Annotated in this window: 90 protein-coding genes, 2 tRNA genes and 1 pseudogene (2 of these 93 running past the window's edge); 52 read left to right on the plus strand and 41 right to left on the minus strand. The window is 69.0% G+C overall.

Features of this window, described 5'->3' with window-relative positions; all coding sequences use genetic code 11:
* The 4 genes from ACZ6NZ_RS25900 to ACZ6NZ_RS25915 all read left to right on the plus strand — a co-directional run.
* A protein-coding gene (locus ACZ6NZ_RS25900) for a helix-turn-helix domain-containing protein (protein WP_465860667.1) crosses the window boundary here: on the plus strand, positions 1-337 show its 3' portion. 1,076 nt of this gene lie to the left of the window's left edge; the window shows 337 of its 1,413 coding nt (coding positions 1,077-1,413); the start codon falls outside the window, past its left edge; it ends in the stop codon at positions 335-337.
* A 414-nt stretch (positions 338-751) separates the two neighbouring features.
* Entirely contained in the window at positions 752-1,444 is a 693-nt protein-coding gene (locus ACZ6NZ_RS25905; protein WP_465860668.1) for a GIY-YIG nuclease family protein, read from the plus strand.
* 58 nt (positions 1,445-1,502) lie between these two features.
* Positions 1,503-1,898, plus strand: a complete 396-nt coding sequence (locus ACZ6NZ_RS25910) for a hypothetical protein (RefSeq protein WP_465860669.1) — start codon at positions 1,503-1,505, stop codon at positions 1,896-1,898.
* A gap of 31 nt (positions 1,899-1,929) precedes the next feature.
* Positions 1,930-2,127 (plus strand): hypothetical protein, encoded by a 198-nt coding sequence (locus ACZ6NZ_RS25915; protein ID WP_465860670.1) that lies wholly within the window; start codon positions 1,930-1,932, stop codon positions 2,125-2,127.
* A gap of 60 nt (positions 2,128-2,187) precedes the next feature.
* Here the strand turns inward: ACZ6NZ_RS25915 and ACZ6NZ_RS25920 are convergent, their stop codons facing one another.
* The 13 genes from ACZ6NZ_RS25920 to ACZ6NZ_RS25980 form a co-directional block, all read right to left on the minus strand.
* Entirely contained in the window at positions 2,188-2,388 is a 201-nt protein-coding gene (locus ACZ6NZ_RS25920) for a hypothetical protein (protein ID WP_465860671.1), read from the minus strand.
* Positions 2,385-2,621, minus strand: coding sequence for a hypothetical protein (locus ACZ6NZ_RS25925; protein WP_465860672.1), 237 nt, complete (start codon positions 2,619-2,621; stop codon positions 2,385-2,387). Before ACZ6NZ_RS25925 ends, ACZ6NZ_RS25920 begins: the two co-directional genes overlap by 4 nt.
* A 1-nt stretch (position 2,622) precedes the next feature.
* Entirely contained in the window at positions 2,623-3,291 is a 669-nt protein-coding gene (locus tag ACZ6NZ_RS25930) for a hypothetical protein (RefSeq protein WP_465860673.1), read from the minus strand.
* Between the two features lie 2 nt (positions 3,292-3,293).
* Entirely contained in the window at positions 3,294-3,677 is a 384-nt protein-coding gene (locus ACZ6NZ_RS25935; protein ID WP_465860674.1) for a hypothetical protein, read from the minus strand.
* On the minus strand, positions 3,670-3,876 hold the full coding sequence (locus tag ACZ6NZ_RS25940) for a hypothetical protein (RefSeq protein ID WP_465860675.1): 207 nt from the start codon (positions 3,874-3,876) through the stop codon (positions 3,670-3,672). The genes ACZ6NZ_RS25935 and ACZ6NZ_RS25940 overlap by 8 nt, the downstream gene beginning before the upstream one ends.
* Positions 3,869-4,258 carry a hypothetical protein gene (locus ACZ6NZ_RS25945; RefSeq protein WP_465860676.1) on the minus strand — a complete coding sequence of 130 codons (390 nt, stop codon included), beginning with the start codon at positions 4,256-4,258 and terminating at the stop codon, positions 3,869-3,871. Before ACZ6NZ_RS25945 ends, ACZ6NZ_RS25940 begins: the two co-directional genes overlap by 8 nt.
* A gap of 1 nt (position 4,259) precedes the next feature.
* Positions 4,260-4,490 (minus strand): hypothetical protein, encoded by a 231-nt coding sequence (locus ACZ6NZ_RS25950; protein ID WP_465860677.1) that lies wholly within the window; start codon positions 4,488-4,490, stop codon positions 4,260-4,262.
* 2 nt (positions 4,491-4,492) lie between these two features.
* On the minus strand, positions 4,493-4,804 hold the full coding sequence (locus ACZ6NZ_RS25955; RefSeq protein ID WP_465860678.1) for a hypothetical protein: 312 nt from the start codon (positions 4,802-4,804) through the stop codon (positions 4,493-4,495).
* 18 nt (positions 4,805-4,822) lie between these two features.
* Entirely contained in the window at positions 4,823-5,245 is a 423-nt protein-coding gene (locus ACZ6NZ_RS25960) for a hypothetical protein (protein ID WP_465860679.1), read from the minus strand.
* 49 nt (positions 5,246-5,294) lie between these two features.
* On the minus strand, positions 5,295-5,588 hold the full coding sequence (locus ACZ6NZ_RS25965; RefSeq protein ID WP_465860680.1) for a hypothetical protein: 294 nt from the start codon (positions 5,586-5,588) through the stop codon (positions 5,295-5,297).
* 100 nt (positions 5,589-5,688) lie between these two features.
* Positions 5,689-5,883, minus strand: a complete 195-nt coding sequence (locus tag ACZ6NZ_RS25970) for a hypothetical protein (RefSeq protein ID WP_465860681.1) — start codon at positions 5,881-5,883, stop codon at positions 5,689-5,691.
* A gap of 14 nt (positions 5,884-5,897) precedes the next feature.
* On the minus strand, positions 5,898-6,251 hold the full coding sequence (locus ACZ6NZ_RS25975) for a hypothetical protein (protein WP_465860682.1): 354 nt from the start codon (positions 6,249-6,251) through the stop codon (positions 5,898-5,900).
* A gap of 28 nt (positions 6,252-6,279) precedes the next feature.
* Entirely contained in the window at positions 6,280-6,786 is a 507-nt protein-coding gene (locus tag ACZ6NZ_RS25980; protein ID WP_465860683.1) for a hypothetical protein, read from the minus strand.
* 231 nt (positions 6,787-7,017) lie between these two features.
* On the opposite strand from ACZ6NZ_RS25980, the gene ACZ6NZ_RS25985 reads away from it, so the two are divergent.
* A complete protein-coding gene (locus ACZ6NZ_RS25985) occupies positions 7,018-7,284 on the plus strand; it encodes a hypothetical protein (RefSeq protein ID WP_465860684.1) in 267 nt (88 codons plus the stop codon).
* Here the strand turns inward: ACZ6NZ_RS25985 and ACZ6NZ_RS25990 are convergent, their stop codons facing one another.
* From ACZ6NZ_RS25990 to ACZ6NZ_RS26065, 16 genes are all read right to left on the minus strand, one after another.
* Positions 7,285-7,605 (minus strand): hypothetical protein, encoded by a 321-nt coding sequence (locus ACZ6NZ_RS25990; protein WP_465860685.1) that lies wholly within the window; start codon positions 7,603-7,605, stop codon positions 7,285-7,287. It abuts the gene before it with no gap.
* A gap of 11 nt (positions 7,606-7,616) precedes the next feature.
* Complete coding sequence (locus ACZ6NZ_RS25995; protein ID WP_465860686.1) at positions 7,617-7,871, minus strand: hypothetical protein; 255 nt, start codon at positions 7,869-7,871, stop codon at positions 7,617-7,619.
* Between the two features lie 130 nt (positions 7,872-8,001).
* Positions 8,002-8,184 carry a hypothetical protein gene (locus tag ACZ6NZ_RS26000; protein WP_465860687.1) on the minus strand — a complete coding sequence of 61 codons (183 nt, stop codon included), beginning with the start codon at positions 8,182-8,184 and terminating at the stop codon, positions 8,002-8,004.
* The gene (locus tag ACZ6NZ_RS26005; protein WP_465860688.1) at positions 8,181-8,453 is read right to left on the minus strand and encodes a hypothetical protein; all 273 of its coding nucleotides are present in this window, start codon (positions 8,451-8,453) and stop codon (positions 8,181-8,183) included. Before ACZ6NZ_RS26005 ends, ACZ6NZ_RS26000 begins: the two co-directional genes overlap by 4 nt.
* Positions 8,450-8,587 carry a hypothetical protein gene (locus ACZ6NZ_RS26010; protein ID WP_465860689.1) on the minus strand — a complete coding sequence of 46 codons (138 nt, stop codon included), beginning with the start codon at positions 8,585-8,587 and terminating at the stop codon, positions 8,450-8,452. Before ACZ6NZ_RS26010 ends, ACZ6NZ_RS26005 begins: the two co-directional genes overlap by 4 nt.
* Positions 8,588-8,714: 127 nt before the next feature.
* On the minus strand, positions 8,715-8,933 hold the full coding sequence (locus ACZ6NZ_RS26015; protein ID WP_465860690.1) for a hypothetical protein: 219 nt from the start codon (positions 8,931-8,933) through the stop codon (positions 8,715-8,717).
* 10 nt (positions 8,934-8,943) lie between these two features.
* Complete coding sequence (locus tag ACZ6NZ_RS26020) at positions 8,944-9,189, minus strand: hypothetical protein (protein WP_465860691.1); 246 nt, start codon at positions 9,187-9,189, stop codon at positions 8,944-8,946.
* Positions 9,189-9,386, minus strand: a complete 198-nt coding sequence (locus ACZ6NZ_RS26025; protein WP_465860692.1) for a hypothetical protein — start codon at positions 9,384-9,386, stop codon at positions 9,189-9,191. Before ACZ6NZ_RS26025 ends, ACZ6NZ_RS26020 begins: the two co-directional genes overlap by 1 nt.
* 87 nt (positions 9,387-9,473) lie before the next feature.
* Positions 9,474-9,689 (minus strand): hypothetical protein, encoded by a 216-nt coding sequence (locus ACZ6NZ_RS26030; protein WP_465860693.1) that lies wholly within the window; start codon positions 9,687-9,689, stop codon positions 9,474-9,476.
* Complete coding sequence (locus ACZ6NZ_RS26035; RefSeq protein WP_465860694.1) at positions 9,689-9,862, minus strand: hypothetical protein; 174 nt, start codon at positions 9,860-9,862, stop codon at positions 9,689-9,691. The genes ACZ6NZ_RS26030 and ACZ6NZ_RS26035 overlap by 1 nt, the downstream gene beginning before the upstream one ends.
* A gap of 87 nt (positions 9,863-9,949) precedes the next feature.
* Positions 9,950-10,096 carry a hypothetical protein gene (locus ACZ6NZ_RS26040; protein WP_465860695.1) on the minus strand — a complete coding sequence of 49 codons (147 nt, stop codon included), beginning with the start codon at positions 10,094-10,096 and terminating at the stop codon, positions 9,950-9,952.
* Positions 10,093-10,458: a hypothetical protein gene (locus ACZ6NZ_RS26045; protein ID WP_465860696.1), complete on the minus strand. Its 366-nt coding sequence runs from the start codon at positions 10,456-10,458 to the stop codon at positions 10,093-10,095. The genes ACZ6NZ_RS26040 and ACZ6NZ_RS26045 overlap by 4 nt, the downstream gene beginning before the upstream one ends.
* Positions 10,455-10,655, minus strand: a complete 201-nt coding sequence (locus tag ACZ6NZ_RS26050) for a hypothetical protein (protein WP_465860697.1) — start codon at positions 10,653-10,655, stop codon at positions 10,455-10,457. The genes ACZ6NZ_RS26045 and ACZ6NZ_RS26050 overlap by 4 nt, the downstream gene beginning before the upstream one ends.
* A complete protein-coding gene (locus ACZ6NZ_RS26055) occupies positions 10,652-10,846 on the minus strand; it encodes a hypothetical protein (protein ID WP_465860698.1) in 195 nt (64 codons plus the stop codon). Before ACZ6NZ_RS26055 ends, ACZ6NZ_RS26050 begins: the two co-directional genes overlap by 4 nt.
* Complete coding sequence (locus ACZ6NZ_RS26060) at positions 10,843-11,082, minus strand: hypothetical protein (protein ID WP_465860699.1); 240 nt, start codon at positions 11,080-11,082, stop codon at positions 10,843-10,845. Before ACZ6NZ_RS26060 ends, ACZ6NZ_RS26055 begins: the two co-directional genes overlap by 4 nt.
* The gene (locus ACZ6NZ_RS26065) at positions 11,082-11,576 is read right to left on the minus strand and encodes a hypothetical protein (RefSeq protein ID WP_465860700.1); all 495 of its coding nucleotides are present in this window, start codon (positions 11,574-11,576) and stop codon (positions 11,082-11,084) included. The genes ACZ6NZ_RS26060 and ACZ6NZ_RS26065 overlap by 1 nt, the downstream gene beginning before the upstream one ends.
* Positions 11,577-11,763: 187 nt before the next feature.
* Here ACZ6NZ_RS26065 and ACZ6NZ_RS26070 point away from each other — a divergent pair, with 187 nt between their 5' ends.
* From ACZ6NZ_RS26070 to ACZ6NZ_RS26205, 28 genes are all read left to right on the plus strand, one after another.
* Entirely contained in the window at positions 11,764-11,988 is a 225-nt protein-coding gene (locus ACZ6NZ_RS26070) for a hypothetical protein (RefSeq protein ID WP_465860701.1), read from the plus strand.
* Positions 11,985-12,500 carry a GIY-YIG nuclease family protein gene (locus ACZ6NZ_RS26075; RefSeq protein WP_465860702.1) on the plus strand — a complete coding sequence of 172 codons (516 nt, stop codon included), beginning with the start codon at positions 11,985-11,987 and terminating at the stop codon, positions 12,498-12,500. Before ACZ6NZ_RS26070 ends, ACZ6NZ_RS26075 begins: the two co-directional genes overlap by 4 nt.
* Before the next feature lie 109 nt (positions 12,501-12,609).
* Positions 12,610-13,221 (plus strand): hypothetical protein, encoded by a 612-nt coding sequence (locus tag ACZ6NZ_RS26080; protein WP_465860703.1) that lies wholly within the window; start codon positions 12,610-12,612, stop codon positions 13,219-13,221.
* Between the two features lie 205 nt (positions 13,222-13,426).
* Positions 13,427-14,320, plus strand: a complete 894-nt coding sequence (locus tag ACZ6NZ_RS26085) for a GIY-YIG nuclease family protein (RefSeq protein ID WP_465860704.1) — start codon at positions 13,427-13,429, stop codon at positions 14,318-14,320.
* Positions 14,321-14,401: 81 nt separating this feature from the next.
* Complete coding sequence (locus tag ACZ6NZ_RS26090) at positions 14,402-14,899, plus strand: hypothetical protein (RefSeq protein WP_465860705.1); 498 nt, start codon at positions 14,402-14,404, stop codon at positions 14,897-14,899.
* 74 nt (positions 14,900-14,973) lie between these two features.
* Positions 14,974-15,156, plus strand: coding sequence for a hypothetical protein (locus ACZ6NZ_RS26095; RefSeq protein WP_465860706.1), 183 nt, complete (start codon positions 14,974-14,976; stop codon positions 15,154-15,156).
* Positions 15,153-15,647 carry an HD domain-containing protein gene (locus ACZ6NZ_RS26100; protein ID WP_465860707.1) on the plus strand — a complete coding sequence of 165 codons (495 nt, stop codon included), beginning with the start codon at positions 15,153-15,155 and terminating at the stop codon, positions 15,645-15,647. The genes ACZ6NZ_RS26095 and ACZ6NZ_RS26100 overlap by 4 nt, the downstream gene beginning before the upstream one ends.
* Complete coding sequence (locus ACZ6NZ_RS26105; protein WP_465860708.1) at positions 15,644-15,991, plus strand: hypothetical protein; 348 nt, start codon at positions 15,644-15,646, stop codon at positions 15,989-15,991. Before ACZ6NZ_RS26100 ends, ACZ6NZ_RS26105 begins: the two co-directional genes overlap by 4 nt.
* Positions 15,988-16,398, plus strand: coding sequence for a hypothetical protein (locus tag ACZ6NZ_RS26110; protein WP_465860709.1), 411 nt, complete (start codon positions 15,988-15,990; stop codon positions 16,396-16,398). The genes ACZ6NZ_RS26105 and ACZ6NZ_RS26110 overlap by 4 nt, the downstream gene beginning before the upstream one ends.
* Positions 16,395-16,814, plus strand: coding sequence for a hypothetical protein (locus ACZ6NZ_RS26115; protein ID WP_465860710.1), 420 nt, complete (start codon positions 16,395-16,397; stop codon positions 16,812-16,814). Before ACZ6NZ_RS26110 ends, ACZ6NZ_RS26115 begins: the two co-directional genes overlap by 4 nt.
* Positions 16,811-17,275: a hypothetical protein gene (locus tag ACZ6NZ_RS26120; protein WP_465860711.1), complete on the plus strand. Its 465-nt coding sequence runs from the start codon at positions 16,811-16,813 to the stop codon at positions 17,273-17,275. The genes ACZ6NZ_RS26115 and ACZ6NZ_RS26120 overlap by 4 nt, the downstream gene beginning before the upstream one ends.
* Positions 17,272-17,628 carry a hypothetical protein gene (locus ACZ6NZ_RS26125; protein WP_465860712.1) on the plus strand — a complete coding sequence of 119 codons (357 nt, stop codon included), beginning with the start codon at positions 17,272-17,274 and terminating at the stop codon, positions 17,626-17,628. The genes ACZ6NZ_RS26120 and ACZ6NZ_RS26125 overlap by 4 nt, the downstream gene beginning before the upstream one ends.
* Complete coding sequence (locus ACZ6NZ_RS26130) at positions 17,625-17,840, plus strand: hypothetical protein (protein ID WP_465860713.1); 216 nt, start codon at positions 17,625-17,627, stop codon at positions 17,838-17,840. Before ACZ6NZ_RS26125 ends, ACZ6NZ_RS26130 begins: the two co-directional genes overlap by 4 nt.
* A gap of 173 nt (positions 17,841-18,013) precedes the next feature.
* Positions 18,014-18,277: a hypothetical protein gene (locus ACZ6NZ_RS26135; RefSeq protein ID WP_465860714.1), complete on the plus strand. Its 264-nt coding sequence runs from the start codon at positions 18,014-18,016 to the stop codon at positions 18,275-18,277.
* Positions 18,274-18,576, plus strand: a complete 303-nt coding sequence (locus ACZ6NZ_RS26140) for a hypothetical protein (protein ID WP_465860715.1) — start codon at positions 18,274-18,276, stop codon at positions 18,574-18,576. The genes ACZ6NZ_RS26135 and ACZ6NZ_RS26140 overlap by 4 nt, the downstream gene beginning before the upstream one ends.
* On the plus strand, positions 18,573-18,752 hold the full coding sequence (locus ACZ6NZ_RS26145; protein ID WP_465860716.1) for a hypothetical protein: 180 nt from the start codon (positions 18,573-18,575) through the stop codon (positions 18,750-18,752). Before ACZ6NZ_RS26140 ends, ACZ6NZ_RS26145 begins: the two co-directional genes overlap by 4 nt.
* Positions 18,749-18,913 (plus strand): hypothetical protein, encoded by a 165-nt coding sequence (locus ACZ6NZ_RS26150; RefSeq protein WP_465860717.1) that lies wholly within the window; start codon positions 18,749-18,751, stop codon positions 18,911-18,913. Before ACZ6NZ_RS26145 ends, ACZ6NZ_RS26150 begins: the two co-directional genes overlap by 4 nt.
* Entirely contained in the window at positions 18,910-19,146 is a 237-nt protein-coding gene (locus ACZ6NZ_RS26155; protein WP_465860718.1) for a hypothetical protein, read from the plus strand. Before ACZ6NZ_RS26150 ends, ACZ6NZ_RS26155 begins: the two co-directional genes overlap by 4 nt.
* Positions 19,139-19,507 carry a hypothetical protein gene (locus ACZ6NZ_RS26160; RefSeq protein ID WP_465860719.1) on the plus strand — a complete coding sequence of 123 codons (369 nt, stop codon included), beginning with the start codon at positions 19,139-19,141 and terminating at the stop codon, positions 19,505-19,507. The genes ACZ6NZ_RS26155 and ACZ6NZ_RS26160 overlap by 8 nt, the downstream gene beginning before the upstream one ends.
* Before the next feature lie 81 nt (positions 19,508-19,588).
* Entirely contained in the window at positions 19,589-19,825 is a 237-nt protein-coding gene (locus tag ACZ6NZ_RS26165; RefSeq protein WP_465860720.1) for a hypothetical protein, read from the plus strand.
* Positions 19,826-19,891: 66 nt separating this feature from the next.
* Positions 19,892-20,440, plus strand: a complete 549-nt coding sequence (locus tag ACZ6NZ_RS26170) for an endonuclease domain-containing protein (RefSeq protein ID WP_465860721.1) — start codon at positions 19,892-19,894, stop codon at positions 20,438-20,440.
* Positions 20,441-20,469: 29 nt separating this feature from the next.
* Positions 20,470-20,997, plus strand: a complete 528-nt coding sequence (locus tag ACZ6NZ_RS26175; protein WP_465860722.1) for a hypothetical protein — start codon at positions 20,470-20,472, stop codon at positions 20,995-20,997.
* A gap of 63 nt (positions 20,998-21,060) precedes the next feature.
* On the plus strand, positions 21,061-21,258 hold the full coding sequence (locus ACZ6NZ_RS26180) for a hypothetical protein (protein ID WP_465860723.1): 198 nt from the start codon (positions 21,061-21,063) through the stop codon (positions 21,256-21,258).
* Positions 21,259-21,443: 185 nt separating this feature from the next.
* On the plus strand, positions 21,444-21,803 hold the full coding sequence (locus ACZ6NZ_RS26185) for a hypothetical protein (protein ID WP_465860724.1): 360 nt from the start codon (positions 21,444-21,446) through the stop codon (positions 21,801-21,803).
* Positions 21,803-22,348, plus strand: a complete 546-nt coding sequence (locus tag ACZ6NZ_RS26190) for a hypothetical protein (protein WP_465860725.1) — start codon at positions 21,803-21,805, stop codon at positions 22,346-22,348. The genes ACZ6NZ_RS26185 and ACZ6NZ_RS26190 overlap by 1 nt, the downstream gene beginning before the upstream one ends.
* A gap of 478 nt (positions 22,349-22,826) precedes the next feature.
* Positions 22,827-22,900 (plus strand) — tRNA-Lys (locus ACZ6NZ_RS26195).
* 5 nt (positions 22,901-22,905) lie between these two features.
* Positions 22,906-22,979: transfer RNA gene (locus ACZ6NZ_RS26200), tRNA-Gln, on the plus strand.
* 38 nt (positions 22,980-23,017) lie between these two features.
* Positions 23,018-24,397, plus strand: coding sequence for a hypothetical protein (locus ACZ6NZ_RS26205; RefSeq protein ID WP_465860726.1), 1,380 nt, complete (start codon positions 23,018-23,020; stop codon positions 24,395-24,397).
* Between the two features lie 603 nt (positions 24,398-25,000).
* Here ACZ6NZ_RS26205 and ACZ6NZ_RS26210 read toward each other — a convergent pair.
* Together ACZ6NZ_RS26210 and ACZ6NZ_RS26215 are read right to left on the minus strand one after the other, a co-directional pair.
* On the minus strand, positions 25,001-25,366 hold the full coding sequence (locus ACZ6NZ_RS26210; protein WP_465860727.1) for a hypothetical protein: 366 nt from the start codon (positions 25,364-25,366) through the stop codon (positions 25,001-25,003).
* Between the two features lie 122 nt (positions 25,367-25,488).
* A complete protein-coding gene (locus ACZ6NZ_RS26215) occupies positions 25,489-25,731 on the minus strand; it encodes a hypothetical protein (RefSeq protein WP_465860728.1) in 243 nt (80 codons plus the stop codon).
* Positions 25,732-25,843: 112 nt separating this feature from the next.
* Here ACZ6NZ_RS26215 and ACZ6NZ_RS26220 point away from each other — a divergent pair, with 112 nt between their 5' ends.
* From ACZ6NZ_RS26220 to ACZ6NZ_RS26290, 15 genes are all read left to right on the plus strand, one after another.
* Entirely contained in the window at positions 25,844-26,116 is a 273-nt protein-coding gene (locus ACZ6NZ_RS26220; protein ID WP_465860729.1) for a hypothetical protein, read from the plus strand.
* A gap of 256 nt (positions 26,117-26,372) precedes the next feature.
* Positions 26,373-26,618, plus strand: coding sequence for a hypothetical protein (locus ACZ6NZ_RS26225; RefSeq protein WP_465860730.1), 246 nt, complete (start codon positions 26,373-26,375; stop codon positions 26,616-26,618).
* A gap of 179 nt (positions 26,619-26,797) precedes the next feature.
* Positions 26,798-26,986 (plus strand): hypothetical protein, encoded by a 189-nt coding sequence (locus ACZ6NZ_RS26230; protein WP_465860731.1) that lies wholly within the window; start codon positions 26,798-26,800, stop codon positions 26,984-26,986.
* Positions 26,983-27,324, plus strand: a complete 342-nt coding sequence (locus ACZ6NZ_RS26235; protein WP_465860732.1) for a hypothetical protein — start codon at positions 26,983-26,985, stop codon at positions 27,322-27,324. Before ACZ6NZ_RS26230 ends, ACZ6NZ_RS26235 begins: the two co-directional genes overlap by 4 nt.
* On the plus strand, positions 27,321-27,770 hold the full coding sequence (locus ACZ6NZ_RS26240; RefSeq protein ID WP_465860733.1) for a hypothetical protein: 450 nt from the start codon (positions 27,321-27,323) through the stop codon (positions 27,768-27,770). The genes ACZ6NZ_RS26235 and ACZ6NZ_RS26240 overlap by 4 nt, the downstream gene beginning before the upstream one ends.
* Positions 27,771-27,845: 75 nt before the next feature.
* A complete protein-coding gene (locus ACZ6NZ_RS26245) occupies positions 27,846-28,163 on the plus strand; it encodes a hypothetical protein (RefSeq protein ID WP_465860734.1) in 318 nt (105 codons plus the stop codon).
* Positions 28,160-28,552, plus strand: a complete 393-nt coding sequence (locus ACZ6NZ_RS26250; RefSeq protein ID WP_465860735.1) for a hypothetical protein — start codon at positions 28,160-28,162, stop codon at positions 28,550-28,552. The genes ACZ6NZ_RS26245 and ACZ6NZ_RS26250 overlap by 4 nt, the downstream gene beginning before the upstream one ends.
* Before the next feature lie 538 nt (positions 28,553-29,090).
* Complete coding sequence (locus ACZ6NZ_RS26255) at positions 29,091-29,636, plus strand: hypothetical protein (protein WP_465860736.1); 546 nt, start codon at positions 29,091-29,093, stop codon at positions 29,634-29,636.
* On the plus strand, positions 29,633-29,806 hold the full coding sequence (locus tag ACZ6NZ_RS26260) for a hypothetical protein (protein WP_465860737.1): 174 nt from the start codon (positions 29,633-29,635) through the stop codon (positions 29,804-29,806). Before ACZ6NZ_RS26255 ends, ACZ6NZ_RS26260 begins: the two co-directional genes overlap by 4 nt.
* Positions 29,803-30,240 (plus strand): hypothetical protein, encoded by a 438-nt coding sequence (locus ACZ6NZ_RS26265; RefSeq protein ID WP_465860738.1) that lies wholly within the window; start codon positions 29,803-29,805, stop codon positions 30,238-30,240. Before ACZ6NZ_RS26260 ends, ACZ6NZ_RS26265 begins: the two co-directional genes overlap by 4 nt.
* The gene (locus ACZ6NZ_RS26270) at positions 30,233-30,355 is read left to right on the plus strand and encodes a hypothetical protein (RefSeq protein ID WP_465860739.1); all 123 of its coding nucleotides are present in this window, start codon (positions 30,233-30,235) and stop codon (positions 30,353-30,355) included. The genes ACZ6NZ_RS26265 and ACZ6NZ_RS26270 overlap by 8 nt, the downstream gene beginning before the upstream one ends.
* A gap of 15 nt (positions 30,356-30,370) precedes the next feature.
* A complete protein-coding gene (locus ACZ6NZ_RS26275; RefSeq protein ID WP_465860740.1) occupies positions 30,371-30,706 on the plus strand; it encodes a hypothetical protein in 336 nt (111 codons plus the stop codon).
* Positions 30,703-30,882 carry a hypothetical protein gene (locus ACZ6NZ_RS26280; RefSeq protein WP_465860741.1) on the plus strand — a complete coding sequence of 60 codons (180 nt, stop codon included), beginning with the start codon at positions 30,703-30,705 and terminating at the stop codon, positions 30,880-30,882. Before ACZ6NZ_RS26275 ends, ACZ6NZ_RS26280 begins: the two co-directional genes overlap by 4 nt.
* Before the next feature lie 100 nt (positions 30,883-30,982).
* Positions 30,983-31,450 carry a GntR family transcriptional regulator gene (locus ACZ6NZ_RS26285; protein WP_465860742.1) on the plus strand — a complete coding sequence of 156 codons (468 nt, stop codon included), beginning with the start codon at positions 30,983-30,985 and terminating at the stop codon, positions 31,448-31,450.
* 843 nt (positions 31,451-32,293) lie between these two features.
* Complete coding sequence (locus tag ACZ6NZ_RS26290) at positions 32,294-32,881, plus strand: hypothetical protein (protein WP_465860743.1); 588 nt, start codon at positions 32,294-32,296, stop codon at positions 32,879-32,881.
* On the opposite strand, the gene ACZ6NZ_RS26295 is transcribed toward ACZ6NZ_RS26290, so the two are convergent.
* Positions 32,878-34,380, minus strand: a complete 1,503-nt coding sequence (locus tag ACZ6NZ_RS26295; RefSeq protein ID WP_465860744.1) for a recombinase family protein — start codon at positions 34,378-34,380, stop codon at positions 32,878-32,880. The two genes, ACZ6NZ_RS26290 and ACZ6NZ_RS26295, sit on opposite strands and share 4 nt — an antisense overlap.
* Before the next feature lie 33 nt (positions 34,381-34,413).
* Here ACZ6NZ_RS26295 and ACZ6NZ_RS26300 point away from each other — a divergent pair.
* A pseudogene (locus tag ACZ6NZ_RS26300) lies at positions 34,414-34,602 on the plus strand (MBL fold metallo-hydrolase); the annotation flags it as partial.
* Positions 34,603-34,795: 193 nt separating this feature from the next.
* Here the strand turns inward: ACZ6NZ_RS26300 and ACZ6NZ_RS26305 are convergent.
* Positions 34,796-35,404 (minus strand): DedA family protein, encoded by a 609-nt coding sequence (locus ACZ6NZ_RS26305; RefSeq protein WP_465860745.1) that lies wholly within the window; start codon positions 35,402-35,404, stop codon positions 34,796-34,798.
* A 101-nt stretch (positions 35,405-35,505) separates the two neighbouring features.
* Entirely contained in the window at positions 35,506-36,195 is a 690-nt protein-coding gene (locus ACZ6NZ_RS26310) for a class I SAM-dependent methyltransferase (RefSeq protein ID WP_465860746.1), read from the minus strand.
* A gap of 193 nt (positions 36,196-36,388) precedes the next feature.
* On the opposite strand from ACZ6NZ_RS26310, the gene ACZ6NZ_RS26315 reads away from it, so the two are divergent.
* On the plus strand, positions 36,389-36,592 hold the full coding sequence (locus ACZ6NZ_RS26315) for a cold-shock protein (protein WP_007462771.1): 204 nt from the start codon (positions 36,389-36,391) through the stop codon (positions 36,590-36,592).
* Between the two features lie 49 nt (positions 36,593-36,641).
* On the opposite strand, the gene ACZ6NZ_RS26320 is transcribed toward ACZ6NZ_RS26315, so the two are convergent.
* The 5 genes from ACZ6NZ_RS26320 to ACZ6NZ_RS26340 all read right to left on the minus strand — a co-directional run bounded on the left by ACZ6NZ_RS26320 (position 36,642) and on the right by ACZ6NZ_RS26340 (position 41,831).
* The gene (locus tag ACZ6NZ_RS26320; protein WP_465860747.1) at positions 36,642-37,922 is read right to left on the minus strand and encodes an MFS transporter; all 1,281 of its coding nucleotides are present in this window, start codon (positions 37,920-37,922) and stop codon (positions 36,642-36,644) included.
* Positions 37,919-38,494, minus strand: a complete 576-nt coding sequence (locus ACZ6NZ_RS26325) for an ArsR/SmtB family transcription factor (protein ID WP_465860748.1) — start codon at positions 38,492-38,494, stop codon at positions 37,919-37,921. Before ACZ6NZ_RS26325 ends, ACZ6NZ_RS26320 begins: the two co-directional genes overlap by 4 nt.
* 107 nt (positions 38,495-38,601) lie before the next feature.
* The gene (locus ACZ6NZ_RS26330) at positions 38,602-39,477 is read right to left on the minus strand and encodes a hypothetical protein (RefSeq protein WP_465860749.1); all 876 of its coding nucleotides are present in this window, start codon (positions 39,475-39,477) and stop codon (positions 38,602-38,604) included.
* Positions 39,478-39,635: 158 nt separating this feature from the next.
* Positions 39,636-41,312: a CocE/NonD family hydrolase gene (locus tag ACZ6NZ_RS26335; protein WP_465860750.1), complete on the minus strand. Its 1,677-nt coding sequence runs from the start codon at positions 41,310-41,312 to the stop codon at positions 39,636-39,638.
* Positions 41,313-41,315: 3 nt separating this feature from the next.
* Entirely contained in the window at positions 41,316-41,831 is a 516-nt protein-coding gene (locus tag ACZ6NZ_RS26340; RefSeq protein WP_366609384.1) for a MarR family winged helix-turn-helix transcriptional regulator, read from the minus strand.
* A 123-nt stretch (positions 41,832-41,954) separates the two neighbouring features.
* On the opposite strand from ACZ6NZ_RS26340, the gene ACZ6NZ_RS26345 reads away from it, so the two are divergent.
* A complete protein-coding gene (locus tag ACZ6NZ_RS26345; protein ID WP_465860751.1) occupies positions 41,955-44,078 on the plus strand; it encodes an MMPL family transporter in 2,124 nt (707 codons plus the stop codon).
* 46 nt (positions 44,079-44,124) lie between these two features.
* Here ACZ6NZ_RS26345 and ACZ6NZ_RS26350 read toward each other — a convergent pair whose 3' ends face one another.
* Positions 44,125-45,003, minus strand: a complete 879-nt coding sequence (locus tag ACZ6NZ_RS26350; protein ID WP_465860752.1) for a transglycosylase SLT domain-containing protein — start codon at positions 45,001-45,003, stop codon at positions 44,125-44,127.
* Positions 45,004-45,037: 34 nt separating this feature from the next.
* Positions 45,038-46,459, minus strand: coding sequence for a DedA family protein (locus tag ACZ6NZ_RS26355; RefSeq protein ID WP_465860753.1), 1,422 nt, complete (start codon positions 46,457-46,459; stop codon positions 45,038-45,040).
* Positions 46,460-46,592: 133 nt separating this feature from the next.
* Between ACZ6NZ_RS26355 and typA the strand changes: the two genes are divergently transcribed.
* Positions 46,593-47,526, plus strand: the beginning of a protein-coding gene (gene typA / locus ACZ6NZ_RS26360; protein ID WP_366609392.1) for a translational GTPase TypA. It continues 935 nt past the right edge of the window; 934 of the gene's 1,869 nt are visible here — the first part of the coding sequence; its start codon is at positions 46,593-46,595; the stop codon falls past the right edge of the window.

Consider the following 47,526-nt stretch of genomic DNA (forward strand, 5'->3'; position numbering starts at 1 on the left):
GCATGGGCGGCCGGTGGACTACGCCTCAGGTCCGTTCGCGGTGCTGGACGAGGCGCGGGCTGACGGGCGGCTGTCGGTGCACTGCCTTGGTGTCGCCCTGGATGCGCTCACCCTGGTTGGGGAGATCCTGACCGTCTTGGTGGTCGACGCTGACGTGTTCGACTCCCTCGCGGCGGACTTCGTGGACCGCAACGACGAAGGCCAGGTGGTGGCTGAGCGGTTCGCGTTCACCGAACAAGGGGTGCGCGGCCTACTAGACTCTGGGAAGGTTGCGCCGGCCGGGGCGGGATGCCTTGAACTGGCGTGGCGGTGGCGGGACGTGTTAATGCTCCCGTAGAGTCGAGGGTGGTCGGGGGTGCTGGTAACACCACCGACCCGGTTGCCGCCGAGGCGGGGACTGCATTCAGAAGGTGATGGGGTCGGGCTGACGCTCGGCCCCTTCCTCTTTGCCAACACGGCGGGCGATGCCCTTGGCAAGTCGGGCCGTATGCCAAGTCGAGCTGCCCCCGAATGCACGAAGGGCCTCGCACGTGGCGAGGCCCTAAGGCGGTGCGGAGCGCACATCCCGGGAGCGCCCTGCGCATCGATCATACCGCCCGCCGATCAAGGCATCGGCCCAGGTCAGCAAGATCCGGACACCCGGTATGATCAGTGATGACAAATGAAATCGGGCCCGGAATCGCGGTGGTTGCACACCGGCCGGGCCCTTGATCGCCCCGGGAGGCGACCCGTGCCAGACGATAGCCCATCCATGTTCGCTGAACCCCGCAGCGCCCCGCCCGAGACGGTAATCCTCACGTACGTCGAGCCGTCGGAGCCGGAAGACCGATGGTGGGTGTGGCCGAAGCCTAAGCCAACTCACGACGAAGCCCGCGCCGGCCTGAGCCCCTATCAGGCGCTGCTCGACCGAATGGACGCTGCCGCCCGCTGGGAAGAAGAGGAACGGCAGCGCATAGCGGCAATCGCAGACGAAGCCGAGTTCGACATGCTCCGCCAGATCGCGGCCGACTACCGCTCAAAGAAGATGACGCAGATGGACCTTGCCGAGCTGTTCCACTGCTACGTCGAGGTGGCTAGTCGCCAAGGACGCACCGCGCGGTGGAACCAGATCGTCCCGTTCCACTCGGCCGACATCATCGGATGCAAGTTCAACGAGCCGAACGCCGACGGCAGTTGGTCCGGGACTTACCCGTACAAGTTCGGCCACTCGATGCCGCAGGATGGGCAGTCGGTTGTCTACTGGCTGACCGATGCCGACGGCGTGGACTGCTACATCGGGTCAACGGAGAAGCTGCGTGGACGGCTCAAGTGGCACCGCCAGGACGGCAAGGTGTTCGTGGCGTGGCGGGCAGTGCCGTACCCGGATCGGGAGGCGGCGTACGTGGCCGAGGACGCTCTACTCCGGTCCAACAAGCCGTACCTGAACCAGAAGGCATGCCGGTAGTCGACGGACGTGACCGCGAAACCAGCGAGGAAGGCTTTGGCCTGCCGGAGCAGGCATGATGGGTTACATGGCCCGAGTGAAGTTCGATGGCACCACCTACACGCCAACACCGACACATCCGCGCGACCGGCTCGACAACCTTGCCGCCGCGCTTGAGTCCCGGTTTGAGGCGGACACCCTCCGCGCCATGCTGTACGACGCCCGCGAGCTGCCCGGGAATGCGTGGGCCGAGGTGCGGGACGCCCTGCGGGATGCGGTCACCGCAGCGGAGGCACCAGAACCGCCCCGACCGGAGCCGATCGGCACCCCGGTACCGGAGGGCACACGGGTGTCCCTGTACTCAGATCCTGGCGCAACCGAGCCGACGGCGGTTGTGACCGCAGACGCCGCTGGTTTGGTGCGCCTGCCCGACGGTGAGCCGCTGGTTTACCTCAAGGTCGACGAGCCCCGCTGATGGTTTCGGCCACCGAGCTACGCTGACCTGCGTGAAGGTGCTGCTCAACGGTGGTCCGGCTGACGGTCGGGTGATCAACGGCTACGGTGGGACAGTGGTGCGCGGCACCTGCCTGTACGAGCAGACCGGGGAAACGGCCGACCACCGCGGCAAGGCCCTGCCCGTGTACCGGCACCGCCACGACTGCTGCGACACCGACGGCGGGGGTTCCGTGGACGGCTGCGAGTGAGCCTGGGAACGACGAAGCCGCCCACCCCTGATCGTCAGAGGGTGGGCGGCTTCGCTGCGGTCAGGCGACGGTGATGTTCTTGTCGTAGGGGTCGATGCCGCATAGCTTCCCGTCTGGTCCGGTGATGTACAGGACCCCGTCGGCCCCATCGATCTCCACAACCGGGTAGGTGCCCGGTTGCAGGGTGAAGCCGCGACCGGTGTGGGCGAGGGCGGTGGTGGGCTGGTTGACGGTGGCTGTTCGCTGCGCGGTGTCGGTCATGACGTCTCCTCACGGTCAGGGAACACAAGTAGCGCGATCTGCCAGAGGCCGACGAGCAAACTAGCGATGCCCACGGTGACACCGAACAGCGCGAGCGCGGCAACCATCAGACCGGTTTCGCCGACCACCACGAACAGCACCAGGCCGGCGAGGAACATGGCGATGTACACGCCTGTGACCATGAACGCGCCACGCTTGAGGTCGGTGTCGACGGCGCGAAGGCGGGCGAGCATGTCAGCGCCCCTCATCGGCAACAGCGGTCAGCAGGTCTTTCGCCCGCCCCGACCACAGCTCAACGTCCGCGTCGGACGCCTTCCCCAGGTCCCACTGCCGCAGCCGGTCTTCCATGTGAGCCGGACCCAACGCCATGCCGTACAACCACCGCCCAGCCCGGTACTCGCCGTCCAGGGGCCCGCCGTCGAACACCACAACCCGCTCGTCGCAAACGCCATCCCGGTTCCAGTGGCGGATGATGATCCGGTCGTCCCGGGCGGGCCCATCCCCGGGCAGTCCGCCGGTGATGTCGATGTGGGTCATGTCCCGGCGCCGCTTGAACCAGTCGTCGGAGGTGGCTTCGGCGGCGTGATACCGCTTCCACTCCTGCTTCTCGGTGTCGTTCTCCCCCGCGTGGGCGGACACCCCGAACCCGGCGAGCAGGCCCGGCTTGAGGTGCACCCCGATCCCGCCGCCGCGCTCGTTGCTCCACGCCCGGATGTCATCCACGGTCAGGCCGGCTGTGACTTCGGGCGGGTCGTTCACGTAGGTGTACCGGCGGGTGACCGTGATGCGCCGACCGTGGGAGAGCAGGTTACGGATCCGCTGGGCGATGTGGTCGATGGTGTCGACGGCGACCATGCAGGACAGGTCGCGCTGGGTGAGGATGCGGGCTGGGCTGACGGTCATGGTCAGTTCTCCTGTCCTGTGATGACGGCGAGGATGCTGTCAGCCTTCGCCCGCCACGGGTGTTTGTTGATGCGCTCGTCGCCGCTGTCCCACACCGCAGCCCAGTGCTGCCGCCCGATGTTCTGCGCGGTCAGGAACAGGTGCCGGGCGAGACGTTCCCGAGCATCCGGGGCCGGGCGCACGGCGGCGGCAGCCAGCAACGCCTTCCCAATTCGGGCGGCGTCTTCACAAGTCAGGTCGGTGTGCGACCCGGGAGTCTCCAACGCCACCGGGAGTTCCGCTGGCCCGTCGTCGTCAAACGCCCAGTAGCGGACCTGCACCCCGCCCGGCAGGTGGTTCGGGTTCAGCCAGGCGACGCCTTCCGGTGCGCGGGTCTGCTCAGCCACGGTAGATCACCACCTTGATGACGACGGTCCATGCGAGGATCGCGGCGAGCATGAACCCGCAGACGAGCATCCGGGAGTTCTTGGCGGCCACCCAGTCGATGAGCTTTACGTACCAGGACAGCGGCGGGTACCGGTACGGCCAGGACAGGACACGCAGCACGGCGAGGGTGCGCGCGTACGGTGCACGACGGTCAGCCACGGGTGCCACCGATCCCCCGGAACGCGACCCGCCGCACATCCGTCACGAACGCCTGCACCCGGCCCGGGTCGCGCGGGGTGTCGAACTGGTCGACCATCCGCAGCACCTCCCGCAACGCCTGCTCGGCCACAAGCTGCGCGGGTGTGGACGGCACCACGTCTTCCGGCCCGGACATCAACTGGTAGTTGACGATCACCACGTTGGCGTTCTCCATGAACGGCTTGTCGCGGCAGACTGACTGGACCAGCAGTTCGGTGATGAGGGAAATGTCCGACCAGCCTCGGATGGGCTGGGACAGTTTGAACTCGTGGGATCCCCACCCGCCGCCCCATCTGTAGGAGACGAAGTATTTGTACGGTCGGTCGGGCTCGTGTGAGGTCATGTCATTGCTCCTTCGGGTCGGGCCAGCAGATCGGGCACATGCGGGCGGTGCGGCGGGCTTCCGCCTCGGGCAGTCGACGGCCTGCGGTCGCGGGAATCCACGCCGCGCACACCAGCACACCCCCGGTGAGGGTGACCCGGTGGGCAACCGGCTCCGGCAAGTCCGGGTCGTCGGCGGCAACACCAAGCACGGTCGGGTCGGCCAGCCACGCCACATCAACCAGGGCAGTCACGGTCACACCGCACCGTCGCCTTCGAGAACCCGCTGCGCGGTGCGGGCGTCAATGCGACCCCATGCGAGCGGCGTGATCACAGTGTTGCGGGGAAACCCGCCCTGCCCGTCCCACACGTCAGCGGACAGGTTGGTGGTCGGGTCGAAGGCGTGACGTCCGCCGCTGTCAGACCCGTACGCCCGTACGGCGATGTTGTGGGCTTCGGCGAGGGCTTCCGCCGTTGTGCCCGGTTCGTGGCGGGCGACGGGAAGTCCGCGCGGTTCGTCGATGCGGCGGGTGGTGTGCCGGCCGGGGCGACGCTGCAACTGCGGCATCTCAGCTCTCCCTGCTGCTCAGAGGTTGACCCCGGCGCGCACCAGCACGTCGGCGGCTCTGGCGTAACGAATGGGATCCCGGAACCCGTGCTCAAACCGCAGGGCGGCGGCAAGGGTCATCGGGTTGGTGTGCTCCAACCGCAGCAGCCACGCCGTTTCCAGCAGGTCCCGGTAGTAGCTGCCGGTGTTGTGCCCGTTGGCGACAACGGTGATGGTGTCGCCGTCAACCACGGCAACAACCTGTTCGGCCGGCTTGTCCTTGACGAAGAATTCGTGCAGGTTCACGGTCTGCCAGGTGATCTCCGTGCCGCCCACCAACGTGATGATGGTGTTCGGCCCGTCGGTGTCGACGTCGGCCACCTCACGCCAGGTTTGCAGCACCGACGCCCCGGTGGCGGCGGGGTGTTTGATGGACTGGCCGGGGCGGATCATCGGCTGCATCTCGGTTCTCCCTGCTGCTGGTCGTGGCTGTCGTTGCGGTCGGGGTGGGTCAGCGGCGAACAGCGGCGACGACCCGGTCCATGAGGCGCGGGTTGCGCAGACGCTCCAACCGCTTCGAGCCCTTGGCGGTCAACCACCACAGGCGGCCGTCGTTGCTGCGCTCGACCAACTCGACCAGGCCGGCATCCTTCGCTGCGGCCACCTCGGCGGTGACGTCCTGCCACGGGTCGGACAGGCCGAACACCTCACGCAGGTAGTAGTTGCTGCGGTCACCGTCCTGCCAGATTTCGGCGCGGTTCACGGCGTTGAGCAGTTCGGTCAAGTCGATCGGCTCGGTTGGCATCTCGGTCATCCTTCGCTGCTGGTCGGGGTTTCGGTGTTGTCGCCGGTCCGGACCATGACGTCCGGGCTTCGCGGCCTCCTGCGGCCGACCGGCGGGGTGCTCAGTCGTGATTGGGGCACGAGTCGAACGGGCTGTAGCCGCACGGGCATTTCGTGGCGCGGGCACCCAGCTTCGCGAGTTCCGCAAGCAGTTCCGCCCGATGCTCGGCGTCAACCTGCACGCGGTAGTCGCTGTACGCGTTGTGGAACTCAACGGAGGTGGGGTAGTCGCTGGGGTTGGGGACAGTGATCGCCACGGTGGTTCCTCCCGTCAGCGGTTGTTGAGGGCGGCGAGGTAGGCGCGGTTGTCGCGCTGCGCGTCGGTGGTGGGCGCGTCGTCGTAGCAGTACGCCCGGCCGTCGATGATCTGCACCCGGCCGCCGGTGAACGTGAACCCGCAGACGGTGCAGTCGTGGTCGGTGACAGTGTTGCGGCCGTCGTTGTGCAGGTCCTCGATGGGAACCCATTGGTCGATTTCGCCGCCCCACATGGTGTTGGCCACCCGGTAGCCGTGCCGCAGGTCAGCCATGCACACCTGCACCCACACTTGCTGGCCGTCGATGGTGATCTGAACGTTGGTGCCGCCCGGGTGGGTGTCTTCGATGGTGCGGGTGGTGGTGTGCACGGTCAGCCTCCTCGGCGACAGATTGAGATCAGCGGCGCTTGTTGCGGTCGCGCAGGACGCGGGCGCAGTCCACGCAGTTGGTGTCGTTGGAGCCGAACAGGGCGTCGTAGGCGGTGGCGTCGGCGTTCGGGTCGTCGGTGATCGAGTACATCGGCTCGCCGCAGAACGTGGCGAAGTCACCGGCGAGCATCAGGTGGGTGGTGTGGTCGGGGGCGCACGCGTCGCACCAGCCCGCCTGCTTGCGGCTGGGGGTGACGCCGGGGGCACCCAGGGGGATGTTGCAGCCGGGGCATACGACGGCGGCGGCGGGGAGCGCGGCGAGGCCGTCAGTGGTGATGGCGAACATCTGCCGGTAGCGAGTGGTGGGGCCGTCGGTGATGTAGCTCAGGTCGGTGAGCTGCTGGACGTGGAGGTCTTTGACGGTGGCCCCACCGAGGCCGATGGTGACGGTGCCGATGACATTGCGGCCGAGGGTTCCGTCTGCGGCGGCGCGGAGTGCGCGGATGGCGGCTTTGGAAAGCTTCGGCGCGGCCACGGTGGCTCCTTCGTGTCGGGTGGTTGGGGTGGCCCCGCTCCCCAGGGGAGCTTCGGAAGCCCGCAGTCTGACCGGCACTGGTTGAGGCTGTGACCTCTCAGCCGGTCGATCCCTCACGGGAGCGGGGCCACGCTGTGGTGTTGTGCCTCAAGCTTATGCCAAGCGCGACTTGGCGTCAAGCGCCACTTGGCCTAACTTGTCTCGGCCAAGCGCGAGTGGGATACTTCCGCCATGACCGAAGACGAGCTACGTGACCTCATCGCCCGGTACGACAAGGCAGGCGAAGAGATCGCCGCAGCCGAGGAACGCCGCCTAGCCGAACGTGACGCCGGCCTACGTCGGGCGCGTGACGCTGGATGGCGGCCCGTCGACATTGAGAAGGTCACCGGCTACAGCCGCGAAGCCGTACGCCAAGCGCTCAACCCGGAAGCGCGGGCGGCAGCCAAGCGGGCGGCAGCGGACCGACGGGCAGCCCGCAGGGCACACCCCACCCGATAGTCACAACACCGAAGACGGCCGGCAGAACGGGCACGTGTCCGCCTGCCAGCCGTCCTCGTGTGCCGCCTCCCACGCATACTCCGCATCCGCGAAGTGGTCCCCGTCCCCCACCGCCCGACCGCACCCACGGCACACCACTAGCAGGCACCGTTCGTCGTCCTGCCACGGCACTGGCGGGTCACGGTCGGGGAACGCCGCCCACACCCGGGCGATAGCGGGCAGCCACAGTTCCAGGGCGTCGGCGTGCACGTCGTGCAGCTCGCCCGCGCAGTCGGCGGCGGTGACGATCCAGCACAGGGTGTGGTGCGGTCGCAGCGGCACGGGACGGTGTCCTACTGGCCGGGGGTGAGGTCGGTCCACGACACGGTGTGCGACAACCGGTCACGCCACACGTCGTAGGTGCCGTCACCGACGGACAGCACAAACCAGCCTTTGCCGCGTCCGACCAGTTCCACGGTGACGACCTCGTTGCCGGCGAGCTGCCGGCGGATCCGGTCGGCTTGGGCGACATGCACGAGGCCCGGGGTGGGCGGGGTGTGCCGGTGGTGCAGTCGGGCGGGCGGGGCGGTGAGCATGGAAGGGGTCATCGCTGGGCGTCCTCTCGGGTGGGGCAGTTCAGGGGGCAGGGGTGGGGTTGTTCGGTGAGGCAGGCCGGGCACACGGTGGGTGCCGGCTCGTACTCGACGGGGCGGCGAACCTGCGCCTGCTGCTCGGCGGTCACCGCTTGCCGCCCGTGGTGCGCACGAACCTGCTGGTCGACGGGACCGGCCCGGTGTGGTCGGTGACGTACTCGCCGCCAACCAGTCGGGTGGTGCCCCGCCCCGCGTCCTGTGCCGGCCCCGGGTAGCCGTCGAAGCGGCCCCGGTCACCCACCTCGGCGCGCGGCCGGTCGGCAGTCACCGCTCATCCCCGGTGCCGTCGGCGGGCTGCCGGTACATGTCGGCGAGGTTGCCTGCGGCGAGCATCACCGGGATGGCAAGCACCAACACGATCACCCCGCACGGGGCGAGCACCTGCCAACGGGCGGCGATGACACCCAGGTTGGCGAGTAGGCCGGCGACGAGCATGACCGCTGCGGCGAAGGCCAGGCGGACGGCCACCGCGGCGACCAGTCGCGCCCGGTTGGCTTTGCGGATGCGCGCCGGGTCGACACGCTGCGGGGCGGTCACGGCTTGCTGCCCTTCACGGCAGCACCGACGCCGTTGCGCTGGGTCGGCGGGTACGCCTCACGCTTCAGCGCGGCGGTGATGGTGGCGGTGCAGGCTCCGCATCTGCCGCAGCTACACCGGGTACTTTGGGCCATGGCGACCCTCCTTCGGGTGGGTTGGCTGGCCCGGCGTGGGGGTGGTGCCCCTGCCGGGTGTGATCTCTCGGTTGGGGATGAAGGCGGGGTGCGGGCTTCTCAGTGCTTCCGCACCCCGCCGTCTTCGTCAGTAGCCGTGCCGTTTGAGCGCGTCGTACGCGGCGGCCTTCTCCGCCGGGGTGGCGTCACCCATCGCCTGCTCGAACCGGGACTTCGCCGCGTCGAACTCGGGGCTGTCAATGTCACGGTCGGCGGCGTCCGTCTCATCCATGCCCAGCTTGAACAGGTTGAGGACGGTGTCCCTGCGCACCGAATCAGGCTTGGGGGTGCGGTTGAACCAGGCCATGACCGCCCCCTCAGCTCGCCGCGGCGGCGAACACGGCCACGACGGCGACCAGAACCGCGACGATCACGTTTAGGCGCACCAGCTTGCGCACGGCCTTGCGGCGCCGCTGGGACACCTCGAACTTGCGGATGTTCCGGTCGGCCGCCCGCTGCACCTCGGCGTCGGCGAGCGCGTCGTTGAGGATCAGATCCCCGTCGGCTTCGATGCCGCGCAGCACCGCCGCGTAGTCGGGGTCGTGACGGTCAGGGCCAACCATCAGCGGTTCCGGCGGGCTTGCGAGTCCCACGCCGCACGCGGGTCCGCCAGCTCGTTGCTCATCTCGACCTTCACCGCGCTGGCGATGTTGTCGGCGAGCCGGTACGGGTTGTTGGTGCTGCCGCCGCTGGCGGTCTTGGTGATCGTCTGACCGTTCACGGTGACCGTGAGCGTGACGTCAACGGTGTTCATGTCCATGGGTTCTCCCTGCTGAGTGGCGGGCCTGTGGTGACCCTGCGCAGGCTCGGACCGTGGTGGGCCGAGCCCCGCAGGCTCACGTGCAGGTCAGCGACCGCTACCGAACATGCCGCCGGACAGGGCGTAGACGGCCTCGTTGTGTGCCGGATCGTCGGCGCACAGATCCACCCAGCATCGGTGGGTAGGGCAGGTGGTCCGCTCGCCCGGGTCCATGCCTGCGTTCTCGGCCGCGTCGTCGTCATCGAGCGCAGCGGTGAGGGAGTCGCGAAGGTCGTCGGAGTGGCTGAAGTTGTAGACGGTCATCAGAAGCTCAGCCCCATCTGCGAGGCCCGGATGGCAGCGTGCTTGACGGTGTGCCGGGCCGGGCGGCGGGCGGGACGGATGGTGGTGACCGTGCCGGCCTCGTCGGCGATCTCGACGGCAACGGTGGTGCGGTTGGCGCGGGCGAGACGGCGGGTGGTCGACTTCGCGAACATGGTGATCTCCCGATCAAGAAGGTGTGAAGCGGGTGTTAAGTGGGTGTGATGCCGGTCCCGCCCCCTCGACGGGGCCGGCGGGTGCTGCTACTTGCGGGTGTTGCGCCCGCTGCTGCGCGGGGCCGGCTTGTCCAAGTCGGCGCGAACCTCGTTCACCGCATCCAGAAGCTGGTTGTCGGCGGCCCGCTGGTTGCGGTCACGCTGCGCGGCGATCGACCGCACCTCCGCGCTCACGGCTTCTTCGCCTTCGGACGTGTGCGGGTCGACGGGGTCAACCAGCCGGTGAGCCGGTTCAGCGTGCGCCGGGCCGAATCCCCGTCCAACGTGGCCGCCCGCCCGCCCACCTCAACGGTGACGGTGGTGTCGGAAGCCGCGTCGTCGTAGCCGACGGTCAGCTTCACCCGCACCCCGTTCGGGTCGGTGACAGCGAACGAGATGGAACAGGTTCCGTCGTGGTTGCCGCGGTGGCACCAGATCGGATGCGTACCGAACTCGGCGGGCAGCGTCTCCCGCATCGACGGCTTGAGGTCGTCGTAGGCGGGCGAGTCGTTGCGGGCTTTGTGGCCGGCGCGTATCCCCCGCAGCCACCCGTTCACCGGGTCACCGTCCGGGCGTCGTACGTGCCCGTGCGGGACTCGTACCCGTACGACACCCGCGACTCGAACGGACCGTTCACCGCCTGCGGAACGGTCACCTTCCGGCCGTCCGTGTAGGTGACGTGCAGCGTGTTGTTGCGGCGCCGCACCCGGGCAACCTGCGCCTTCGGGGTGTTGGTGTTCGTCTCCGACGTCATCGCGCCGACACCCCCGCCCGCTGCCTGCGGACGTCCCGGGCGTACGCGTCGCGCAGCTCGCCGAAAACCTGCTCGCGGTTGCTGTCAGACACCCCGGCGGCTACTGCGTCGCCGACCATGCTGGCGAATTCCAGCAGGGCGGGGATCTCCGGGTCGTTCAGGTCGGGGTTGGGCTGCTTTCCGGTGCTCATCGCGCCGACACCTCCGCCCGCACGTACGCGGTCAGCTCGGCCAGGTCGGCGGCCGACACCGTGTCGACCTCGTCCATGGCCGCGTCCAGCTCGGCCACCCGCTGCTCGTAGCCGGGAACACCCCGGTAGTCGTTGGCCAACCGGATCAGCGTCTGCATGACCTGCTCCGGGCCGCCAGCGTTGGTGACAGCAGCGCGGTCTTCCGGGTTCGACAACCGCAGCATCGTGGCGTCCATCAGGACACCGCCTTACGGCCACGCTCGGTCAGCGTCGCCGAGGTGATAACCCGACGGAGGCCCGTGCCGGGCGCGTAGTTGAGGGTGACCAGGCCCTTGCGGGCCAGGGACTTGAGCTGCACGATCGTCGCCGCAGCCGACCGGTTGACGGTGCCACCGTTGTTGACGGCGGCCCGCAGAACGCGCTGTCCGGCGTCGGACGGGTTGGTGAGGTGCGCCCCGGCCATGGTCGGGGGGACCTGCCGGCGGCGGACCGTGGTGGCCGGCTCGGCGGGGTTCTCGTTGCGGTACATCTCCGCGTAGCCCCGGGCGACAAGGCGAGCGGTCTGCTCGTTGTCGTAGCTGCCGCAGTTCGCGTCGACGCGGAGGGTGCCCTGCATGGTGGTAACGCTGTAGACGTTCTCGCGGACGTACTGGAGCGTGACGGTGATCCGGCCGTTGGGGGTCGTGTAGACGACCTGCTGGCCGGGCGTGCACAGAACGGTGGTGCTCATCTCGGGGTACCTCCCGATTGGGGCTCCGTTCGGCGTTGGCGCGCTTCCCGGTGCCGTGTTCCTGATGTCTACGACGCTAGACCCCTCCGGTTTGCGTGTCAAGCGGGAACATGTTTACTATTGACACGGATATCAACTCGGCGGAAGGATGGGACGTATGGGAACAGCCACCACGTACCCTCAGCGCATGCCGCGAGGGAAGTACAGCCCCCCCACCAGCGACGTTGCCGACCGCATTGACGAGGTCGTCAACCTCTACAACCAGCTTCAAGAGATCGACACGAAGTACCGCGAGAAGCTAGGACAACTCGCAGACAAGGAGGGCGATGCCGTGCCGATCGCTCATCTCGCGGCGCGGCTCGGAGTCGAGCGCAAGACCGTGTACCGGCACCTCGGCAGGTCAATGACATGACGCTGCACAGGTACAACCGCACCGACCGGTCTGGGCTCTACCGCATCTACGACGCAGCTGACCGCTTCATCTACGTGGGCATCAGCTACGAGCCGCGTGCGCGAGTTGAGCAGCACCGAAGCCGACAGAAGTGGGGTGCCGAGATCGCCCGATACACCGTTGAGTGGTTCGACGACCGCGCGTCATGCGAGGCAGCAGAAGCGCAGATCATTCAAGACGACAAGCCGCCGCACAACCGCCATCCCGGCAACATTGGTGCGCACGGCATCCTCGCCGACGAAGATCAGGACTCACCCTGGCTGGCCGCAGTCGTGGAGGCGTACAACCTCATCAGCCAGCGAGAGCGTGAGTACCGCATGGTTCTTCGCCGCAAGCTCGACAGCGGCGAAGTTCGGCAGGCCGACGTGGCCAAGGCGCTTGGTCGGACGCGGGAGATGATCCGGCGTGACGCCATGTCGGATGAGAGACGCGACGTGCTGCGTGGCGCAACGGTCGGCAGCCCTCAGAACTAATTCGGGGCCGGGAGGCGCGCCAACGCCTTGATCCCAGCCCCTAACGGGAGGTACCCCGCTACATGCAACGTACTTGGCGTACTGGTGTGCGATCACGGGTGGTCTGCCCGTGAGTCGCCTTCATGCGCCCGACGACGAGGGCAAGCCGTTCATTGCCCGGTGGAACGTGCTCACCCGCATCCTGCTGGTGGAGCCGTCCGTCAAGGCCGTGGCACGCTCGGCCATGGACTTCGGCGACTTCGACGACGGGTCGTCCTGTCACCCGAGCAACGAACGCATGGAGCGGGAGTCAGGGCTGAGCGAACGGACCATCCGCAGCGGGTGGCAGGTGCTCCGGGCGTTGGGCATGGCTGAGCGAGTCGGCTTCGGGTCGCCCCATCGGCGGCTCGCCGACGAATACCAACTGATGATCCCGGCCCACTGGCGGAACATGCCGATCTACGGTCCGCACGTCCGCAAGTTCACCTGCCTCTACTGCCGGAAGCTGATCACCCCGCAGGGCAACTGCACGGTCCGGGTGGATGGCGGCAGGGAGTTGCCGCGCTACAAGCTCGCGAAGCTGGTGTTCTGCCCCGACCCGAGGGCAACTCGGGGCAGGGACGCGGCGAGCTGCTTCGCCGAGTGGAACGTGAGTCAGCAGCAGTGCGGCGAGCGGGTGTGGAACGACCTCGGCGACGACGCGTGGAAGCTGTTCCGGCAGGCGAGGGCAGACGAGTGGTGACGGTCGCCGAGATACCGGAAGTCACTTCCGCCATAGGAACTCACTTCCGCGTATACCGGAAGTCAGTTCCGCCATGTACCGGAAGTCAGTTCCGGCGATACCGGAAGTCACTTCCGCCCAACACTCATAGAACCACTCATCAGATCACTCATAAGACCTCTCCCGCTCCGCTTCGCGAAGCGGCGACGCGATCGGAGATTCGCCGATGACCAACACGCTGGATGATCCGCCGCTGTTCACGCGAGAGATCCCGCCGACCAGCAAGGTGGGGAGCAAGGTTGGTGAGGTGCCGCGTGCACCTCAAGACGTCGTAGAGGGCTGGCTGATTGGCGCCATGCTGCTGACTCGCGCTGCCATCATCCGAGCGTCGTGGATCGTTAACCCCTCTGCGTTCTCGCCTGAGAACCGCCCACTGGTCGACCGGGTTTTCGAGATGAGCGCCCAGCGGCATCCTGTTAACCCGGAAACGCTGGCCGCCGCGCTCGACGAGGCGGGCGAACTGAGTCAGGCTGGCGGTATTGCTCGACTGCGTCAGCTTGTGGCCGACGTGCCTCACCCGGTTGAACCAGAGCGCCAGGTCGATGAGTGGGCGACCATGCTCGCCGACAACAAGTTCGCCCGAGAGATCCAACGTGCTGCGACCGCCCTACTGACCGAGTGTCTGCGTGGGAACCGGCAGCAGATCGCCAAGCGGTATGCCCACATCCACGACTTGATGGTCGAGATGATCGGCATGGACTACCGCGCTGACTACACCTTCTTGAAGGCGCGCGATCAAGACACGGTCGTGACCGCCCTCTACCGCTGGTACGACGCGGATGACCTTCTGCTCTACATCGGCATCACTAACGACCCCCACGTCCGGCAGTCATCTCACGCCAAGAAGTCATCCTGGGCGGATTTCGCGGTTCGCGGCACCATCGAGCGACACCCGTCACGCCCAAAAGCTGAGGCTGCCGAGAAGGCCGCGATCGAGTCGGAGCACCCTCTGTTCAACTCGCAGCACAACAACACCCCCGAGGCCCGCCAACGCCTGGTGGCGTACCTGATCGAGCACGGCCGCATGGATCTGCTGGCCCCTGCCGTGTCTCGCGGCTAGCTAGCAACCTCGTAGCAACCCGATAGCAAATGCCACAGCAAGTGCTACAGCACCTGCCAACAACGACGAACGGAGTCCACGATGACTGATCCGAAGCGACCGACACCCAACCCGATGCCCGTCTCCCCTGTGAAGCCGCTGCGAACCGGTGGCGACGGCGGTCCGGGGAGCCTGTTCGCCACGCAGCCGATCCTCACCCGCAAGCCGACGCCGGCCACGATCGAGGACGACATCCGCCGCGAACATGAAACGGCCACCGCCGCCCTTCGTGACCTGCTCGCCGAGACTGAGGGCAAGCGGCGCAACGGCCCGGCCAGCGACGGTCGGGGCTGGTTCCGCACCGAAGCCGACCGTGAGGACTGCTACGCGGTTGCTGACGCCATGTTGCCCCTGTTCGAAGCCCGCATCGAATGGGGTGCCCGTCTTACCGGCCCGGACGCGGAACCGGACGCTGTGTGGGAGTGCGACGACCGGGAGGGTGCCGTCAACATGGCGGGGATTCTGTCCGGTAACCCTCCGGTGGTGCGCCGACTGTCGGTGCGGCTGGTCGGCCAGGAGTGGACGGAGGTGCAGCGGTGACCGCCCACGACGTGTCCTGGTCCATCCACCTTCCCTGCGGGCGGTGTGGGAGCACCAGCGAGACGCTTGACTGCGTGCCCGTGAACAGCGTGTGGACCGGCAACGACAAGCGCATCTTCACCGTCACCGGCATCACCACGATCAACGGCAAGCCGAACGTCAAGTACGAGACATCATGGCCGGACCGCGACGACAAGGGTGTGGGCATCGCCGACCTCGACTACTTCGTCAAGCACCACACGGAGGTGACCCGGTGACCATCCCGACCGTGGCTGACGCCGACCAGCTCGCCGACCGCGCCCACTTCGGCCAGGTCGACAAGGCCGGCAACCCGTACATCGACCACCCCCGCGCCGTCGCCGCAATGCTCACCGAACACGGCGACCACGCCGTCATGGCCGGTCTGTTGCACGACGTTGTGGAAGACACATCGATCACCCTCGACGACCTTCGGAACATCGGCTACCCCGATGTGGTGGTCGACGCCGTGGACGCCGTGTCCCGGCGCGAAGCTGAGACGTACATGGACCTGATCCGGCGCGCCGCCGCGCACCCACTGGGCCGGCTGGTGAAGCTGGCCGATAACAGCCACAACTCGTCCGAGGCGCGGTTGGCGGCACTGGATGCGGAGAACGCGGAGTTCCTGCGGCGCCGGTACGCGAAGGCCCGCGCTGTACTGCTCGCTGCCGCCCACCGTCTCGCGCGACTGACCCCCTCAACCCCTTCGACTGAGAGGCCCCACCCGTGACCACCAGAAAAACCCGCCGCCTGCCCGCCTGCGCCCACGTTGAGATCGGCGCCAACCTCCGCACCACACACGACTACCTTGTCCACCTCGCCGTCGACCTGGGCAACACCTACCCGAAGACGTCCCGGCAGGCGCGGGCCGCCGACAAAGCACGGCGTGCCGTCGACGAGCTGCGCAGCGTGCTGGATGGCGTGTCGTCGGGCGAACTGCCCGACGACAGGTGGTCGACGGCGATTTACTACGGGGCCAACGAGGACGTGCGGCAGTTGGAGATTCAACGCGTGATGGAAGCGCACTGGGCGGACGACCCGGACTGCCCTGATTGCGCGGAGGCCCGACTGTGACCCGCAGTGCCGCCGCCTCCCTGCTGGCCATGCCCGGCGACCCGGACTTGGACGCCGACGTGGACGGCCTCACCGTCACCCGGGTTGGGGTTGACGTGAACACCCGCAGCATCACCGTGGAACTGGTCGACGGGTTCGGCCGGTTCGTCGACACCGCCGGCACGGTGCACACCTGCCCACCGGGCGGCTCCGACGGCCGCGCCGGCACAGCCTCGGTGGCAGCGTCGTTTCCTGCCGCCACCGAAGCCGACTGGTTGGAGCGTGTGGCCGTCCTGCGACGCTGGTGGGAGACGGGCCTCCCCGTCCGGTTGTGTGCCGCCCCCGGGCGCATCACCACACTGATCGAGGACCGGCGCACGTTTCTGCTGTTCCCCCGCAACCCCGCCCGAACGGAGGCCAGCCGATGAGCGATCGCGAACGGCTGCAAGTCGCGATTGCCCGCCTGCAACCGCAGACCACAGACCCGGGAGTGTGGGACGACCTGGCCGCCGAGCATGCCGCACTGGCCCCCGCGCGGGCACGCGCCAATCAGGCGCTACTCGGGGACGAGACGGACGGCTATTCGATGGCCGGGGTGTGGACTGCGATTGTCGTTGACCAGTCGGGCGGGATCCTCACTGACCTCGGCAACTGCGATCCGCGGCCCTACCACCGCATCATGGTGGTACGGGCCCTACTCGGTATCGCCGACGTGTACGACATTCAAGACGACCAAGTGTTGTACGAGGCTCAGGGTTGGAAGGATCCGGCCGTGGAGTGGGTGGAAGCGCAGGCCGTGGCGGCGGCGCTCAACGCTGCCCAGAGTGCGGAGGTAACCCGATGAACGGTGCCCTGCTCGCCTTGACCCTCGTCCTACTGGCAGCCGCCGCCGGGTGGCTTCTGTTCCTGCTGATCCGCCCCTGGTGGGACGCCACCCGCCCCGGGCCGGAAGTGGGCTCCCCCCGGGATGTCCGGGACTCTGAGCGGCGCTGGCGGGAACACAACACCGCAGCCCGCAATGCTGGTTGCCCGTGCGGGCAGCCAGCCACCGAGGTTCGCCGCGACCCGCAGGTGATGGGGTCGGTGCCCTGCGAAACGTGGACGTGCGCCGAACACGTGGATGTGGGGGCGTGGACGTTCCCCCCGGACGCACCCCTTGACGCGAGCGAGCGGATGGCGACGGTGCCGTTGTACGAGCACCACCAGCCGATCGAAGGCTTGGATGCCCCTCTGTCGGGTGGTCCGATCGGTGGACCAACCACGCACTGGTACTACCCGGTCAAGCCCGATCAGGTGGCCCGATGAGCGACACGCAGTTTTGGGCACTCGTAGCCTTCGCCGTGCTGGCCGCGATACTGGCGGGCATCCTTCTGGGCGCGCTGCTCACAGCCGTCAAACGCTGGTTGAAGTGCCTCAACCCGGCGGACCTGCCACCGGTCGTGGCCATCGCCAGCCTCTGTGCCGTCACCGCAGTGGGCGCCACCCTGAGCGCGACGGGTGGTACCACGACCGGTATTGAGGCGGTCACCATCGTGACGGTGGGTGTTGCCGCGTTGGCCGCTATCGGCGCGGTCACGTGGTGGGCGCATCAACAGCTCAACCGGCGCTCCCTCAGCGCCTGGCGGCAGACTGACTGCCACGAGGCGGCGGACCGGTGAAAGAGTTCCTGGGCTGGCTGGGCGTCCTCTGGGTGTTGCTGGCGGCTGCCATGGTCGTCTTCTTCGTCGTCGCCTACATGACGGGCGGCGAAGTGAGCGACGGGGAGACGTATTGGCTGGTTAGGGGCGCGGTCGTACTGCTGCTGATGTGGGGGCTCGGCTACATCCTCGACCCGAACGCGGAGCCCATCAACCGTCGCCGCCGCCGGTGATGGCCCGCATGCCCGGCAGGGCGCACCCGCCGTGGTGCCCGACCTGCCGCCAAACCCCTGGCCGGGACTGCGTGTTACGGGAACGATCCGGTAAGCAAGTGAGGTTGAAGTTGAAGCGGGACCTACACCGTGAGCAGCACGAAAACTGACCAGACCACGAACGGAGACCCGTCATGGCCGAAGCCAACTGGCCGAGTGACAACCGCCTCGCCGACAATCAAAGCGCCACCTTCCGCGGCAGCGACTTCGTTGAAGCTGGTCTTGCAGCGACACCCCCGAGCGGCAGCGACGTCAGCTTCAGCAAGTTCACCGAGAACGGTCAGCGATACCTGGCCGTTACGGTTGGCGTCGCCGGTCACGCACGGCACTACGTGCTCAACCGCGATCAGATCGAGGCGTTGCGCGGCTTCCTGGCCGGGCCGGAGGCGACGCGATGACCGAGCCCACCGCAGCCGTGCTCGAATTCCTGAACGACAGCCGGCAGGTTGTCGAGCGACGACCGATCACCGCCGACCAGTTGGAACAGCTCATCGAGGACTGCGATGCGCGAGGCGTTCCGGCGCCGCAGATCGCCCACGACCTGCTCACCCTGGCCCGCCACGCGCCCCGCCTTGACGCGATCCTGGCCGAGTGGGATCCGCCGCGCTGGCCGGACTGGTTGGGGCCGCGCCCGGACGGGGTGCCGGCCACCGAGGCCGATCGCCCGCTGCTGCCGGTGGCGAGGTGGGGACGATGACCGCCCCGACCGCCGAGGTGACCGTGACGTGCCCCGACTGCGACGTGAGCATCCCGATCACCGTGTGGGCTGAGGTCGCCGGCCGCTCCGACGATGGGGTGCTGCAAGCGACAGTGCTCAGCGACCTAGTGGAGCTGAAGGCGCACAGTCTCACCTGCGACGGGAGCTTGGCATGAGCGACGATTCCCCGTGCCCCGGCCCGCTGGTGTGGTTTGACGCCCCACCGGACAGCGCCGTGCTCGAATGCGCCGCCTGCGGCTACCTGATCGTCTCCGGCAGCTTCAACGACCAAGCGCACGCCGAAACGCCGCTCATTCGGGAAGGACTCGTCGCATGACCGACGCCGCCGTGATCACCTGGGACTGGCGAGCACAACCCGACCTCGACCACCTGGCCCGAATCATCCGCGACCTGAGCGGCGGCACCGTTCACCTTCGCACGGTTGACACCAACTCCGATCAGTATGCGGTGGTCGTCGCCAACGCTGACCTGGACGAGGCGGCGGCGCAGGCGACCTACGAACGGTGGTACGAGGACGGTCAGGGCATGGGTGAGGTGCGCCGTGACTGACTCCCCCATTGAGCGTCTGATCGCCGCGTCGTCGCTGGGCACCCCCGAAGCGGTGGCCGCACGTGCTGGCGTGTCCGACGAGACAGCCCGGCGGATCGTGGAACGGTCAGCGCGCGGCCTGACAACCGAGGTCGTGCACTGCCCCGTCGACGGCTGTCAGTGGGATCACGTCCGCGTCGACCCCAACCAGTTCGCCCACCTGATCCGACTTGCCCCCGGCCGGCGTGGCCTCGACGTCGGCCCCGCGATGGCTGCCGCGTCACAGCTCGACGACGACGCCTGCCGCGTCCACCTCGGCACGCACCCGGTGGAGGACTTCGTGCGCACAATCAACGACCTACGCGCCCAACTGTCCCGCTAGACGTAGCCGAGTCGCTGACCTGCCTGGTCGCACCAGCCACCTACCGTGTCTCCGAGATCCCCCAACGTGAGGAGACACCCGGTGGCCCGCACCCGTGGCGAAGACAAACCCCTGTCAACGGCCATCAGTTGGCCTGCCGTGCTGGTGGTGGTGATCGCTGGCCTGTACCCGGCGTTCCACGGCGTGTACTGGGCCATCCCGCTCACCGCGGCGGCGACCGCAACCGGCATCGGGGTGTGGAAGGCGGTTCAAATCCTCGGCTTGACCCTCAACCACCTGCACTGGCGGGACGTTGAAGTCCCCGCCGCCGACGACTGACCGCCGGTGGCACTGCTGTGGGCGGTGAAGGTCGCTGCCATCCGACCTCCACACCACGGGGCGTGGATGCGGGTGCGCTCCCTGCGCCTGCCCGTGAAAGCCCTCGCCCGGCACCGGATGACCGCCGACCAGTACCGGCAACTCCGCAACCGGCAGGACGGGGTGTGCGCCATCTGCGGCGCCGGGAACTTCTACGCCGGCCAACCGGCGCCGCTCTACATCGACCACGACCACGCCTGCTGCTTCACCCACCACAAGACGTGCGGGCAGTGCGTGCGTGGGCTGCTGTGCTCCGGGTGCAACGGGTTCCTAGGAATGCTCGAACTGTGGGGGTCAACCCCCGGCGAAACCAACGACCGGAAGTGGACCGGCAAGGCGTACGACTACCTGATCCGCAACGGCTGCGACCCCGACGCCCCGGCCCGCCGGCAGCTCGCCGCGGACAGGCACCGGCAGAAGGTGTCCACCTGGCCGGGACCGTGCGTTTGCCGGATCTGCGACCCCACCCATCCGAAGCATGAAAGCTACAAGCGTCTGATCACCCGGGGGCTAACCGGTGGGATGCCGGCCAGTCAACCAGTGGAGTCGCCCGCAGCGCCGACGGTGGCAGACTGACCGTCCCCAACCGGTGCGAGGTGAACCCTGTGCAGCTTGACGACCTCGAACAACGACTCAGGCAGGTGTTGGCGAAAGCCGGGACCGGACGGCCCACCACCGCCGAGGATGTGCAAATGGCAGCCCAGGTGTGGTTGGTCGACGGCCAACCCGACGAGGCCGCCGCCGGCCACACCACTGGCGCCGACGTGCAATTGGCGGGGGTGGTTCGGGCGAACCTTGGCGGCGGGGACGCCGCAGCGCAAACCGTGTGCGACGCAGCCCACGTGTGGCGCGCCAGCACCCGGCTGGACCGTGGGCCCGAGCCGGGGCCGTCCCGCAGGATCCTCGCCGCGGTCGTCGACCAGCATCAGCCTTCGTGGTGGCGGCGCAACCATATGCGTGTCCTCATGGTGTTGGGGTTCGTGTCCGGGCTGAGCATCGCTACCGAAGGGATGATGACCATGCAGGGGTGGGGTCCCCTGTGGGTTCGGCAAACGATCCTGGTGTTCGGGGGTGTGCTGTTGTTGGCCTGGACGGCGCTCATTTTCGCGGACCGCAAGTTGTCGCGCCGGTGATGACCTGCCGATTCTTGATCTAAGAAATAGACAAACCCCTTCCCGTGGTCGCACAATTACGGTATGGGGACGACGACGGAAGCCGATGAGTTCAGCTACACCGTGTCGGGCTGGACGTGGGCCCGGCAGAAGGCGACCGTGCTGCGTAACGCTCGGATGGTCGCCCGCCGGAAGCGTCTCGAAGCCGACGGTGAGCCGGAGGTACATGTGACGCTGGTGTGGCGGCAGAAGACCCACCAGCCGCCGTTGGAGCACTGCTGAGTACCGAGCGCCACTAACGCCGCCGCCAGTTGCTGCACGCACTGCGGCGACTGGCGCGACGAGTACCCCAGCTCACGTGGTGTTTCGCACTACCGAAGCCACGCAGTTAGAGGCGTATGCTGCCTCGCATGGCCCGCCCGTCGGGGGCGGCGCAAGCAACACCCCTATCGGAGGGAGAACACCGCATGGCTTTGAGCAAGTTGGCGCAGCAGTTCGCCGACGAAATCCGGCAACACGACTGGTCAGACGCCCCCTACCGGGCCGACCGGGCAGGGCACAACCGGGACGACGACACCCGCAACCACCGCACTGTCGCCCAGTTGAACCAGGCAGAAACAGACACAATCCGGATGAACGTCATGTGGGTGACCGCCCAAGTGCTCGGCTACAACGACCCAAACCTTGACGTGTACGAGTACGCGGAAGCCTGCGGCGTCAACACCAACACCCCCACTGGCCGCCCCCGCTCGGGGGCTATCAGCGCCGGCCTGCGGTCCGCACTGACCGGCGGGTACGCCCGCCCTGGGACGAGGGATGACAGCTGATGGCGAAACCAATGCCGAACGGCCCCATACTCGACCTCATCGAGGGGTTGCTGATCGCCGCGCAGCACCCCGACTATCGCAATGTCACCCGCTACGGGCGCGACACGATGCCCGGTGGGCAGTCCCCGGCCGGGGTGAAAGCAACACACGACAGCGGATCTACGTCGATGCTGTGGGCGGCCGTGGAACCCCGCGACGCAAAACCTGTGCCCCCCGACGACGCGATGATGATGTCAATGCCCGGTCGCACCCTCCGCCTGGCACAACGCCTGCTGGACGCCGCCCAGCCCGCCGAGCTGGCGTCGTGGGAGTTGTGCGCCGCACCTGGCGTGGGTTGGCCGCAACACGGGGAAAGCGCATCCGCCCTGCGGGTCACGGCCCGTGATGGTTCGATAGCGTACCTGCGGGCCACCGCGGCGTCCGGGCCTCGCGGTGGTGCGGCGGAGCCGAAGCAGGATCCGTGCCCGGACTACCAGATCCCCCTGGAGGTAGTGGAGTGGCGCCACAGTCAAAATGCAGCGCGTGCGGTGCCCGTGTCGGTGTGATGCCGGACAACCCGGCTCCGCCGCATCAGCCGCAGGGCAGTCGGGAGACGTGCCCGGGTAGCGGTCAGCCGACGACCGAGATGTGAACGACGCGAAGCCCCGACCTATTGAGGTCGGGGCTTCGTCGTGTCGATCCTCATGTGCGCGCGGTTGGCACCCTCAGCACTCTTCTCTTGGCTTGCGCTTCCGCCCCCTACGGGCCGGTTCGATGCCCGCCGCCCTGGCGAGGGTCCTGAGGTGCGCGTCGGTGAACGGGCACCGCTCTGCCACAGCGCCTGGCGGTTCGCCCGCCCTCAGCATGTCCAGTGCGAGCTGTTCGATGCTGCGGCGCAACTCTCTCGCGTGGCGTTCAACCGGGCCCAGCTCCGCTGTCATCGCTTCAAGGCGGGCGTAGGCGTCGGCAGAGTCGGTCACACCGAAACAATATCGAACCTGCTTGCGATTTCCCTAGCCCTCCGGATACGCTCGGCGAGCACACCCCGTTGAAGCTCTGCGGTGGAGCGCCCGGCTCTTGGTACCGGGTGGACGCCGGTTCGAATCCGGTCGACGGGACAGGCCCCGCTGTAGCTCAGCGGTAGAGCGCCCGGCTCTGCATTCCGGGTGGACGCTGGTTCGAGCCCAGTCGGCGGGGCCCCACACTTCCTCACCCCACCACGAGAGGGGCCAGCCATGACCAACCCGAGCGTCCTCGACCAGTTGCACGCGTCCCTGGACTCCCGGCTGCGCCCCGAAGACGTCGCCGCCCTCATCCTCGACGCCGGCATCAACTTCACGGTCACGGAGCGGCGCCTGTTGGAACGCGCCAAAAAGGCACGCCCGCCGTGGTGGTACACGTCCATGTCCAGCGACTTCGCCCGCCCGGTCGACGCCTCACGTCAGCTCGCCACCCTGGTTCGCCTGTTCGACCACGACGCCCAGGTGTACGCGGGGACAGGTGTGGCCGGCGACCCGAACGCGCTGCGTGTTCTCGCCCACCTGGCGGGGCAGCCGCTGGGCTGGGCTTCCGGGGTTGACTTCAAGTCCCGGTCAAACCGGGAAGCACGCGCTGCCGCTGGCATCGAGTTGTCGAAGCGGCAGTACAACAGGGCGTGGCGTTTCCTCATCCGCCTCAACGACAAGATCGGCCGCCTGGACGTCGAACTACGTAAGCGGGAACTGATGCTGGTCGGCCGCTCCGGGCTGGTCGCTGACATCACCGCCGACCGGTTCAACGCGGACCCGAACGCGGCAGCGTTCGTCGCGTACTTCGTAGCCCGCAAGAACTTGCGCCGCCAGTTCAGCCTGTCCGGTAAGACCAACCCGATGGACGAGATCGCGGCCATGCTGTTGTCTCGCCTCGGCGACGAGTCGGACTGGTGGATGGTGTCACGCGCCCACTCTGTGCCCGAGGTTGTGGGCCGCCTGACACACGCCGAACAGGGCGAACTGCTGGGCCGCTGGTCGGCGCTGATGCGCGGCGCCGCCGACCTACTCAAGTCGGCGTGGGATCCGCAGGTCAACCGCACCACCATGATCGTGCGCCGGGGTATGGATTCGTCAACGTGGAACACGGTGGCGCAGGCGTACAACACGGCCCGTGCCGGCTGGATGAACGCCCTCTCCGCCACCGGCACCCTCGACCTGTTGGACGTGGCGTGCCCCGGCAAGGTGATGCGGCTGATGGCCGCCGACCTGGCGTACTGGCACCAGTCGACGGGTTCGGATGTGGACCCGGACACGGCGGTGTGGGCGGCGTTGCCGCTGCCGTGGGAGGTGCTTTCGGGTGAGGTGTCGTGCACCCGCGGCTACATGACGGAGACGTGCGGCCGGTTCGAGGTTGACCCGGTGAAGCGCGGTTGGGTTGGGCCGCGCGCCGTCGGCAACGTGGCACGGTTCGAGCCGACGCCGGAACTGGTGCACGGGGTGTCGATTGCCGACCCGGTGTGGGCGGGGCTGCTACGGCGGGCTGGCGTGTTCTCGGGCAAGAAGATCGCGGCCGGGTTCGAAGGCATCCCCGTTCCGCCGGACGTGGTGGTAAGCGGCCTGCCGTCCGGGAAGCTCGCGCTGTAGGTCAAGAGTCGAAGCCCCGACCTCGATCAGGTCGGGGCTTCGCCGTATCCGGGGCGGGTTAGGCGGCCCGCCAGCGTGCCCGCTCCTCCCCCGCCTTGCGGGTGCACCGCATCAGGGTCCCCTTCGACGTCCTACCCAACGCGCCTTCCGGGGTGCAGAACGCGCCCGGGTGCACCCCGCTTTGCACGGGCGGCTTGGTGGGCTTAGGGCTGGGTTTGCGGGTGGGTGGCTTCGTGGTCTTCGCCGGTGTTGGTGGCCGTGTCGACGGTTTCGCCGTCCGGGACGGGCTTGGGGCCGCCTTGCGTGTTGGTGTAACGCTGGGTGCCACCGCCACATCCGAGGCGGTGGGCGCAGGCACGGGTGTGGGTGTGGCGTCGTCGACGAGCTGTTGCACCCGGGTTGACGCGGTGGGGCTGCCCACGGCGGCGGGTTTGGTTTTGCCGTCGCCGCTGATGCTGTAGGCGATGGTGCTGCCGGTGCAGCACATGCCGAGGAGTGCGACAACACCGAGGGCGATCTTCTGGTGGCTGCGGAGTTTGCTCACCCCAGCCATGGTGGTGAGCGGGTCGGGTGTTGGGCACCCGCCGACCGGATGTCGGGGTGTCAGGTTGGCGACTGGTCGCTGCCCTTCCGCCGTGAGAGGCCCAGCAGGATCCGCATGTACTCGCGAGACCACACGTGCTTTGAGGCGCGCAGGATCGCGGACTGCTTCATGCCATCACGATGGGCAGCGCGCATAAGCTCGGTCAGGTGCTTCGCGGCTGCGCTTTGCCGCTCGACCGCGTCGCGGTACTCCTGAGCGGCCTCGGCAACGATCGGTAGCAGCGGACCGCATGGACGGGCCTGACGGTACCGCTGCCGGTGTTGAACCACGTTGAAGAGGGGCTTCTCGGCCAGGATTGCTTGCGCCTCGGCCACCTCGGCTGCGTCGCGGGTGTCGTACCAGGTGACCGCCTTGTCGGTGACCATGTGCCACCAGCCTTTCTCGCTGGCATGTGAGCGCCAGCGAGCGGCAGGGTCAAACCCGATGCCCACGTACAGCAGCTGGCCAGCCCCATTGCGCAAGCGGTAGAGAGCGGTCCGTTCCGCCGTCACTGGTTGGCCGCCTCATCGGCTCCCTGTCCGACGCTTCCGTCCCGTCTAGCTACCGGCTCCACCGGGGCCCGCCGGGGCATCTTCGCACCCTTCTCATGCACCGCCCATCGGGCGAAGTCACGCAGGTAGGTGGAGCGGTCTGTGCCCACGGCCTTCGCGGCGGCGTCCAGCTTCTCCCACAGCACCTCATCCATTCGGATGGTCTGCCGTGCCGTTCCCCGCCCGCTCTTTCCGGTCACGGCGGCCAGCGTAGTTGCCGTGCGGGTGTCATGACGGGAGGTGGCCAAGGTGTCATGACGACTCGCTCGCGGAGCAGTTGAAGGTGTCATGACACCATGCTACCTTTGTGTCATGACACAGGCCAGTCGCAACCAGCCGCAGAGTCGACCTGCCAGGCTGACGAAGCCGCAGCGGCGAGCCCTCGAAGGCATCGACATCCTGCGGGGTTGTAACGGCACCGAGATGAGGGCTCTGCGGGCAAACGGCAATCGGCGCGACGTTGTTGACCGGCTTTGCGCGCTTGGACTTGCGTTCGCCGCTGGCAGCTACGCCGACCCTGACCTGATCCGGTTTGACCTGACTGCGGCCGGGCACGAGGTGCTTGCAGAGGACGAGAGCCGATGAGTGCCGAGCCCGCCGCGATGACACGCCTAAGGGTTCGCCGCCACGGCAGCGGTCGAACCCACTACGCGGACGCGCCGCTCACACTCGTTCAGTCGGCCACGATCCTTGGCCGTGAATGTCGCGTCGTCGTTCCGCCGGTCGCAGCCTTATGCGGAGTAGTGCTGGGCGTTAGCGGTCCAGCGCCGATCGTCGTCATGCGCGAAACCGTGGAAGTCGGCTGCCGGGCTTGCCTTCGCCTGAGTGAGCGGAGCGCTGTATGACCCGCCAGCCTTTCGCCCACCAGGACTCCTCCGCCTTGGCCGGTGCCCCGATGGCCGTGTTCGTTGACGGCGAGTTCGTGGAGTACGTCGACCAGCAGGCCGACCCGTACGGCTATGACGCGATCGGTCGCATCCTGGCCAAGCTCGCGCCCCGCCACGTGTCGGCGGAGGCGCTGATCACGTGCGTCAACCACCCGCAGCAGTCCGCCGTTGACTGCACCATTTGCGACCCGGAGGACTGACCATGACCGTTGCGAACTCCGCACCGCTGACCGCTCGCGACTTCGTCATCCACATCCCGTCGCCTTCGCTGGCCTGCCTGTTGGAGGACTGCAATAACTGCCCGAGCGAGCCCGGCAAGTGCACCCACGATTGCCACAGCGCTCCAACCGCGGATCAAGCCGAGGGCTGACCGTTGCCGGTGGTCAAGAACCGTGCGGCGTTCGCCGAGCACGCCGCCCCGGAAGCCGTCGCCCACTATCTGCGCAAGGCGGAAGAGGCTGCGGCCAGGGCCAACGCGGAGGTGCGGTGGCTGACCGAACTGCTCGCCCAGAAGGCCAAGGCCGCCGACGAGGGCGGCACCCAACCGACAGACGGAGACACCGCATGACCACAGCGACCGACGAGCGCACCGAGCGTGCCGCGCGGACCCTCGCCTACTTCGAAGGCTCCGACGCGTTCACCGGCCCCGACACCGACAAACGGCGCGCCGCCCGCAACCTGTACCGGACCCGGGCCGCCGCCCTGCTGGCCCGCACCGGGACCGTTGCCCCACGGAAAACCAAGAGGCACACCGAACGCGCCGACACCGTTCTCGGCCTCAGCTTCGACCGGAAGGTCACCGCAGCCCAACTGGCGGCCCTCTCAGCCGACGAGATCACCGCCCTGTTTGGAGCGCTCAACACCATCGCGTCGATCACTCAGAAGCCGACCGGAGGAACCGCATGACCGACACCGCGACAACCGTCAGCCCGGAGGAGCGGCGCGCCCGCCTCGACGGACCTGTCCACCACTTCTTTGGCTTGTCCTACTCCAACTACCAGGTGATCCCCCGGGCTCTGATGCAGTCGATGCCCGTGCAGTGGCAGCAGCGCATGGTGGCCTGCCTCGAAGAGTTGACGGACGCCTACGCGCACCTCGATCACCCTGACGCCTACGAGGTGACAGCGGCGGTGGAATGCGATTACAGCGACCTCAACGACGCGGACATGAAAGAACTGGGCATCACCCAGCCGGACGCCGCCGAGGGTGAGGAGGACGAGATCCCGGACGTGTTCTACGACCGGAACGGCAACGAGCACCAGGCGTGGGAGCGGGTGCTGGTGCCGCGCAAGGGCGGCGACCCGATCCCGCACTACAACCGGGGACGGACGTTTGTCGAGCCAACGGCCTGATGGGCGTACCGCCGTGTCGGAACGCGTGTCCGACGCGAGCGGCAGCCGTTCAGACCAAACCTTCAGGAGGTCACCATGGACAACCGCGTCAGCGGCCTCAACCACGCCACCCTCGACGCCATCGGTGCGACAGCGGTCACCCTCCGCGCCAACCACCCGGCCACGGCACTACCCGACAGCCCGCACATCACCGACCGGGTGCGAGTGGAGTTCCTACGCGACCGGCTCTCCGACGTGGAGAACTCCACCGGGCGGCAGGCGACGCTGCGTGGGTTGGCGGAACTTGCGGCAGCGGCAGGCATGTGGATGGAACACGTCGACAGGCCGGCACCGCAGTTGAGCGGGCGAAAGCCGTCCGACCCGGGCGTCGACTACAGCGGGGAGGGCCAGTGACCGCCCCCGTGCACAGCATCCGTGTCACAGCGTTTTTCGGCGACGTGGAAACGTTCAACGAGCTGCACCTGATCGGCCTCTACCCGGACACCGCCACCCGGGACGGGGACGTGCACCGGTTTGCCGGACTGCCCGGCAACAACGGTGACGCCGTGTTCGCGCCGTCAAACTTGGATCCGGCCACCGCCGACCACATGTGCACCCCGGAGCAGGTGGCCACCGTCCGGCATTTCGGGCAGGTGGTGGGCGCCCTGTACGGGTATGAGGTGGACGACAACGGGCAGGACGTGCGGGATGCGGTCGAGCCTGTTCAGGCCGCGCCGCGTCGACGCCGGGCACGTCAGGTCGCTGGCCAGGGCGACCTGTTCACTGTCGGAGGTGCCGCTTGACGACCATCCCCGCCGATCTCAGCCAAGGCGAAAACGCCTGCCATTCGTGTTCCCGACCGGACGTCGTCCAACCGGACGGCAGCGTGCCACCCCACGACGTGCTCGGCCTTGCCTCACCGTGCGACGCCCCGCCGAGCATCTACCCCAGGTCGAAGGTGACGGCGGCTACCGACGAGGAACTGTTGGAGGCGTTCGGTAACGCCCGCATCCAGTTCTGGACGTGCCCGGAGCCGGGCCACAGTGACCGCAAAGGCCCCGGTGGGCGGCCCGTCGTCACCGTTGAGTGGCACGGGGGTGTTGCCCGCTGCACGCTGTCTGACTGCGGGCGGACCAGCGCGGGTGTTCGCGTGTTGCTGCTGCGTCACCCTGCCGCACCGCCCCCGATGGGCTGCCGTTGGTGTGGCACAGCACAGCGGGAACACCGGCAGCGGTGGAATCCGGGCCGGAAGTGGCATGGGTGGGCGGAGCCGACCCGGGCGCAGCGTGAGGCGCGGTTGCGGGTACGGCTCGGAGCGAAACCCCGCCCGGCGGTGACGTAATGAGCAGTGACGTCGAGTTGTCGGGCAACCCGTGGGACGACCTGTTCTGGTATCCCAACCACCCGGATGCCGGGCTGTGGCGGGCTGACATCGCCGCAGAGATGAACGCCGGATACCCCGCGAAAGCCGATATCCCCAGAGGCAGCGATTTGTCGGTACCGATTGATCAAGGAGAGACCGAGATGACAGCAGAGAACGAGCCTGACCATCCGGCCATCCGCCGGATGGTCGCCGCCTTCGACCCGCAGATCGCGGAACTGGTCCGTCGCGAGCGCGGCGGAGAGCACGGCCTACTGCGGGATGTCGGCTTCACCGCGCTGGCCGACGAACTGGTCCGCGTGGTGCCCGACACCGACCCGCACCTGCTCCACGCCGACGACTTCGAGGACGCCCACATGGCTGCCGCAGGTGCCGTCATGGGCGCGCGGATGGCCGGCAGGGACATCGCGGAATGGACCGCTGACATGAACGAGGCGTTCCGCGCAGCGGCAGCGGAGGCATTCGACGCCGGGGTCCGCACCGGGCGGAAGGAGTCGAGCCGATGAAGTACGCCCGGACCAACGCCGATGCCCGCTACCTGCCCGGTTGGTCGAAGCCGCCCGGCGCGGAGATCAACCCGGACCCGAACAACCAGTCCGCCGACCCGAACGGCAACCGGGCGCAGCGTCGCCGAGCCAAGAAGCTCGGCATCAAGACGAAGGCGGCTCAGCCGTGACCGCCCCCGCCGCCGTGCCGCAGCCGGGCGACCCGCTGAATCGGACGCCCGCAAGGCTGCGGCTGCTGACCGACGTGCAGCGCCACCGCGTGTACCGGCACCCCGACGGATCGAGCCTCAATGCCGGCCAGAGCGGTCGGCAGGTGACCACTCGCATCGCGCGCCTTGAAGGCGCGGGGTGGGTCCGCCTCGACGACGGCAGCGACTACGACATCCGCTACTGGGAGTTGACCGACGCCGGCCGGCACGTGCTCACCGAGGCTCGGCCCTACACCGACGCCGACGTTGAGTCGGTGGCAGCAGCCGTCGCGCGCACCCGCACCGACTGCGACCCTGCGGATCCGTGCCGCGCATGCCTGGTGTCCGGCTTCGCCGCACTGGACGCTCTGACCGCCGCCGGCCGGCTTCGCTCACCCGGAGCCAACCGTGACTGACCTCGCCCCGCTGCCCGCCGCAGACGACCCGCACGCCCGGCTGCTGGCCGCCTACCTCGACCGCCGCCGCAGTCCACTCACCGCCGACACCTACCGCCGCGACATCACCCATTGAGCGAAGGAGACCGAGATGGCCGACCAGATCCCGGCGGACGACCTCCGCGACGTCCCGCCCACGGTGCTCGCCATGGCCGACCAAGCCGTGCTGCGCATGCACAAGCTGCTCGACGGCGCACCGCTGACTCTGGTCGTCAACGCCTACCGCGCCGGGTACGCCCACGGCCGCATGGAGGCAGCCGCCGCGATCCGGGCCGACATGGAGGGCATCACGAGTCAGATGCGCGGCTTCACCCGCGAGGTTATGGAGAACGCCGCCCAGGTGGCCGACCTGCCCGAGCCCGAACGCCAGCCGACCATCCCGACCAGCGACACCCCCGCCGTAGTTCGCCGACGGAGGCAGCCATGACCGACCTGACCCCCGTCGACCGGGCACCCGCCACCGAGATCACCTGGGAAGAGGCCGACCAGATCGCCAAGGCCGAGTTCCAGGCGATCGAGCAGCGCCGGGCGGAACTCGCCACCCGCGACGCCTACCTTTCCAACGACGCCTCGGACCTCATCGGCGGCTCGGCAGCGGCCTGACGCACCCACCTACCAGGCATATTGGCTCAGCCTTGCAACTCCCGCTTGTCCGGACATAGCCGACCGATGCCCCGCCGGGCGGTTAACCCACAATCGCGGCGTGAGGGAGCCACCCGAGGTCAGCTCGGCTGAACTGGCCGCATCCCTCCGCGACCAAATACTTACCGGCCATCTGCCGCCTGGTGCCCGCCTGCCGTCCGAGAAGACGTTGGGGCAACAACACGATGTGTCCCGGGCCCTCATCCGCCAGGCCATTGCCATCCTTCGCAGTGAAGGGCTGGTCGTCACACGCCAGGCGCACACTACGAGGGTGCGGCCGGTGCACGACAAACAGCCGATCGACCTGACCAATGTGGTGCGGGTGGAGACGCGCATGCCGACGGCTCCGGAGCGGCAGCGGTTGGACGATGACGTGCCGGGCGGGTTTGACGCCGGGGTGCCCGTGTTCGTGGTGTACCGCATGGACCCGGAGCATCCGGGGGAGCCTGAGTTGTGGCCGCCGCCGGAGTTGCTGCCGGGGGACCGTTGGTTGATGCCGGGCCCTGCGCAGAACCGTGAGCAACGCTAACGAGTAGTCCCGTTCGTGGGATATGCGTTTGCGGAACCTTTTCACCATCCGCATGTCCGTACATGCGGGCGTTGCGGGCTGCGTCGATTCGGGCACTATCGACTACTCATCGAGGCAATATCAACTACTCAAACGGCGTGGTCAAACGTGGCATGACCCCCGAACGGGGGTCAACCGTTCGGACCACACATAGGGGATCTTTAAGCACGATCGACGCAACCAAAACCGGATAGTTCCCGACGCAACAATCCGCGAAAGTGAACACGTCACACGTTGTACCGGCACCCACGGGGAGGGACCGATGGAACGGCAGCAGCCCAGTCGCAGGCAACCACACCGCCTCCTACTGCTCGCCACCCTCACCATCGGACTCACCCTCACCACCGGCAGCCCCGCACACGCCGACACCCACCCAGGGCTGCCCACAACCACCACCCTGACCGCGCCCGAGCCGGCCCCCTCAGGTCCCCCCACATCGGAAGGTGCCAGCTCGGGCGCACCCACCCGGCAAGGACCAAAACTCGCCCACGGCGGCGACCACACCAGCGCCGGCACCCTGCGCGCCCCCGAACACGCCCCCAGCACCACCCGACCTGCCGGGCAACCCCGGTGGGCGCACCCCCACACCGGGCACCACAGCGCACACCACGACGGGTTAACCCAACCACCGTCACCGCCACCCGGCTGACCCGCAGCACACCACAAGCCTGGCAGCTGTACGCCCTCACCGCGTACGGCCTGCGACCGCCGCACCCCCGGTCGGGTAGCGGCGAGGGAGACACGCGCCGTCCCGCGCGCAGTCCCCGAATCGCACTCCCCTGCGAAGAACGGAGCACCACCACCATGTGCAGCACCACGCCTCACGCGGAAGACTCGCAAGACGTAAGCCGTATCAAAACCGAACACGAAACGATGCTGGAACTACTGGCGAAACGCCAGAAGGCCAGCATCAGCGCCTACGCCCTACCCGTGGTCACCCTCGACGCGGTCGCCCTGTTCGTGTGGGGGGTGATTCTCCGGGATGCGCAACACGCCCCACCTGAGCCTGTGACCGTGGCCTACGCGGCGTCCCTGACAGCCGCCACCGTCCTCGCCCTCTGCGCGATCACCGCCACGGCCGTGTGGGTTCTCGTCGGGTTCCTCAAGCGGGAAGCCGCCGAACGTGACCGCATCATCGAATACCAGACGAAGCACCACAAGAAGCGCCTCGTCGAGCAGGTCGACGCCATCGCCGACGCGGTGCACGCCCGAATCCAGCAAGCGGAACGTGACGCCAGGCAGACGTTTTGGGAGCGGAAAGCAGACGAGCAAAGGCAGGCCGCCACCGGAACGGGCCCGCCGCCGCGAAGGCACGCCAGCGAGGCGGGGAACACCGACCCCAGCCCGGTGCTCCAATTCCCCACCAGCCGCCAACCGCCCCGCAGCAACTAGTTCGACAGGTCCCGGTCCCGGGGTTTGACCTCCACCGACTCGGGGTCAAACCCGGGGCCGCGGCGGGTGGGCAGGATCCGCACTCGCACACCGAACGCATCCATGATTGCCCGCTTCTGAACAAACGTGTACGACTCCCACCGCTGCCTTGCCTGCGCCCCCACCGTCTGCACCACCAACGACAGGTGCGGTGACACCTGATGCCGTTTCGCTTCCGCCTCGGCCGCCTCCACCTGAGGCTTCAACTTCGCGGTGATGATGCGCAACTGAACGTTGGTGATCACACCCTCCGCGTAGTCGCTCGCCGCGGCAGACATCCGTCCACGAAGCGCGTCAGCTTTACTCAGGAACTCTGCCTGTTTGCTGGCCGACCCATCGAGCAGCCCGATCACGTCGGGCCGGGACAGCAGCGAGACCATCACAGCGTCGACCCTCCGGTCGACGGCTTCCTCGTTGCGTCCAACGCAGCCCTTCGCCTCGCACAGATACAGGCGGGCTTTCCTACCCCACTTCGCGCTCCCCTTCGACGCCACCCGCAGGTGCGCCCCACACACACCGCATTCACCGATCCCCCAGGTCAGCAGGTGCTGCCGGGAACCCGGCTTCTCATGCACCCGCTTCGGGTCCGTGAGGAGCGCCAACACCCGGTCGTACTTGTCGGGGTCCACGATTTTTGGCCACGCCGCCGGCAGCAACTGTTCATCTGGTAGCCCACGGTGGTAGATCCGCAGGGCGATGTTCGACGGCCTGATGGCGATCTTCTTCACCGACGTTTTGCCCCACAGGCTGCCGTCTTCCGCCTGGCCCTTGGCGCGCTGCTTGCGCCGGTGCCCTGTTCGCGGCGCGGGGACCTGCCGCCGGTTCAAGTCGTCGGTGACAGCCTTCAGTGTTTCGCCCGCAAGAAGCCGGTCGACGATTTCGCGCACGATGCCGGCCTGCGCCTTGTCCTCGACGTCTTTGAAACCGACGATCTTCCCTCGGCTGTCGTACTCGTAGTTCCGCTGCCAGCCGTAGAGGACTGCACCGTTCGCGCGGCCCTCTTCGGCTCGTTCGCGGGCGGCCGAAACGATGCGTTCGGCTTTGGTTTCGGACTCCCCGGTGTCGACCTCGCCGAGCATGCCGGCCACCATCCGCCCGGCCGCGGACGCCAGGTGCAGTTCTGGTCCGTTGACGGGCAGGACGATCACGCCGAGCTTGCCCAGGATGTCGATGCCTGCCGCCCGTTCGGGCCGGTTGCGCCAGATCCGGGAGGTGTGCACGCAGATGATGCGGCGTTGCACCCCGAGCGGGTTGGGGGCGCTGAGGGCGGACATCATGCGGTCGAAGTCTGGCCGTGGTGCGCCTTTGAGCGCGGACAGGTCGTTGTCTGAGTATTCGCCTACCACCTGCCCGGAGCGCTTGGCGGACATCTCGCGGCACTCTCGTAGTTGGCGGGTGACGCCCTTTTCCAACGCCAGCTCGTCTTCGCTGATGCGCGCGTACAGGTGGTCTTCGTACATGCCGTCATCCTATTGGCCTGTATGACACCCTGGCTATTTCCCGGCGGGGTGGGCAACACCGACAAGGACCCGGAGCGCTTCGCGGCGCTGATCGGTGACGTCGAGCACAAGCTGTTCGACCAGCTGCCGGACGACACCTGGTTCTACCCGGGCCACGGCAAGGACAGCACCCTGGGCGCCGAGCGCCCCGCCCTCCCCCAGTGGAAAGCCAGAGGCTGGTAAACCCCACCACCACCACCACCAGCCGCAGCCCACCAAACAGAAAACCCAACGTCAACCAAGAACCACCAAGATCACCAACTACCGACCGACGGCGGCGCACCCCCGCCCCCACCCACCGCAACCCGGCCCCGCCCCCGGCCCGCGCCCCCCAGCCCGCGCCCCGCGGCCCGCGCCCCCAGCAACGAACGACCCCTCAGCCGACGACGGCGAACAACCGCCGCCGCGCCCCCAGCAACGCGACCGACGCCAGCACCAGCCCGACCCCCATCGTCACCAGCAGTGGGCTGGGGTCGCCCGGCAGCAGCGCGGCCACCGACCGCGACGCGGTGCCCAGGGCGAGGTAGAGACCAGCCCAGGCGGCCGCGCCGATCGTCGCGCAGCCGAGAAATCGGCGGTACGACATCCGCAGCCCGCCGGCGGCCAGTGGCAGTAGCGCGTTGAAGACCGGCAGGAACGGCGCGACCACCATCATCCGGCCGCCGCCTCGACGCAGGATTCCTTCGGCCGCTGTCCAGCGCGCCTCGCCGATCCAGCCACCGATGCGGCTGTCGCGCAGTCGGTCGGAGTAGCGACGGCCGATCAGGAAGCTCAGTGACCAGCCGGCCAGGCAACCGATCAGCACCGCGGTGAAGGTGGCCAGCCCGGTGCTCGGGCGGCCGACGCCGACGGCGGCGAGGATCGCGACGTCGCCGGGGACGAGGACACCCAGCAGGGGTACGGCGTCGAAGAGCATGACGAGCCCGAGCGCACCCATCAGCAGCAGAACCGGTAGTTCTCCGATCTGGGCCAGCCATTGCGTCATGCGTCGACGCTATGGCCGTGGCGCCACTTCGGACATCCGGTCGTAGCCCCCACTGACCCCTGGTATCCACCTCGGGGTCGCCCCTGAGTCGGGGGTGCGCCTCAGGCGGGGCGCAGCACCTGCACGTGGCGTAGCGACGAGTCGACCGACGGTTCGGTGGAGGTGGTGGGTACCGGGTAGTCGGCCAGCACGGTCAGGCGGTCTGTCGGCAGGTGTCCGCGGCCGGGGTCGCCGACCAGCACGTCGGCGCCCGCCGCGGCGACCCGCTGCAGGAAGGGCAGCATCCGGTCGGCCATCGCGCGGTCGTAGAAGACGTCTCCGGCGACGACCAGGTCCACCTTCGCTTCGGTGCTGTCGAGCAGGTCGTCCCCGGTGGCGTCGACGGCGACGTGGTTGGCCCGCGCGTTGAGGGTGACGGCGGCGACGGCGTACGGGTCGATGTCGTTGGCGGTCACCTCCGCCGCGCCGGCGAGCGCGGCGGCGATGGCTACCAGCCCGGACCCGGCGGCGAGGTCGAGCACCCGGCGGCCGGCGGCCAGCTCCGGGTGGTCCAGGAGGTGGCGGGCCAGGGCCTGTCCCCCGGCCCATGCCGACGCCCAGTACGGCGCCGGCAGCGCGCGTCCGGCGGCGGCCTCCATCCGGGCCCACCAGACGATCGCGTCCTCGGCCAGGTGCAGCCGCACCTCGGGGACGAACGGGGCGGGCACCAACCGGAGCCGGTCCAGACCAGCACCGGGCGCGTGGATCTCGCGTTCCAGCTCGGTCATCGCGTCGGCTGCGGCATCCCTCATCGGCGCAAGCATGCCGCAGCGGCGGTGGGTCGGGGCGGGTTTCGCATGCCGCCGCGCAGAGTTCACCCGAGTTCGGTCAAATACCTACGGCACTTCGGCCAGCGGATCGGGGTTTTGCCCGTTACTGTCGGACAGGTACGGGCGATCATCGGCCAGAGGCCGAGGGTCAGCCGCTTTGAACAGGGAGAGATGCATGGCAACCGGCACGGTTAAGTGGTTCAACTCGGAAAAGGGCTTCGGCTTCATCGAGCAGGACGGTGGAGGGCCGGACGTGTTCGTCCACTACTCCGCCATCGCTTCGAGCGGCTACCGGGAGCTCAACGAGGGCCAGAAGGTCGAGTTCGAGGTGACCCAGGGGCAGAAGGGTCCGCAGGCGGACAACGTCCGCCCGATGTAGCTCCGTGCCGGTGACGGCGGCCGGTCTTCCGGCCGCCGTCGCAGCGCACTCAAGACGCCACCGGGGCGGCGGGCAGGTCCCGCCGCCTTCGGATTGGTCCGACAAGCAGAATCAACGGGGTGAGCGCCAGCCAGGCGGTCATCACGACAATTGCCGTCTCGACGCCGTATCGTGCGCCGATGGCACCGGCCAGCACGGCCGCCAGCGGGATCGTGCCGTAGTTGAGCAGATGCATGCTCACCGTCACCCGGCCCAGCAGGTGGTGCGGCGTGTAGGTCTGCCGGAAGGCGCCCTTGACCACGTTGCCGATGGCCACCCCGAGACCGATCAGCAGGCCACCGAGGGCTGGCCAGGCCAGCCCGACGCCGGGCGCGGCGAGCGGGATGAGCAGCGCGGGCGGGCCGGTGAGCGCCGCCGCGATCAGCACCGCCCGTGCGGTGCCGCAGCGCCGGGCCACCGTGGTGGCGAGCAGCGCGCCGATGATCCCGCCGGCGCTCATCACCCCGACGAGCCCACCCACCAGGCCCGGTTCGAGACGCAGTTCGCGGACCAGGAAGACCACCAGGACGGCCTGGTAGCCGGTCAGCCCGATGTTGCTGGCCGCGCCGAAGAGCGTGAGCACCCGCAGGTACGGGTCCCTGATGACGAAGCGCAGCCCCTCGGTGATGTCCCGGCGCAGCGACCGGGACCGCTGCGAGGGTCGTGGGCGTGGTTCGCGGGTGCGGATGCGCAACAGGAACATCGCGGAGAGCAGGAAGGTGAGCGCGTCCAGCAGCAGCGCGGCGACGGCGCCGACGAGTTGGGCGATCAGACCGGCGAGGCCGGGTCCGACGACGTAGCTCACGGTCTGGGTCGCCTGGAGCTTGGCGTTGCCCTCCGGCAGTTGCCCGGGTCGCAGCAGCACCGGCAGGTAGACCTGGTCGGCGGTTTCGAAGAAGACCCGCGCGGCGCCCGCGCTGAGGGCCACCACCAGCAGGTGCGCGACGGTGAGCCGGTCCAGCGCGGCGGCCAGCGGCACGCTGAGGAAGGCCACCGCGCAGAGCAGGTCGCAGATCACCATCACCGGTCGGCGGGGCAGCCGGTCGACCCACGCGCCGGCCGGCAGGCCGATCAGCAACCAGGGCAGCCAGGCCGCCGCGGTGAGCACCGCCACCTGGAAGGTGCCGGCGTCGAGGACGGCGACCGCGACCAGGGGCAGCGCGACGGTGGTGACGTTGCTGCCGACGCTGCTGACCGCCTGGCCGGCCCAGAGCAGCCGGAAGTCGCGGTGCCGCAGCAGCCCTCCGGTCGGCCGGACGTCGGTGTCGTCGCGGTGGGTGGTGACGGTCACGGTCGGGCCGGTACGCCGTGGACGAACACGAAGACCGGCCTGCGGTCGGCGTCGTCGTCGGGTAGCGCCCGGTCGGCCCAGCGGCCGAGGACCTCGACAACCTCGCGGCTCAGCTCGGCCAACTCCTGCGGCGTGAGGCTCAGCCAGTGGTCGGTGGAGAACGGCGCGTCGTTCCAGGTGGCCTGGGTGCTCTCGTCGGCGGCGTGCCAGGCCCGCGCCAGGGCGACGTGCCGGTCCAGGTTGAGCGAGGTGGCGGCGTCGGCGACGGCGCGGGAGGCCGGGTCGGCGTCGAAGTCGGCATTGGACCAGCTCAGCCTGCGGGTCACCAGACGCCACCACCGCTCGCGCCGGTCCCGGGCCAGCTCGGGCGCCTCGGCGACCAGGCCGGCGGCGGCGAGGACCTTGAGGTGGTGGCTGACGTTCGCGGGGGCCTGGTCGGTGCGTTCGGCGAGCAGCCCGACGGTGGAGGGCCCGTGGACCTTGAACACGTCCATCAGCCGGCGGCGCAGCGGGTGGGACATGGCGGCCAGCACCCGGGAGTCGGTGATCTGGCGTACGTCGGGGCTGTTCATTCCGACAGCCTGGCATCCGCAACGACTGTTGCGCAATGGTTGTTGCCCAACAGTCGTTGCGGATTGCGTCAAGAGGGGCGGCCCGGCGGCTACGAACCGCCCCTCGCTCAGGCGACGAGCCGGCGGGCCAACTCGTCGGCGACCTGCTTGGCGATCGTGGGCGGGATCGCGGCGGCGATCTCCTCCGGCGTCAGCCCGGCCAGCACGCCCTGGATGATCGCCTCCTCGTCGGTGAAGTCCCGGTTGGACAACTCCGTCAGCGCGGCCTGTAGGGCGGTGACCTGCAGACCGAGCGACTTGAGGGTCGGGTGGGCCGGCCGGAAGTTCGGCACGGTGGCGTCCTCACCCATCGCCATCCGGGTGTAGATCTGCCCGATCGGGTTGCGGCCGTCCAGGACGGTGAGGTTCTTGTGGACGGTGGCCAGCCAGTTGTGCTCTTCGGGGGTCATGTCGTCGTCCTCCAGGAGTCCGATGGAACTGAGGTAGCGGCGGAACAGGGGTCGCTGGTCGCGGCCCGCCTTGATGGCGTCACGGAAAAAGCTGAAGTGGGTGTGCCAACGGTGTGAGCTGTCGCCGGTGGTGCGCTTGCCGAGGCGATCCCACCGCTTCACCGTGCTGCCGTCGGGGCTGTAGATGATCTCCCGGATGTCCCGGGTGTCGGCCGCGTTCGCGACGCACTGCGCGACGCACCAGACCGAGAAGCTGGGCAGGGTGTTCGATCGGCCACCGGAACGGACATCGAACTGGCCGACGTCCATCGCCGACGCGTCGAGGGTCAGCCCAGCCCGGTCCCGGGGCGACTCGACCACCGAGTAGTCATTGGGGACCACCCGGTCCGATCCGCAGTGGTAGCCGCCCCGGTGGGCCGAGTCGCCGACGATGCCGACCTCGCCCGGTTCCAGGTCGTCGGGCCCGGGAGCGTTGTCGAGGTGAGTGAGGAGCAGACTTCGGACGGCCAGAAGGTTAGCCGGGGCCCGGGTCATGGGGTCCCCCTTTCCGAGAGGCGGGGACCGGGCACGACGTCACACCGCGTACGCGGTGCTGGGCTTCGGGCGAGCCCGGCCTACTGGTGCACGGCGCCGGGCGTTGACTCCACCATAGCCCGCGGTTTCGGTAAACGCCCAGCTCAGGAGGGGTCTGTTCAGATTGGAGGTTGATGCGGCGCAGAGTGGACGATCGGCAGCAGCAGCGCCGAGGGATGCTCCGGGTCGTGCAGAACCTGCCGCCAACCGGCACGCAGCGTCACCGCCGTGCCGAGCGGTTCTCCGGTGCCGGGGTTGCGCGCCCACCGTGGATGGGCGCCGCCGGAAACCTGCACCCGCAGTCGGTGCCCGGCGGCGAAACGGTACGCGGTCGGCCAGAGCGGCACCGGAATCCGCAGCGCCCCGGAAGGGTCGGCCGGAAAGCGCTCGGGCGTGACCCGCACCAGACCGTCGCACACGTTCCACGAGCGACCCCGCCGGTCCACGTCGCACAGACGAACGAAGACGTCCAGATAGGGCAGCTCGCTGCGCAGGTGGATCTCGGCGCGGACCGGGCCGATCACCTCGACCGGCGCGGTCAGCGGGGCGCTGGTGTAGGTCAGCACGTCGGGGCGGGCCTCGACACCCCGGTTGTCGACCGGGCCGGCCCGTTTCCCGACGAGCAGTGGACCGCCGAGTGACGGGGTGGGGTCGGCGGGGTCGTAGTGGAGCGCGTCCGGCGTCGACACGACAGGTGGGCGCGCCGCCACGTCGCCACCGGGTTGCAGGTGCCAGGCGGTCTCGACCGCCGGGGGTGGCCAGTCCGGCAGGTCCCGCCAGCCGCCACCGGCGCCGCCGACGTGGATGCGTACGGGCGGCGGGGCCGCTCCCGCCGGTACGCGCGATCGAGGCACGGCCGGCAGATGCTCGTCGAGCCAGGCCAACCCCTCGCGCAGCGCGCCCACGAACAGTCCGGGGCTGCCGTGCGTCCAGGGGCCGATGACCAGGCGCGGCGGTGTGCCGGCGGCGCGCAGCACGGCGTGGTCGTCGAGCTGGGCGGGCAGGAAGATGTCGTGCCAACCGGTGACCATGACCACCGGCGCCCGCACCTTCGCGACCTGGTCGGCGAAGACCCGGGTCCGCCAGTACGCGGCCTGCGGTGTGTGGTGGCGTAACCACTCTTGGAAGAACGGGATGGTCACGCCGGTGGCCACCCGGTCGGCCTCGGCCAGCGGGAGGTGTTCCAGCGCGGCGGCCAGGCGGGGTTGCCCGCGCTTGAGTTCCCACTGCCGGGCCAGCCACGGCACGGTCTGCGCGTGCAGCAGCTCCGCCCAGGTGAGCACGGTGTCCAGGGCGAAGGACTCCCCCGCGTACGTCGAGTCGCGGGTGGCCGAGGCGGTCACCACCGCGACCATGGCGCGCAGCTCCTCGTCGGCGTCGGCGGCCAGGGCCCATTGGGCGAAGCCCTGGTAGCTGACCCCGAACATGCCCAGTTGCCCGGACCACCAGGGCTGGCGACGCAGCCAGTCCAGTGTGTCCGCACCGTCGTCGCGCTCGTGCACCAGCGGGGCGAACGTTCCACCGGAGCCGCCGGTGCCCCGGCACGACTGGATGACCGCGTGTCGACCTCGGGCGGCGAGCAGCCGACCGAGCAGCCGCAGCGGCCCACCCCGCCCGTAGGGGGTGCGGATCAGCACGGTCGGCGCACCGCGGACGGCCGGGGCGTAGTGGTCGGTGCGCAGCACCACGCCGTCGCGGGCCCGTACCGCGAGGTCCCGGCTGACCCGCACCGGGCCGGGGCGGGTCGGGGGTAGGCGCAGCGCGGCGCTGGCGAGGCGGGCGACGAGGTGCGGCACCGGTCAGCCCGTCGGGCGGCGGGGTGACTCCGGACGGGTGGCGCGCACCGCGTCGCGGTGCCCGCGCAGCGACTCGCTCATCTCCTCCATGAACCGGTGCACCACCTCCAGCTCGTCCTCGCTGAAGCGGTCCATCACCGTGTCGGTACGGGCGCCCAGCGGCCGGAAGAACTCCATGGCCAGCGCGGCGCCCTGGTCGGCGTAGTGCAGCAGCACCTTGCGCCGGTCGACGGTGTCCCGGTCGCGGCGGATGTGCCCGGCCCGTTCCAGCCGGTCGATCAGGGCCGTGACCGAGCCGGAGGAGAGATTGAGCTGGTCGCCGAGACGACCGGGGGTGATCGGGTCACCGAGCAGCTCGGCGTCCATCACCGCGATCAACGCCTGCAGGTCGGTCGGGTTGAGGCCGTGCAGGTTGGCGAAGGCGTGGCCGACCTGCTGGGCGTCCACCGCGTACCGCCGGAGGTTGTTGGTGATCTCCGCGACCAGCTGCTCGCGGCGCGTGTCGCGCCGTCGGTACATGCCGTGAGTCGCCACCTCGCGCCGCTCTTCCCGTCGTCGATCCCCCGGGTTGCAGCATAGAACAACCCCGGATAATCTCGGCCATCAAGATACTCGGCTTTCGAAAGACCTTGAGGTCACCTGATGTCTGTGTTCACCAGAGTCGCTCGTGGCCGGCTGGCCGCCTGGCTCACCGTGGCCGCCGCGATCGTCGTGGGCGCGGCCGTCTTCGGGACACCCCAGCCGGACAACCCCGCGCCGGTCTCCGCCACCGGCCTGTCCGCACAGTGGCAGTCGACCCAGGTGCAACGTCTGCAGGACCAACTGCCCTCGAGCGACGTGCAGCCGGCCATCGTGGTGATCAGTCGCGGTGACGGCGACGCGCTGAGCGAAACCGACCGGGCGACCATCGGCGCTCGCGCCGACGACCTGCGCCGCTTCGCGGTGGGTGGGCAGGTCAGCCCCGCCCAGGTCTCCCCGGACGGCGCGGTGGCCCTGGTCGCCGTGCCGCTGGACACCGCCGGTGGGCAGGAGGTCGTCACCGACGCGGTGACCCAGCTGCGCGCCACCCTCGAGGACCTGCCCGACGGGCTGACCGCCGAGGTGACCGGCGCCCCGGCGTTCACCGCCGACCTCTCCTCGGTGTTCGACGGCGCCGACGTCACCCTGCTGGTGGTGACCGCCGCCGTGGTCGCGCTGCTGCTGCTGATCACCTACCGCAGCCCGTTCCTGTGGATCGTGCCGCTGGTCGTGGTCGCCGCCACCGAGCAGCTCACCCTGCGCGCCGTGGACGTCATCGTGCCGGGTGTCGGCATCAACCTCCAGCAGGGTCAGGTCACCGGCATCGCCAGCGTGCTGGTCTTCGGCGCCGCCACCGACTACGCGCTGCTGCTCATCGCCCGCTACCGGGAGGAGCTGCGCCGCGAGGAGGACCGGTTCGCGGCGATGCGCGCCGCGTTGCGCCGCACCGCGGAGCCGATCCTCGCCAGCGGCGGCACCGTCGTGCTCGGCGTACTCACCCTGCTGCTCAGTGAACAGGAGACCAACCGGGCGCTGGCCGTGGCCTGCGCCACCGGTGTGGTCTTCGCCATGCTCTCGGCCCTGTTCGTGCTCCCCGCCGTGCTGGTGCTCTTCGGTCGCGGCCTGTTCTGGCCGTTCGTGCCCCGGGTCGGCGGCCCGGCACGCGAGGGTCGGCTCTGGGGTCGACTCGGCGCCGCCGTGCAACGCCGCCCGGTGGTGGTCGCCACGCTGGCCACGGTGCTGCTCGGCGGCCTGGCGCTGGGTGGTCTCGGCATCCGCACCGGCCTGTCCGAGACCGAACAGTTCCGGGCCCAACCCGAGGCGGTGACCGGCGCACAGACCCTGGCCAGGGCCTTCCCCGCCGGCAGCACCCAGCCCGTCGCCGTGATCACCACCCCGGCGGCGGTGCGGGCGGTCACCGACGCCGCCAGCGCGGTACCCGGTGTCGCCTCGGCACGCCCCGGCGACGCCGGCGCGGCCGTCGCCCAGGTCGACGTGGTCCTCGACGCCGAACCCGGCACCACCGCCTCGGACCGCGCGATCGAGGCGCTGCGCGCGGCGGTCGCCGCCGTCCCCGACTCCGCGCCGCCGGCCGCCGCCGGCGCCGACGCCCCGTCCGGCGCGATCGTCGGTGGGTCCGTGGCCGCCACGTACGACTCCGACGAGGCCAACGACCGGGACCTGCGGCTCATCCTGCCGATCATCCTGCTGCTGGTCGGTGCCGTGCTCGTGCTGCTGCTGCGCGGTCTACTCGCGCCGCTGCTGCTGGTGCTCACCGTGATCGCCTCGTACTTCGCCAGCCTCGGCGCGGCCTGGCTGCTCTTCGACCACGTGCTGGACTTCCCGGCGCTGGACAGCGGTGTGCTGCTGCTCGCCTTCGTGTTCCTGGTGGCGCTCGGGGTGGACTACAACATCTTCCTGGTCACCCGGGCCCGGGAGGACGCCCGCAGCGCCGGCACCCGCGCCGGGATGCTCTCCGCCCTGCGGGTCACCGGCGGTGTGATCACCAGCGCCGGTGTGCTGCTGGCCGCGGTCTTCGCCGTGCTCGGTGTGCTGCCGCTGATCACCCTGACCCAGATCGGGATCATCGTCTGCATCGGTGTGCTGCTCGACACCCTGCTGGTCCGTACGGTCCTGGTGCCGGCGCTGGCGTTCCTGCTCGGCGACCGCTTCTGGTGGCCCGGTCGCATCACGCGCGACCCGGCCGCCGCCGTGCGCTCGCCCGAGACGGTCGCCACACCCGACTGACCGGCCCGTCGGGGCCGCGGCGAACCCGCCCCGGCCCCGACGAGGGTCAGTACGTCAGGCAGACGCACTCGTTCATCAGTGCCCGCACGTTGCGCACGTACGACGGGTTGGGAATGGTCAGCGGCTCGCCCTCCTGAGCCACCGCGCCATGCCCGAAGTTGTACGCGGCGATGACGGCGTTGAGCAGGCAGGAATTCAGCTCGCTGGTGCACAGTGCCGGGTCGAGCCGGAAGTCGGACTCGAAGTACATGTCGCCGATGTACTTCGTCGCCCAGGCCAGGTAGGTGGCGCCGAGGTAGGCGTTGTCCTGGTACGCGTCGATCTTGTAGCTCTTCTCGAACCGCTGGTTCATCCACGTCGCGGTGTCCGGCATCACCTGCAACAGCCCGACCCCGCCGTCGCAGGCGTAGATGTTGGACTGCCAGCCGCTCTCCTGCCACGCGGTGGCCTTGAGCAGGTCGAGCGGGATCGTGATGTCCGGTGCCGAGACCGGCCAGTAGGTGCGGTCGGCCGCGTTCGTCAGCGCCGCCTTCACCGCGGAACGCGACGCCTGGCTGCCCTTGTAGGTGGGTTTGCAGGAACTCGGCGCCGGCTTCGGCGGCGCCGGTGGAACCTCGGTCTCGGTGGGCGGCTTCGGCACCGGGCGCGGCTTCGGCGCCGCCCGGGTCGGCTTCTTCGTCGGCGTCTTCGGCTTCGGGGTGGCGCTGCGACTCGGCGCGGAACCCATCGATTCCACGGCGCTCAGCGACGGGCTCGGCTCCCCGTCGACCTCGTCGGACGGGGTATCGGTCGGCCCGTCGGTGATGGCGACCGGCGCGGCCAGGCCCGATGGGCTCTCCCCCTCGGCGGCGCAGCCCACGAGCGCGCTCGCCAGCAGAAGCCCGGCGAGCACTGCGGCGCCCAGCCGATCGGTGCGTCGAACCATGCCGTTGCCTCCCCCGTGTGATTGTCGCCGCACCTTAACAAGGTTCGACCGGGCGGCGTTGCCCCTGCGAGGGCCGCCGGGGGGCCTGGTCCACCGGGGGCTGACCGTTGGCCACCGCCCGGTCCCGGGTTGCCCAGGCGACCATGAACACCACGGTCCAGAGCACCCCGAGCAGCACCGCCGCGGCCGTCCCGCTGGCCGTTTCCAGTCCGAGATAGAGCCGCGCGCCGCCGATCCCGAGCAGCCCCGCCGCGGCGGCGGTCCAGGCAGCCACCGCCACCGGCCAGCGGGCGCTGCGCGACACCAGCCACGCCAGGGTGCAGAAGCTCGCCGCGACCACGGCGCTCTGGGTGGAGAGCGCCGCCACCTCACCACCGCCCGGGGCCGTCCCGTGCGGGCCGGTCAGTTCGGCCACCACGGCCAGCACCACCAGCGGCACGAACGCGCCCGCGGTGCCGACCACGCTGAGCAGATCCGTCCGCCAGGGTCGGTTGCGCCACGCCAGCACCGCCGCCACCAGCGCCACCAACAGGATCAGCACCGACCCACGTACCACCGACACCACGACCAGTGTGGCGTCGGCGGCGTCCGGGGTACGCCGAGCCGCGAACCACGCCGCGATGGCACCGTCCAGCGCGGCCAGCCCACTGTTGCGGACCGCCACCGCCAGCAGACCGGCGATGGCGAGCCCGGCGGCGAACAGCAGCAGCAACCCGGCGGCCAGATTGAGCAGCAGCGTCCAGGCCGGGCCGATCCGCATGGCCACCAGAAAGAACAGCACCCCGTAGCGGGCGGTCAGCCACCGCACCGGGGGCAGTGCGCCGGCCCGGGACAGCAGCGCGCGCACCGGGTCGGGGTTACGGCCCAGCCACCGACCCACGAGCACCACACCCACCAGGCCGGCCAGCAGCAGGAACGCCACTCCGGTGGCCCGGCCCAGGAGCCGGGAGACCGTGTCGTACGACTCACCGGCGAGGTGACCGAGCAGCACCGAGCCGCCCACCCAGGTCACCACCCCGGCCAGGTTCCAGAGGGCGAACCGCCGGTACGGCATACCTGCCGCGCCAGCGAGCCGGGGCACCAGGGTCCGGGCGAAAGCCACCCATCGGGCGGCGAACACCCCCCGCCCGCCGAGGCGGGCGAGCATGGCGTCGGCGCGGGCCCACCGCTGCGGCCCGACCCGATGACCCAGCCCGGCGCGCAGCCGGGAGCCGTACCGCCGTCCGGCCCGAAAGGCCAGCCCATCGCCGAGAACCGCCGCGACGATCATCGCGAGCAACGCCGGCCCGAGCCGCAAGGTACCGTTGTAGGTGAGGAAGCCGACGAGCAGCAGGGTAGCCTCACCCGGCACGAGCAGGCCGAAGATCACCGCGGTCTCGCCCGCCACGATCAGCGCGGCGACCAGGTAGATCCACAGGGTGGGCAGACCCTGCACCCAGGTCAGCAGGTCGTGCACTCAGGCCCCCAGGACACGGGAGCCAGCATGCCAGCCCGGGGAACCACCGGCACAGCGGTTTCACCATAGATCAGGGGCACCTGGGGGTGACCCCGACGCAGCCTGCGCGAGCGCAGGCGGAAGGATAGAGGGTATGCAGCTTCGCACCGACCTCCGCAACGTCGCCATCATCGCTCACGTCGACCACGGCAAGACCACCCTGGTCGACGCCATGTTGCGGCAGGCCGGCGCGTACGGCGCACGCGGCGAGAACACCGAGCGGGTGATGGACTCCGGTGACCTGGAGCGGGAAAAGGGCATCACGATCCTGGCCAAGAACACCGGCGTGCGGTACCTGCCGGCGGACGGCTCCGACCCGGTCACCATCAACATCATCGACACCCCCGGCCACGCCGACTTCGGTGGCGAGGTGGAGCGTGGCCTGACCATGGTCGACGGTGTGGTGCTGCTCGTCGACGCCAGTGAAGGCCCGCTGCCGCAGACCCGCTTCGTGCTGCGCAAGGCGCTGCGGGCCCGGATGCCGATCATCCTGGTGATCAACAAGGTGGACCGTCCGGACGCCCGGATCAAGGAGGTCGTGGACGACACCTACGAGCTCTTCCTCGACCTGGACGCCGACGAGGAGCAGATCGACTTCCCGATCGTCTACGCCTGCGCCCGCGACGGCATCGCCTCGCTGACCCAGCCCGCCGACGGCTCGGTGCCCGACGACAGCACCTCCCTGGAGCCGCTGTTCCGCACCCTGCTGGACACCATCCCGGCACCCGCCTTCGAGGACGGCGCGCCGTTGCAGGCGCACGTCACCAACCTGGACGCCTCGCCGTTCCTCGGCCGGCTGGCGCTGTGCCGGGTCCGCCAGGGCACCATCAACAAGGGTCAGACGGTCGCCTGGTGCCGCACCGACGGCAGCACCCAGCGGGTCCGCATCTCCGAGATGCTGATGACCGAGGGCCTGGAGCGTAAGCCGGCCGAGACCGCCGGCCCCGGCGACATCATCGCCGTCGCCGGCATCCCCGAGATCATGATCGGTGAGACCCTCGCCGACGTCGACGACCCGGTGGCGCTGC

This window comes from Micromonospora sp. NPDC047756, assembly GCF_055587245.1.

What these genes read in the sequence shown, in the direction of transcription:
- ACZ6NZ_RS26075 (WP_465860702.1), top strand. Translation starts at nt 11,985, where the DNA reads ATGACGCTGCACAGGTACAACCGCACCGACCGGTCTGGGCTCTACCGC.
- ACZ6NZ_RS26325 (WP_465860748.1), bottom strand. Translation starts at nt 38,494, where the DNA reads ATGAACAGCCCCGACGTACGCCAGATCACCGACTCCCGGGTGCTGGCC.
- ACZ6NZ_RS26345 (WP_465860751.1), top strand. Translation starts at nt 41,955, where the DNA reads ATGTCTGTGTTCACCAGAGTCGCTCGTGGCCGGCTGGCCGCCTGGCTC.
- ACZ6NZ_RS26295 (WP_465860744.1), bottom strand. Translation starts at nt 34,380, where the DNA reads ATGTACGAAGACCACCTGTACGCGCGCATCAGCGAAGACGAGCTGGCG.
- ACZ6NZ_RS25910 (WP_465860669.1), top strand. Translation starts at nt 1,503, where the DNA reads ATGGGTTACATGGCCCGAGTGAAGTTCGATGGCACCACCTACACGCCA.
- ACZ6NZ_RS26020 (WP_465860691.1), bottom strand. Translation starts at nt 9,189, where the DNA reads ATGGTTGGCCCTGACCGTCACGACCCCGACTACGCGGCGGTGCTGCGC.
- ACZ6NZ_RS26135 (WP_465860714.1), top strand. Translation starts at nt 18,014, where the DNA reads ATGGCCGAAGCCAACTGGCCGAGTGACAACCGCCTCGCCGACAATCAA.
- ACZ6NZ_RS26030 (WP_465860693.1), bottom strand. Translation starts at nt 9,689, where the DNA reads ATGACCGTCTACAACTTCAGCCACTCCGACGACCTTCGCGACTCCCTC.
- ACZ6NZ_RS25920 (WP_465860671.1), bottom strand. Translation starts at nt 2,388, where the DNA reads ATGACCGACACCGCGCAGCGAACAGCCACCGTCAACCAGCCCACCACC.
- ACZ6NZ_RS26245 (WP_465860734.1), top strand. Translation starts at nt 27,846, where the DNA reads ATGGACAACCGCGTCAGCGGCCTCAACCACGCCACCCTCGACGCCATC.
- ACZ6NZ_RS26065 (WP_465860700.1), bottom strand. Translation starts at nt 11,576, where the DNA reads ATGAGCACCACCGTTCTGTGCACGCCCGGCCAGCAGGTCGTCTACACG.
- ACZ6NZ_RS26350 (WP_465860752.1), bottom strand. Translation starts at nt 45,003, where the DNA reads ATGGTTCGACGCACCGATCGGCTGGGCGCCGCAGTGCTCGCCGGGCTT.
- ACZ6NZ_RS26150 (WP_465860717.1), top strand. Translation starts at nt 18,749, where the DNA reads ATGAGCGACGATTCCCCGTGCCCCGGCCCGCTGGTGTGGTTTGACGCC.
- ACZ6NZ_RS26155 (WP_465860718.1), top strand. Translation starts at nt 18,910, where the DNA reads ATGACCGACGCCGCCGTGATCACCTGGGACTGGCGAGCACAACCCGAC.
- ACZ6NZ_RS26015 (WP_465860690.1), bottom strand. Translation starts at nt 8,933, where the DNA reads ATGGCCTGGTTCAACCGCACCCCCAAGCCTGATTCGGTGCGCAGGGAC.
- ACZ6NZ_RS25905 (WP_465860668.1), top strand. Translation starts at nt 752, where the DNA reads ATGTTCGCTGAACCCCGCAGCGCCCCGCCCGAGACGGTAATCCTCACG.
- ACZ6NZ_RS26090 (WP_465860705.1), top strand. Translation starts at nt 14,402, where the DNA reads ATGACTGATCCGAAGCGACCGACACCCAACCCGATGCCCGTCTCCCCT.
- ACZ6NZ_RS25945 (WP_465860676.1), bottom strand. Translation starts at nt 4,258, where the DNA reads ATGACCTCACACGAGCCCGACCGACCGTACAAATACTTCGTCTCCTAC.
- ACZ6NZ_RS26035 (WP_465860694.1), bottom strand. Translation starts at nt 9,862, where the DNA reads ATGTTCGCGAAGTCGACCACCCGCCGTCTCGCCCGCGCCAACCGCACC.
- ACZ6NZ_RS26140 (WP_465860715.1), top strand. Translation starts at nt 18,274, where the DNA reads ATGACCGAGCCCACCGCAGCCGTGCTCGAATTCCTGAACGACAGCCGG.
- ACZ6NZ_RS26240 (WP_465860733.1), top strand. Translation starts at nt 27,321, where the DNA reads ATGACCGACACCGCGACAACCGTCAGCCCGGAGGAGCGGCGCGCCCGC.
- ACZ6NZ_RS26025 (WP_465860692.1), bottom strand. Translation starts at nt 9,386, where the DNA reads ATGGACATGAACACCGTTGACGTCACGCTCACGGTCACCGTGAACGGT.
- ACZ6NZ_RS26145 (WP_465860716.1), top strand. Translation starts at nt 18,573, where the DNA reads ATGACCGCCCCGACCGCCGAGGTGACCGTGACGTGCCCCGACTGCGAC.
- ACZ6NZ_RS26010 (WP_465860689.1), bottom strand. Translation starts at nt 8,587, where the DNA reads ATGGCCCAAAGTACCCGGTGTAGCTGCGGCAGATGCGGAGCCTGCACC.
- ACZ6NZ_RS26310 (WP_465860746.1), bottom strand. Translation starts at nt 36,195, where the DNA reads ATGAGGGATGCCGCAGCCGACGCGATGACCGAGCTGGAACGCGAGATC.
- ACZ6NZ_RS25985 (WP_465860684.1), top strand. Translation starts at nt 7,018, where the DNA reads ATGACCGAAGACGAGCTACGTGACCTCATCGCCCGGTACGACAAGGCA.
- ACZ6NZ_RS26235 (WP_465860732.1), top strand. Translation starts at nt 26,983, where the DNA reads ATGACCACAGCGACCGACGAGCGCACCGAGCGTGCCGCGCGGACCCTC.
- ACZ6NZ_RS25930 (WP_465860673.1), bottom strand. Translation starts at nt 3,291, where the DNA reads ATGACCGTCAGCCCAGCCCGCATCCTCACCCAGCGCGACCTGTCCTGC.
- ACZ6NZ_RS25955 (WP_465860678.1), bottom strand. Translation starts at nt 4,804, where the DNA reads ATGCCGCAGTTGCAGCGTCGCCCCGGCCGGCACACCACCCGCCGCATC.
- ACZ6NZ_RS26170 (WP_465860721.1), top strand. Translation starts at nt 19,892, where the DNA reads ATGCGGGTGCGCTCCCTGCGCCTGCCCGTGAAAGCCCTCGCCCGGCAC.
- ACZ6NZ_RS25960 (WP_465860679.1), bottom strand. Translation starts at nt 5,245, where the DNA reads ATGCAGCCGATGATCCGCCCCGGCCAGTCCATCAAACACCCCGCCGCC.
- ACZ6NZ_RS26115 (WP_465860710.1), top strand. Translation starts at nt 16,395, where the DNA reads ATGAGCGATCGCGAACGGCTGCAAGTCGCGATTGCCCGCCTGCAACCG.
- ACZ6NZ_RS26305 (WP_465860745.1), bottom strand. Translation starts at nt 35,404, where the DNA reads ATGACGCAATGGCTGGCCCAGATCGGAGAACTACCGGTTCTGCTGCTG.
- ACZ6NZ_RS26220 (WP_465860729.1), top strand. Translation starts at nt 25,844, where the DNA reads ATGACACAGGCCAGTCGCAACCAGCCGCAGAGTCGACCTGCCAGGCTG.
- ACZ6NZ_RS26290 (WP_465860743.1), top strand. Translation starts at nt 32,294, where the DNA reads ATGTGCAGCACCACGCCTCACGCGGAAGACTCGCAAGACGTAAGCCGT.
- ACZ6NZ_RS25995 (WP_465860686.1), bottom strand. Translation starts at nt 7,871, where the DNA reads ATGACCCCTTCCATGCTCACCGCCCCGCCCGCCCGACTGCACCACCGG.
- ACZ6NZ_RS25925 (WP_465860672.1), bottom strand. Translation starts at nt 2,621, where the DNA reads ATGCTCGCCCGCCTTCGCGCCGTCGACACCGACCTCAAGCGTGGCGCG.
- ACZ6NZ_RS26125 (WP_465860712.1), top strand. Translation starts at nt 17,272, where the DNA reads ATGAGCGACACGCAGTTTTGGGCACTCGTAGCCTTCGCCGTGCTGGCC.
- ACZ6NZ_RS26280 (WP_465860741.1), top strand. Translation starts at nt 30,703, where the DNA reads ATGACCGACCTGACCCCCGTCGACCGGGCACCCGCCACCGAGATCACC.
- ACZ6NZ_RS26210 (WP_465860727.1), bottom strand. Translation starts at nt 25,366, where the DNA reads ATGGTCACCGACAAGGCGGTCACCTGGTACGACACCCGCGACGCAGCC.
- ACZ6NZ_RS26120 (WP_465860711.1), top strand. Translation starts at nt 16,811, where the DNA reads ATGAACGGTGCCCTGCTCGCCTTGACCCTCGTCCTACTGGCAGCCGCC.
- ACZ6NZ_RS26085 (WP_465860704.1), top strand. Translation starts at nt 13,427, where the DNA reads ATGACCAACACGCTGGATGATCCGCCGCTGTTCACGCGAGAGATCCCG.
- ACZ6NZ_RS26185 (WP_465860724.1), top strand. Translation starts at nt 21,444, where the DNA reads ATGGCTTTGAGCAAGTTGGCGCAGCAGTTCGCCGACGAAATCCGGCAA.
- ACZ6NZ_RS26055 (WP_465860698.1), bottom strand. Translation starts at nt 10,846, where the DNA reads ATGAGCACCGGAAAGCAGCCCAACCCCGACCTGAACGACCCGGAGATC.
- ACZ6NZ_RS26340 (WP_366609384.1), bottom strand. Translation starts at nt 41,831, where the DNA reads ATGTACCGACGGCGCGACACGCGCCGCGAGCAGCTGGTCGCGGAGATC.
- ACZ6NZ_RS26255 (WP_465860736.1), top strand. Translation starts at nt 29,091, where the DNA reads ATGAGCAGTGACGTCGAGTTGTCGGGCAACCCGTGGGACGACCTGTTC.
- ACZ6NZ_RS26180 (WP_465860723.1), top strand. Translation starts at nt 21,061, where the DNA reads ATGGGGACGACGACGGAAGCCGATGAGTTCAGCTACACCGTGTCGGGC.
- ACZ6NZ_RS26070 (WP_465860701.1), top strand. Translation starts at nt 11,764, where the DNA reads ATGCCGCGAGGGAAGTACAGCCCCCCCACCAGCGACGTTGCCGACCGC.
- ACZ6NZ_RS26315 (WP_007462771.1), top strand. Translation starts at nt 36,389, where the DNA reads ATGGCAACCGGCACGGTTAAGTGGTTCAACTCGGAAAAGGGCTTCGGC.
- ACZ6NZ_RS26225 (WP_465860730.1), top strand. Translation starts at nt 26,373, where the DNA reads ATGACCCGCCAGCCTTTCGCCCACCAGGACTCCTCCGCCTTGGCCGGT.
- ACZ6NZ_RS26275 (WP_465860740.1), top strand. Translation starts at nt 30,371, where the DNA reads ATGGCCGACCAGATCCCGGCGGACGACCTCCGCGACGTCCCGCCCACG.
- ACZ6NZ_RS26260 (WP_465860737.1), top strand. Translation starts at nt 29,633, where the DNA reads ATGAAGTACGCCCGGACCAACGCCGATGCCCGCTACCTGCCCGGTTGG.
- ACZ6NZ_RS26205 (WP_465860726.1), top strand. Translation starts at nt 23,018, where the DNA reads ATGACCAACCCGAGCGTCCTCGACCAGTTGCACGCGTCCCTGGACTCC.
- ACZ6NZ_RS26190 (WP_465860725.1), top strand. Translation starts at nt 21,803, where the DNA reads ATGGCGAAACCAATGCCGAACGGCCCCATACTCGACCTCATCGAGGGG.
- ACZ6NZ_RS26050 (WP_465860697.1), bottom strand. Translation starts at nt 10,655, where the DNA reads ATGACGTCGGAGACGAACACCAACACCCCGAAGGCGCAGGTTGCCCGG.
- ACZ6NZ_RS26060 (WP_465860699.1), bottom strand. Translation starts at nt 11,082, where the DNA reads ATGGACGCCACGATGCTGCGGTTGTCGAACCCGGAAGACCGCGCTGCT.
- ACZ6NZ_RS26330 (WP_465860749.1), bottom strand. Translation starts at nt 39,477, where the DNA reads ATGACCCGGGCCCCGGCTAACCTTCTGGCCGTCCGAAGTCTGCTCCTC.
- ACZ6NZ_RS25965 (WP_465860680.1), bottom strand. Translation starts at nt 5,588, where the DNA reads ATGCCAACCGAGCCGATCGACTTGACCGAACTGCTCAACGCCGTGAAC.